59 protein-coding genes (2 of these 59 running past the window's edge) are annotated in these 55,609 nt (G+C 71.1%); 37 read left to right on the forward strand and 22 right to left on the reverse strand.

The annotated features are described in order from the left end of the window. Nucleotides 1–332, reverse strand: partial view of a PPOX class F420-dependent oxidoreductase gene (locus tag ACFS27_RS14270; protein WP_377184089.1) — the 5' portion only. 136 nt of this gene lie to the left of the window's left edge; 332 of the gene's 468 nt are visible here — the first part of the coding sequence; its start codon is at nt 330–332; its stop codon lies beyond the left edge, outside the window. A 35-nt stretch (nt 333–367) separates the two neighbouring features. Here ACFS27_RS14270 and ACFS27_RS14275 point away from each other — a divergent pair, with 35 nt between their 5' ends. From ACFS27_RS14275 to ACFS27_RS14300, 6 genes are all read left to right on the forward strand, one after another. Then, on the forward strand, nt 368–1,066 hold the full coding sequence (locus ACFS27_RS14275; protein WP_377184091.1) for a FadR/GntR family transcriptional regulator: 699 nt from the start codon (nt 368–370) through the stop codon (nt 1,064–1,066). A gap of 126 nt (nt 1,067–1,192) precedes the next feature. After that, nucleotides 1,193–2,194: a C4-dicarboxylate TRAP transporter substrate-binding protein gene (locus ACFS27_RS14280; protein ID WP_377184093.1), complete on the forward strand. Its 1,002-nt coding sequence runs from the start codon at nt 1,193–1,195 to the stop codon at nt 2,192–2,194. Then, nucleotides 2,191–2,718, forward strand: a complete 528-nt coding sequence (locus tag ACFS27_RS14285) for a TRAP transporter small permease (RefSeq protein WP_377184095.1) — start codon at nt 2,191–2,193, stop codon at nt 2,716–2,718. The genes ACFS27_RS14280 and ACFS27_RS14285 overlap by 4 nt, the downstream gene beginning before the upstream one ends. After that, complete coding sequence (locus tag ACFS27_RS14290) at nt 2,715–4,013, forward strand: TRAP transporter large permease (RefSeq protein WP_377184097.1); 1,299 nt, start codon at nt 2,715–2,717, stop codon at nt 4,011–4,013. The genes ACFS27_RS14285 and ACFS27_RS14290 overlap by 4 nt, the downstream gene beginning before the upstream one ends. Further along, nucleotides 4,010–4,771: an SDR family NAD(P)-dependent oxidoreductase gene (locus ACFS27_RS14295; RefSeq protein WP_377184099.1), complete on the forward strand. Its 762-nt coding sequence runs from the start codon at nt 4,010–4,012 to the stop codon at nt 4,769–4,771. Before ACFS27_RS14290 ends, ACFS27_RS14295 begins: the two co-directional genes overlap by 4 nt. Continuing rightward, nucleotides 4,768–5,826 (forward strand): Ldh family oxidoreductase, encoded by a 1,059-nt coding sequence (locus ACFS27_RS14300; protein ID WP_377184101.1) that lies wholly within the window; start codon nt 4,768–4,770, stop codon nt 5,824–5,826. Before ACFS27_RS14295 ends, ACFS27_RS14300 begins: the two co-directional genes overlap by 4 nt. Nucleotides 5,827–5,860: 34 nt before the next feature. Here the strand turns inward: ACFS27_RS14300 and ACFS27_RS14305 are convergent, their stop codons facing one another. The 7 genes from ACFS27_RS14305 to ACFS27_RS14335 all read right to left on the reverse strand — a co-directional run bounded on the left by ACFS27_RS14305 (nt 5,861) and on the right by ACFS27_RS14335 (nt 10,627). Continuing rightward, complete coding sequence (locus ACFS27_RS14305; RefSeq protein WP_377184103.1) at nt 5,861–7,090, reverse strand: hypothetical protein; 1,230 nt, start codon at nt 7,088–7,090, stop codon at nt 5,861–5,863. Nucleotides 7,091–7,165: 75 nt separating this feature from the next. After that, nucleotides 7,166–7,747, reverse strand: a complete 582-nt coding sequence (locus ACFS27_RS14310) for a hypothetical protein (RefSeq protein ID WP_377184105.1) — start codon at nt 7,745–7,747, stop codon at nt 7,166–7,168. Between the two features lie 2 nt (nt 7,748–7,749). Further along, entirely contained in the window at nt 7,750–8,019 is a 270-nt protein-coding gene (locus ACFS27_RS14315; RefSeq protein WP_377184107.1) for a hypothetical protein, read from the reverse strand. Further along, nucleotides 8,016–8,192, reverse strand: a complete 177-nt coding sequence (locus ACFS27_RS14320; RefSeq protein WP_377184109.1) for a hypothetical protein — start codon at nt 8,190–8,192, stop codon at nt 8,016–8,018. The genes ACFS27_RS14315 and ACFS27_RS14320 overlap by 4 nt, the downstream gene beginning before the upstream one ends. A 64-nt stretch (nt 8,193–8,256) precedes the next feature. Next, the gene (locus ACFS27_RS14325; RefSeq protein WP_377184111.1) at nt 8,257–8,595 is read right to left on the reverse strand and encodes a hypothetical protein; all 339 of its coding nucleotides are present in this window, start codon (nt 8,593–8,595) and stop codon (nt 8,257–8,259) included. Then, nucleotides 8,592–10,280 carry a polymorphic toxin-type HINT domain-containing protein gene (locus ACFS27_RS14330; RefSeq protein WP_377184113.1) on the reverse strand — a complete coding sequence of 563 codons (1,689 nt, stop codon included), beginning with the start codon at nt 10,278–10,280 and terminating at the stop codon, nt 8,592–8,594. The genes ACFS27_RS14325 and ACFS27_RS14330 overlap by 4 nt, the downstream gene beginning before the upstream one ends. Before the next feature lie 56 nt (nt 10,281–10,336). Beyond that, nucleotides 10,337–10,627: a hypothetical protein gene (locus ACFS27_RS14335; protein WP_377184115.1), complete on the reverse strand. Its 291-nt coding sequence runs from the start codon at nt 10,625–10,627 to the stop codon at nt 10,337–10,339. Between the two features lie 263 nt (nt 10,628–10,890). On the opposite strand from ACFS27_RS14335, the gene aspS reads away from it, so the two are divergent. From aspS to ACFS27_RS14360, 5 genes are all read left to right on the forward strand, one after another. Beyond that, nucleotides 10,891–12,681, forward strand: coding sequence for an aspartate--tRNA ligase (gene aspS / locus ACFS27_RS14340; protein ID WP_377184117.1), 1,791 nt, complete (start codon nt 10,891–10,893; stop codon nt 12,679–12,681). Between the two features lie 117 nt (nt 12,682–12,798). Beyond that, complete coding sequence (locus ACFS27_RS14345) at nt 12,799–13,419, forward strand: GNAT family N-acetyltransferase (protein WP_377184119.1); 621 nt, start codon at nt 12,799–12,801, stop codon at nt 13,417–13,419. Nucleotides 13,420–13,517: 98 nt separating this feature from the next. After that, nucleotides 13,518–14,078 carry a DUF4190 domain-containing protein gene (locus tag ACFS27_RS14350; RefSeq protein WP_377184121.1) on the forward strand — a complete coding sequence of 187 codons (561 nt, stop codon included), beginning with the start codon at nt 13,518–13,520 and terminating at the stop codon, nt 14,076–14,078. Between the two features lie 129 nt (nt 14,079–14,207). After that, nucleotides 14,208–14,741, forward strand: a complete 534-nt coding sequence (locus ACFS27_RS14355; RefSeq protein WP_377184123.1) for a DUF4190 domain-containing protein — start codon at nt 14,208–14,210, stop codon at nt 14,739–14,741. A gap of 131 nt (nt 14,742–14,872) precedes the next feature. Further along, nucleotides 14,873–15,412 (forward strand): DUF4190 domain-containing protein, encoded by a 540-nt coding sequence (locus ACFS27_RS14360; protein ID WP_377184125.1) that lies wholly within the window; start codon nt 14,873–14,875, stop codon nt 15,410–15,412. Between the two features lie 31 nt (nt 15,413–15,443). Here ACFS27_RS14360 and ACFS27_RS14365 read toward each other — a convergent pair whose 3' ends face one another. Next, entirely contained in the window at nt 15,444–16,850 is a 1,407-nt protein-coding gene (locus ACFS27_RS14365) for an FAD-dependent monooxygenase (protein ID WP_377184127.1), read from the reverse strand. Between the two features lie 106 nt (nt 16,851–16,956). Between ACFS27_RS14365 and ACFS27_RS14370 the strand changes: the two genes are divergently transcribed. Further along, complete coding sequence (locus ACFS27_RS14370) at nt 16,957–17,529, forward strand: TetR/AcrR family transcriptional regulator (protein ID WP_377184129.1); 573 nt, start codon at nt 16,957–16,959, stop codon at nt 17,527–17,529. A 24-nt stretch (nt 17,530–17,553) separates the two neighbouring features. Here ACFS27_RS14370 and ACFS27_RS14375 read toward each other — a convergent pair whose 3' ends face one another. Together ACFS27_RS14375 and ACFS27_RS14380 are read right to left on the reverse strand one after the other, a co-directional pair. Then, on the reverse strand, nt 17,554–18,885 hold the full coding sequence (locus ACFS27_RS14375; RefSeq protein ID WP_377184131.1) for a sensor histidine kinase: 1,332 nt from the start codon (nt 18,883–18,885) through the stop codon (nt 17,554–17,556). Next, a complete protein-coding gene (locus ACFS27_RS14380) occupies nt 18,885–19,568 on the reverse strand; it encodes a response regulator transcription factor (RefSeq protein WP_377184133.1) in 684 nt (227 codons plus the stop codon). The genes ACFS27_RS14375 and ACFS27_RS14380 overlap by 1 nt, the downstream gene beginning before the upstream one ends. 164 nt (nt 19,569–19,732) lie before the next feature. On the opposite strand from ACFS27_RS14380, the gene ACFS27_RS14385 reads away from it, so the two are divergent. From ACFS27_RS14385 to ACFS27_RS14415, 7 genes are all read left to right on the forward strand, one after another. Next, nucleotides 19,733–20,821, forward strand: coding sequence for a LolA family protein (locus ACFS27_RS14385; RefSeq protein ID WP_377184135.1), 1,089 nt, complete (start codon nt 19,733–19,735; stop codon nt 20,819–20,821). Continuing rightward, entirely contained in the window at nt 20,818–21,834 is a 1,017-nt protein-coding gene (locus tag ACFS27_RS14390) for an ABC transporter ATP-binding protein (protein WP_377184137.1), read from the forward strand. Before ACFS27_RS14385 ends, ACFS27_RS14390 begins: the two co-directional genes overlap by 4 nt. Continuing rightward, nucleotides 21,831–22,793, forward strand: a complete 963-nt coding sequence (locus ACFS27_RS14395) for an ABC transporter permease subunit (RefSeq protein WP_377184139.1) — start codon at nt 21,831–21,833, stop codon at nt 22,791–22,793. The genes ACFS27_RS14390 and ACFS27_RS14395 overlap by 4 nt, the downstream gene beginning before the upstream one ends. A 119-nt stretch (nt 22,794–22,912) precedes the next feature. Continuing rightward, nucleotides 22,913–23,428 carry a DoxX family protein gene (locus ACFS27_RS14400; RefSeq protein WP_377184141.1) on the forward strand — a complete coding sequence of 172 codons (516 nt, stop codon included), beginning with the start codon at nt 22,913–22,915 and terminating at the stop codon, nt 23,426–23,428. 242 nt (nt 23,429–23,670) lie between these two features. Next, nucleotides 23,671–25,344, forward strand: coding sequence for an ABC-F family ATP-binding cassette domain-containing protein (locus ACFS27_RS14405; RefSeq protein ID WP_377184143.1), 1,674 nt, complete (start codon nt 23,671–23,673; stop codon nt 25,342–25,344). Between the two features lie 81 nt (nt 25,345–25,425). Then, complete coding sequence (locus ACFS27_RS14410; protein ID WP_377184145.1) at nt 25,426–26,451, forward strand: chitinase; 1,026 nt, start codon at nt 25,426–25,428, stop codon at nt 26,449–26,451. A gap of 149 nt (nt 26,452–26,600) precedes the next feature. After that, nucleotides 26,601–27,980, forward strand: a complete 1,380-nt coding sequence (locus tag ACFS27_RS14415; RefSeq protein ID WP_377184147.1) for a ricin-type beta-trefoil lectin domain protein — start codon at nt 26,601–26,603, stop codon at nt 27,978–27,980. A gap of 81 nt (nt 27,981–28,061) precedes the next feature. Here ACFS27_RS14415 and ACFS27_RS14420 read toward each other — a convergent pair whose 3' ends face one another. After that, on the reverse strand, nt 28,062–28,475 hold the full coding sequence (locus ACFS27_RS14420; protein ID WP_377184149.1) for a DUF6314 family protein: 414 nt from the start codon (nt 28,473–28,475) through the stop codon (nt 28,062–28,064). A gap of 54 nt (nt 28,476–28,529) precedes the next feature. Between ACFS27_RS14420 and ACFS27_RS14425 the strand changes: the two genes are divergently transcribed. Both ACFS27_RS14425 and ACFS27_RS14430 read left to right on the forward strand, forming a co-directional pair. Continuing rightward, complete coding sequence (locus ACFS27_RS14425) at nt 28,530–30,641, forward strand: M3 family metallopeptidase (protein ID WP_377184151.1); 2,112 nt, start codon at nt 28,530–28,532, stop codon at nt 30,639–30,641. 42 nt (nt 30,642–30,683) lie between these two features. Further along, a complete protein-coding gene (locus ACFS27_RS14430; protein ID WP_377184153.1) occupies nt 30,684–32,021 on the forward strand; it encodes a M20/M25/M40 family metallo-hydrolase in 1,338 nt (445 codons plus the stop codon). 7 nt (nt 32,022–32,028) lie between these two features. On the opposite strand, the gene ACFS27_RS14435 is transcribed toward ACFS27_RS14430, so the two are convergent. The 3 genes from ACFS27_RS14435 to ACFS27_RS14445 all read right to left on the reverse strand — a co-directional run bounded on the left by ACFS27_RS14435 (nt 32,029) and on the right by ACFS27_RS14445 (nt 34,256). Then, entirely contained in the window at nt 32,029–32,880 is an 852-nt protein-coding gene (locus ACFS27_RS14435) for a fructosamine kinase family protein (RefSeq protein WP_377184155.1), read from the reverse strand. Further along, on the reverse strand, nt 32,877–33,092 hold the full coding sequence (locus ACFS27_RS14440; RefSeq protein ID WP_253877323.1) for a DUF5703 family protein: 216 nt from the start codon (nt 33,090–33,092) through the stop codon (nt 32,877–32,879). Before ACFS27_RS14440 ends, ACFS27_RS14435 begins: the two co-directional genes overlap by 4 nt. A 132-nt stretch (nt 33,093–33,224) precedes the next feature. Next, nucleotides 33,225–34,256, reverse strand: a complete 1,032-nt coding sequence (locus ACFS27_RS14445; RefSeq protein WP_377184157.1) for a DUF418 domain-containing protein — start codon at nt 34,254–34,256, stop codon at nt 33,225–33,227. A 161-nt stretch (nt 34,257–34,417) separates the two neighbouring features. Between ACFS27_RS14445 and ACFS27_RS14450 the strand changes: the two genes are divergently transcribed. Further along, entirely contained in the window at nt 34,418–34,729 is a 312-nt protein-coding gene (locus ACFS27_RS14450) for a primosomal protein (protein WP_377184159.1), read from the forward strand. 22 nt (nt 34,730–34,751) lie between these two features. Here the strand turns inward: ACFS27_RS14450 and ACFS27_RS14455 are convergent, their stop codons facing one another. Then, on the reverse strand, nt 34,752–35,726 hold the full coding sequence (locus tag ACFS27_RS14455) for an aldo/keto reductase (protein WP_377184161.1): 975 nt from the start codon (nt 35,724–35,726) through the stop codon (nt 34,752–34,754). A gap of 68 nt (nt 35,727–35,794) precedes the next feature. Here ACFS27_RS14455 and ACFS27_RS14460 point away from each other — a divergent pair, with 68 nt between their 5' ends. From ACFS27_RS14460 to ACFS27_RS14470, 3 genes are all read left to right on the forward strand, one after another. Further along, nucleotides 35,795–36,715 (forward strand): undecaprenyl-diphosphate phosphatase, encoded by a 921-nt coding sequence (locus ACFS27_RS14460; protein ID WP_377184163.1) that lies wholly within the window; start codon nt 35,795–35,797, stop codon nt 36,713–36,715. A 63-nt stretch (nt 36,716–36,778) separates the two neighbouring features. Beyond that, nucleotides 36,779–38,089, forward strand: coding sequence for a cysteine--1-D-myo-inosityl 2-amino-2-deoxy-alpha-D-glucopyranoside ligase (mshC, locus tag ACFS27_RS14465; RefSeq protein ID WP_377184165.1), 1,311 nt, complete (start codon nt 36,779–36,781; stop codon nt 38,087–38,089). 111 nt (nt 38,090–38,200) lie between these two features. After that, the gene (locus ACFS27_RS14470; RefSeq protein ID WP_108494475.1) at nt 38,201–38,416 is read left to right on the forward strand and encodes a hypothetical protein; all 216 of its coding nucleotides are present in this window, start codon (nt 38,201–38,203) and stop codon (nt 38,414–38,416) included. A 95-nt stretch (nt 38,417–38,511) separates the two neighbouring features. Here the strand turns inward: ACFS27_RS14470 and ACFS27_RS14475 are convergent, their stop codons facing one another. Continuing rightward, a complete protein-coding gene (locus tag ACFS27_RS14475; protein WP_377184167.1) occupies nt 38,512–39,390 on the reverse strand; it encodes a PAC2 family protein in 879 nt (292 codons plus the stop codon). Between the two features lie 105 nt (nt 39,391–39,495). Further along, nucleotides 39,496–39,783 carry a hypothetical protein gene (locus ACFS27_RS14480; RefSeq protein ID WP_377184169.1) on the reverse strand — a complete coding sequence of 96 codons (288 nt, stop codon included), beginning with the start codon at nt 39,781–39,783 and terminating at the stop codon, nt 39,496–39,498. Nucleotides 39,784–39,922: 139 nt separating this feature from the next. On the opposite strand from ACFS27_RS14480, the gene ACFS27_RS14485 reads away from it, so the two are divergent. Together ACFS27_RS14485 and ACFS27_RS14490 are read left to right on the forward strand one after the other, a co-directional pair. Then, nucleotides 39,923–40,684, forward strand: a complete 762-nt coding sequence (locus tag ACFS27_RS14485; RefSeq protein WP_377184171.1) for a helix-turn-helix domain-containing protein — start codon at nt 39,923–39,925, stop codon at nt 40,682–40,684. Further along, on the forward strand, nt 40,684–41,157 hold the full coding sequence (locus ACFS27_RS14490) for an NUDIX hydrolase (RefSeq protein WP_377184173.1): 474 nt from the start codon (nt 40,684–40,686) through the stop codon (nt 41,155–41,157). Before ACFS27_RS14485 ends, ACFS27_RS14490 begins: the two co-directional genes overlap by 1 nt. Here ACFS27_RS14490 and ACFS27_RS14495 read toward each other — a convergent pair. Beyond that, entirely contained in the window at nt 41,150–41,716 is a 567-nt protein-coding gene (locus ACFS27_RS14495) for an HD domain-containing protein (RefSeq protein ID WP_377184175.1), read from the reverse strand. The two genes, ACFS27_RS14490 and ACFS27_RS14495, sit on opposite strands and share 8 nt — an antisense overlap. 95 nt (nt 41,717–41,811) lie before the next feature. After that, a complete protein-coding gene (locus ACFS27_RS14500) occupies nt 41,812–42,213 on the reverse strand; it encodes a hypothetical protein (protein WP_377184177.1) in 402 nt (133 codons plus the stop codon). A 190-nt stretch (nt 42,214–42,403) separates the two neighbouring features. On the opposite strand from ACFS27_RS14500, the gene ACFS27_RS14505 reads away from it, so the two are divergent. Then, a complete protein-coding gene (locus ACFS27_RS14505) occupies nt 42,404–44,704 on the forward strand; it encodes a protein kinase domain-containing protein (protein WP_377184179.1) in 2,301 nt (766 codons plus the stop codon). Nucleotides 44,705–44,837: 133 nt separating this feature from the next. Next, on the forward strand, nt 44,838–45,380 hold the full coding sequence (locus ACFS27_RS14510; protein ID WP_377184181.1) for a hypothetical protein: 543 nt from the start codon (nt 44,838–44,840) through the stop codon (nt 45,378–45,380). 78 nt (nt 45,381–45,458) lie between these two features. Here the strand turns inward: ACFS27_RS14510 and ACFS27_RS14515 are convergent, their stop codons facing one another. Then, the gene (locus ACFS27_RS14515; RefSeq protein WP_377184183.1) at nt 45,459–46,019 is read right to left on the reverse strand and encodes an HD domain-containing protein; all 561 of its coding nucleotides are present in this window, start codon (nt 46,017–46,019) and stop codon (nt 45,459–45,461) included. A gap of 112 nt (nt 46,020–46,131) precedes the next feature. On the opposite strand from ACFS27_RS14515, the gene ACFS27_RS14520 reads away from it, so the two are divergent. Next, the gene (locus tag ACFS27_RS14520; protein WP_377184185.1) at nt 46,132–46,821 is read left to right on the forward strand and encodes an HAD family hydrolase; all 690 of its coding nucleotides are present in this window, start codon (nt 46,132–46,134) and stop codon (nt 46,819–46,821) included. A 63-nt stretch (nt 46,822–46,884) separates the two neighbouring features. Here the strand turns inward: ACFS27_RS14520 and ACFS27_RS14525 are convergent, their stop codons facing one another. After that, nucleotides 46,885–47,802 (reverse strand): RecB family exonuclease, encoded by a 918-nt coding sequence (locus ACFS27_RS14525; RefSeq protein ID WP_377184187.1) that lies wholly within the window; start codon nt 47,800–47,802, stop codon nt 46,885–46,887. Nucleotides 47,803–47,895: 93 nt separating this feature from the next. Here ACFS27_RS14525 and ACFS27_RS14530 point away from each other — a divergent pair, with 93 nt between their 5' ends. From ACFS27_RS14530 to prcA, 7 genes are all read left to right on the forward strand, one after another. Then, nucleotides 47,896–49,065 (forward strand): site-2 protease family protein, encoded by a 1,170-nt coding sequence (locus ACFS27_RS14530; RefSeq protein WP_377184189.1) that lies wholly within the window; start codon nt 47,896–47,898, stop codon nt 49,063–49,065. A gap of 82 nt (nt 49,066–49,147) precedes the next feature. Continuing rightward, nucleotides 49,148–50,161: a tRNA (adenine-N1)-methyltransferase gene (locus tag ACFS27_RS14535; RefSeq protein WP_377184191.1), complete on the forward strand. Its 1,014-nt coding sequence runs from the start codon at nt 49,148–49,150 to the stop codon at nt 50,159–50,161. A gap of 141 nt (nt 50,162–50,302) precedes the next feature. Next, nucleotides 50,303–51,964, forward strand: coding sequence for a proteasome ATPase (gene arc, locus ACFS27_RS14540; protein WP_377184193.1), 1,662 nt, complete (start codon nt 50,303–50,305; stop codon nt 51,962–51,964). Nucleotides 51,965–52,070: 106 nt separating this feature from the next. After that, nucleotides 52,071–53,732 (forward strand): depupylase/deamidase Dop, encoded by a 1,662-nt coding sequence (gene dop, locus ACFS27_RS14545; protein WP_377191035.1) that lies wholly within the window; start codon nt 52,071–52,073, stop codon nt 53,730–53,732. A gap of 96 nt (nt 53,733–53,828) precedes the next feature. Further along, entirely contained in the window at nt 53,829–54,026 is a 198-nt protein-coding gene (locus tag ACFS27_RS14550) for a ubiquitin-like protein Pup (RefSeq protein WP_253877287.1), read from the forward strand. 2 nt (nt 54,027–54,028) lie between these two features. Then, nucleotides 54,029–54,862 (forward strand): proteasome subunit beta, encoded by an 834-nt coding sequence (gene prcB / locus ACFS27_RS14555; RefSeq protein WP_377191037.1) that lies wholly within the window; start codon nt 54,029–54,031, stop codon nt 54,860–54,862. Beyond that, nucleotides 54,859–55,609 carry the 5' portion of a proteasome subunit alpha gene (gene prcA / locus ACFS27_RS14560; RefSeq protein ID WP_377184195.1) on the forward strand. 191 nt of this gene lie beyond the right edge of the window, so only the first 751 of its 942 coding nucleotides appear in the window; the start codon lies at nt 54,859–54,861; its stop codon lies beyond the right edge, outside the window. The genes prcB and prcA overlap by 4 nt, the downstream gene beginning before the upstream one ends.

A 55,609-nucleotide genomic window follows, 5' to 3' on the forward strand; every position in this document is an offset into this window, starting at 1 on the left:
GCGGCGCGGAAGTAGTCGACCAGCGGTTCGACGGACTCGGGGACGTCCAGCACCTCGGCGGTGCCGTCCACCTGGACCCACGCCTCGTTGAAGCCCTCGCCGAGCGCCATGAACGACGCCGCGGGCCGCTTCCGCAGGTTCCGCACCTTGGCGCGCTCGGGGTACGTCGAGACGACGACGCGACCCTCGGGGTCCACGCCGTACGTGACGGGGCTGAGCTGCGGGGCGCCGTCGGCCCGGCTGGTCACGAGGATCCCGTTGCGGCGCGAGCGGAGGAACTCCAGCAGCTCCTCACGGGTCACGGTGGTGTTGGTAGCGATCGTCCTGGCCATGCGCGGCAGACTACGCCAGGTGCGATGATGCCTCGGTGGCAACCAGCTCACTGCACCAGCACGTGGCCGACGTCCTGGGACGACAGATCGCCGGCGGGGAGCTGCCCGCAGGCAGCGTGGTCAACCTCGCGGGGCTGGAGAAGGAGAACGGTGTCTCGCGCACGGTCGCGCGCGAGGCGATGCGCCTCCTGGAGTCGCTCGGCATGGTCGAGGCGCGGCGCAGGGTCGGCCTGATCGTCGCCCCCCAGGAGCACTGGAACGTGCTGAGCCCTCAGGTGATCGAGTGGCGTCTGTCGGGCCCCGGACGGGACGCTCAGCTGCGCACGCTCCTGGACCTGAGGGTGGCGGTGGAGCCGACGGCGGCCCGCGGTGCCGCCGACCATGCGACCGACGCCGAGCGGGACCGGCTCGTGGTGCTCGCCGAGCGCCTCGTCGACATGGGACGACAAGGGCTGGGGCAGACCCAGGAGTACCTCGAGACCGACGTCGAGTTCCACCAGACGATGCTGCGGGCGAGCGGCAACGAGATGCTCGCGGCCCTGGACCAGGTGGTCAAGACCGTGATGGTCGGGCGCACGCGGCTCGGCATGTCGCCGTCGGATCCCGTCCATGCCGTGCTGGAGCACCACGTGACAACGGCCCGGGCTATCCGTGAGCGCATGCCGGAGGCCGCGGAGGTGTACTCGCGGCTGCTCGTGTCCCGGGTGCGTGCGGAGTTCGTGCTGCCGGACTGAGGCCGGCTACGGCACGTCGACACCGGGGCACGGATTTAAAAGAGAGTACTTGTTCCTGGAACCGCGGAGTGGCAACATCGTCTATAGGCGAGAATCCGGCGTACAACGTGGTGCGAAGGGGCGATTATGCTCAGTCGACAGAAGGCATTGGTAGTATCTATCGCCGTTGCGGCGGCGATGGGGGGCGCAGGCTGCACGGACGGGCAGGATGCGGGGCAGGGCGAGTACCAGCTCCGCTTCAACCATGTGCTCGCCGAGAGCGAGCCGTTCCACCAGGGTTTCCTCGACTGGGCCGAGGCGGTGGAGGAACGGACCGACGGCGGCCTGACGATCGAGGTCTACCCCGCGGCACAGCTAGGTGTCGAGGAAGACATCATCGAGCAGATCCAGGGTGGCGCGAACATCGGGCAGAACACCGACGCGGCCCGGCTCGGGCAGTACGTCGAGGACATCGCGGTGATGAACGGCCCGTACTTCGCCGACGACCTGGCGGAGGTCGAACGGCTTGCCGAGAGCGAGACGCTGCAGGGGTACCTCGACGAGCTGGAGCAGCAGGGCCTGAAGGTGATCTCGTTCAACTGGGTCCAGACGCACCGGCACTTCTTCACGAACGAGCCGGTCGACACGCCGGAGGACCTCGACGGGCTGCGCATCCGCACACCGGGCTCGCCGATCTGGCAGGAGTCCGTCCGGGCGCTCGGCGCGGAACCGGTAGCCATGGACTTCGGCGAGGTGTACCCGGGGATCCAGCAGGGCGCCGTCGACGGTGCGGAGCTCGTCTACGCCAACATCCCCGGCGGCAATCTCCAGGAAGTGCTGAGCCACGCCAGCGAGACGGGCCACATCCTGCTGATCAACTTCGAGGTGGTGAGCAGCGAGTGGTTCGACTCGTTGCCCACCGAGTACCAGGAGATCCTCGTCGAGGAGGCGGACCGAGCAGGCCTCGCGACGTCGCGGGCCATGGAGGAACAGATCGACGGCATCAAGGCAGAGCTGGTCGAGCAGGGCATGACGATCAACGAGAGCCCTGACGTCGACGCGTTCCGTACGGCGGGCGAGGCGGCCTACGAGACGCTCGGACTCACAGAGGCCAGGGAGCGGATCTGGTCGGAGATCGGCAAGGGATGACCCGCCTCTACGAGAAGCTCGGCCGGGTCGAGCTCCGCTTCACGCAGGCCTGCCTGGTGCTGATGACGCTGCTGGTGCTCGTCTCGGCGACGTCCCGAACGGTCGGGCGCCCGCTGTCCTGGACGGTCGACCTGGCCACGTTCGTGTTCGCGTGGGCGGTGTTCGTCGGGGCCGACGTCGCCTGGCGGCGGGACCGGATGGTGACCATCGACACGCTCGTGGCCCGGTTCCCAGCCCGGCCTCGTACCGGCGTCCGGCTCGCCAACGACCTGCTCATCGCCGTGTTCCTCGTCGCCATGGTGGTGACGGGCGTGCAGCTCGCCGGCGACGCCGCCGACCGGAGCTTCAGCGGCCTGCCGTGGCTCAGCTACACCTGGGTCACGCTGTCCGTACCGGTCGGCTGCCTGCTCATGCTCCTCACGACGCTGCGGAGGATCCACGGCGACGTCGCGACGCTGCGAGCGCCCGGCCCGCCCGGCCCCGCTGGGGAGACTGCCGGCGAGGCGCAAGGAGCCGGCCTGTGATCACCGTCTTCGTGGTCTTCCTGATCCTTGTCGCCCTCGGCATGCCCGTGGCCTTCGCGATCGGTGTCTCGGGATTCCTCTACTACCTGTCGGAGCCCACGGCCGACCTGACCGTCGCCGCCCAGCTCACCCTGACGCAGACGCAGAACTTCGCCATCCTCGCGATACCCCTGTTCGTGCTCGCGGGGAACTTCCTCAACGAGTCCGGGATGACGCGGCGCCTGCTGGACCTGTCGTCCGCCCTCACGGGACACCTGCGCGCGGGCCTCGGCCACGTGAACGTCGTGACGGCGTTCACGATGGGCGGCGTGACCAGCTCGGCGATCGGGGACGCCACGATGTTCGGCCGCGTCCTCGGCCCGGGGATGACCGCCCGCGGCTATGCGCCCGGCTTCGCGGCCGGGCTGATCGGTACCTCCGCGATCATCACCACGCTCGTTCCGCCAGGAACCGGGCTGATCCTGTACGGGACGCTCGGCGAGGTCTCGATCGGCCGCCTCTTCGTCGCGGGCGTGCTGCCGGGCGTCCTCATGGCGCTGCTCCTCATGGCCGCGGTCGGCGTGTCCGCGCACCGGAACGACTATCCGCGCGAGCGCCCCCGCATGTCACCGCCCCGCGAGATCGGTGGGGCCGCGGCCAGGAGCATGTGGGCCCTGATGTTCCCCGTGATCCTGATCCTCGGCCTGAGGTTCGGGTACTTCACGCCGTCCGAGGCGGGTGCGTTCGCCGTCGCGTACGCGGTGCTCGTCGGGGCGCTGTTCTACCGAGAGCTCTCGTGGCAGCGGCTGGGGCGCGCGCTGGCGGACACGGCGGTCGACGTCGGCATGATCATGTTCCTCATCGCCGTCTCCGGCTCGTGGACCCGCGGCCTGACCTGGGACAGGATCCCGCAACGGCTGATGGACGGCCTCCTGGGCATCACGGAGAACCCGACCCTCCTCATGCTGATCCTGGTCGTCGCGCTGCTCGTGGTCGGGATGTTCATGGACTCCACCGTGCTGATCCTCCTGCTCACCACCATGCTCGTCCCCGTGGCGGAGCGCGCCGGGATCGACCCGGTCCACTTCGGGATCGTCATGGTGCTGACGCTCACCCTCGGCCTGCTCACCCCACCGGTCGGCATCGTGATGCTGATCGCCTGCTCGATGTTCGAGACCACCGTCCCGGCCTACCTGCGGCAGTCCGGCTACCTGTTCGGCGCGATCGGAACGCTGCTGCTCGCCGTCATCCTGGTGCCCGAGCTGAGCCTCTGGCTGCCCGACCTCGTGTTCGGGACCACCGGAGCGGCACCATGACCGGCGACCTCACGGGCCGTACCGCGCTCGTGACCGGTGCCGGCGCGGGCATCGGCCGCGAGACCGCGGTGCTGTTCGCGCGCCGCGGCGCAGCCGTCGTCGTCAACGCCCGGAGCGCGGCGAGCAGCGCACGCACCGTCTCGGCCATCCTGGCCGACGGCGGCCGCGCGGCACTCGCCCCCGGTGACGTCGCCGACCCCGCCACGGCCACCGCCGCTGTCGCCACGGCCCTGGAACGGTTCGGCCGCCTCGACGTCCTCGTCAACAACGCCGGCATAGCGATCCCCGGGACCGTCGAGACGACGTCGGACACCGACCTCGAACGCATGCTCGCCGTCAACGTCAAGGGCATGATCCACATGTGCCGCGCCGCGCTGCCCGCGCTGCGCGAGACCCGCGGCGTCATCGTGAACGTCGCCTCCGTGGCCGCTCTCAAAGGGCATCGCGAACGCGCGGTCTACGCGGCGACCAAGGGCGCCACCGTCGCCCTGACCCGGTCCATGGCAGCCGACCACGTCGGCGACGGCATCCGGGTCAACTGCGTCTGCCCAGGGACCACGCTCACCCCGGCGCTCGCGGACAAGATCGCCGCAGCCCCCGATCCGGCCGCGCAGGAGGCGGCCTTCGTCGCGCGTCAGCCGCTCGGCCGCCTGGCTCTGCCCGAGGAGATCGCCGCGGCCATCGCCTACGCGGCGTCGAGCGACGCGGCGTTCATGACCGGCTCGGTGCTGGTCGTCGACGGCGGGATGACGATGTGAGCCCGGCCCTGCGCGTGCCCTGCCGCGAGCTCGAGGAGTTCGCCGTGTCGTGCCTGGTCGCAGCCGGGGCTCCCGTGCAGCACGCGAGGACCGCGGCCGGCCACCTCGTGCGTACCGACGCGTTCGGCGTGCACTCCCACGGGCTGAAGAACCTCGGCGGCTACCTCGACAAGGCACGGCGCGGCGGCCTGGACCTCGCTGCCACGCCGACCACCGTCGTCGACGGGCCCGCGTACTGCCTCCTGGACGCGCACCGGGGCCTTGGCATGGTCGGCGGCCACACCGGGGTGCGCGTCGCCGTCGAGAAGGCGCGGACCACGGGTGTGGCGCTGGTGGTCGTCGGGGAATCCACCCACTTCGGGGCTGCGGGCCTGTACGCGCTCGCGGCCGCCGAGGCCGGGATGGTCGGCATCGTGGGCAGCAACGTGGACCCCAACATGACGGTTCCTGGCGCTCGCGGGAAGGTGCTCGGCAACAACCCGCTCGCCTATGCGGTTCCTGCGGGCCGGCACCCGCCGGTGATGCTGGACATCGCCCTCAGCCAGGTCGCCTCCCTCAAGGTCGTCGCGGCACGCGACGCGGGGGAGCGTGTCCCGGAGGGCTGGATCGTCGACGGCGCCGGCCGGCCCACCACGGACCCGTCGCGCTACCCCGCAGAGGGCGCCATGGTGCCGATGTCGGCGCACAAGGGCTACGGGCTGGCGGTCCTCGTGGACGTCCTGACCGGTGTCCTGGCGTCCGGGCCGACGTCGGACCAGATTCCCTCGTGGCTGTTCGAGCCCGAGGCGCCCAACGGTGTCGCGCACGTCTTCGTCGTGATCGACCCGGTGGTGCTCGGCGGCTCGCCACCGTTCGGGCAGCGGGTCGACGACTACCTCGACCGGCTGCACGCTGCGCCCCTCGCCGGCGGAGCGAGGGAGATCCTCCACCCCGGCCAGCTCGAGTGGCGCCGTCACGAGGACGCGCTCGCGCACGGCGTGGAGCTGCCCGACGACGTGGCGGACGCCCTCGTGAGCACCGGGCGCTGCCTCGGAGTGCGGGTGCCGTGGGGCTGACCGTGCTGTGCGGCTCAGCAGGGCTCCGGCCGGGTCAGACGCCGGACGGACTCGGCGTGGCTGGCGCGGGCGTGGCAGGGCCGGTCTCCGGTGCAGCGTCCTCGGGAGTGTTGTCGCTGGGCTGGCCGAGGATCCACTCGGTGGAGAACAGGATCTTGTCGGTCAGCCGCAGCATCTCCTCGCGGATCCCGACGTGCGGGGTGGAGAACGCCAGCCGGGCGACCGACTGCTTGCCCGGTGCCTCGGCCCAGTAGTCGATCAGGAGCAGCGGGACGTCCTCGCCGCCGACCTCCTCGGAGCCGTGCGTGAGCCGGATGTGGCGCAGGAACGGGCCCGACAGGGTCTCGGTGCGCGTCAGCGCGTCGTCGGGCCCCGGGTTGGCGCCGAGCCGGTCCTGGATGCGCTGGAGGTGGCTCGCGCTCCCCGCCTCGGGGCCCAGGTCGTGCCAGTACAGGGTCACGTTCAGCGCGAGCGTGGCCTCCTGGCCGGGCAGGAGCAGGTACGCCATGGCCTTGCCGCCTGCGGCCTCGGCCTTGTCGGCCACCTCGATCATCTTCTGGCGCAGGTCGCGCCGCAGGGGAGCGGAACGGTCGCCCAGCTTCGCCGTCTGCTGCTTGACGATCTCGCGGATCTGGCGTTCGCGCTGCTCGGGCTCGTCGAGCTCGATGATGGCCCAGTGGTCGGGCAGGTTCATCTCGATGCCGATACCGCGGAACCCGCCGGGCTCGTCGACGGTGCCCAGGGCGTGGAGGGCCTCGCCGCTGATCCCGGCGCCGGTCTCGTCGAACAGGCCGGTGGGGTCGTCGGCGGGCGGCTGCGGGTCGAGGAGAGCCAGGGTCTCGGCAACCCCGAACGTCATCGGGCTGGGACCGGCGGAATCGATGACCACCTGATCGAGCGCGTCGCCGTGCCGCGTGATGAAGGGAGCCAGCGACTCGCGCCGGCGCAGGCTGAAGGCCCGGTCCGGTGCGTCCCTCAGGAACTCGCCCAGCGTCTGCGTCGTGGAGAACAGGTGCAGCCGGTAGGGCTTGGCTGATCCTTCGGGAGCCGGGAACGCCTGCACCTGCGGCGTGCCGTCACCGCGGTCGAGGACCGGCACGACGACGGCGTCGTCCCGCAGCGCCTCGCCGACGGCGGCGCGGTCACCCGCCGCGAGGGCCAGGGCGAGCGCTGGCGAGCCGACGTCGGACTGGGGGTCGACGGCGGGCCGCGACCTCTCGTCGTCGGGCCCGAGCGGTCCGGCCTGGGACGATGCGTCGCTCATTGGTGAGTGTCTCCTTCGTTCTGGTCCTGACGGGGACCGTTCTTGGACGGGTGCGGGATCACGGGAGGGCTCCAGTCAGCCTCCAAAAGTAGCCAGATCTGCCGTCGGCCTGCCCATCGACCAAGCGCCGCGATCCACGGCGGGACCTTCGAGGGCCTCGCACCGCACCACCAGTCGATCGGGAGCGGGCGGAGTGGTGCTCGGATCCGCGATGAACGCCTCCCAATCGAAGTCTTCTGTGCTGCCGCGCTTGTCGATCACGATTCCGATGACCTCGTCGGATGACTCACTCACGAGCCGGTCCGCACCGGCAATTGCTGATTCGACCTGGTCGGTCTCAAGTCCGTCCAGGGAGCAGGTCACGGCATAGGACGCAGTATCTGACGAGGCTCCAGGGAGGTTGCGCTGGATCGTGACGACCATGTCCTCCGCCATGGAGTACCACATCTGGAAAGTCAGCGATGGGGAGTCGTTGTCCTCCAGCAACGGCATGAAGGCTTCGCTGGAGACGATCTGCTGTGTTCCCTCGAGATCAAGAACGCTGACTTTTCCCTCGCCGATCGGATAGGCCAGTGCGGCGCCTGTGCCAGCCAGGTGGTCGATGACGCGTCCCGTGGGTTCCCCACGAAGGAACCAGATCATGAATCCGTCAGACATTCTCACTCCTTGGGAAAACTGTGCACGTAGCTGTCACCGAACCACTTCTTGGCCTGGTCGATAGCGCTCGATGGCGTTCCGTCCTCCAGGTAGTACAACGCATCGACTCCGTCACGATCAGCGGCCGCCTTGCTGATCTGCAACTTCGACCGTGCCGAGGACGTGCAGGGCCTCGCTGCTGATCCCGGCGCCCGTCTCGTCGAACCGGTCGGGTCGTCGGCGGGGGGCTGCGGGTCGAGGAGCGCCAGCGTCTCGGTGACCCCGAGGATCATGGGATGGGGCCCAGCGGCGTCGACGACGACCTGTTGGAGCGCGTCACCGTGCTGCGTGCTGCCAAGAACTCGCCCAGGGTCTGCGTCGTGGAGAACAGACAGAGCTGGTGGGACTTGGCCGGTTCCTCCGGAGCGGGGAAGACCTGGATCTGGGGTGTGCCGTCCCCGCTCATACCTGTGGGTCTCCTTCGTTCCGGTCCTGACGGGGACCGTTCCGGGATAGGCGTGGTGCAAATATCACGAGGAGGCTTCTTCTGAACGTGCGATGAACGTCCAGGCCACTGTGTCGTGAGGGGTGATGGTAGGTGTGTCGTGCACCTCTTGTGCGATGGTGACGGAGACGTGCTCCCCCAGCAGCATGGAGAGTTCTTGGGCGATTTCCTCAAGGTCCGCCGTGTCCGCATCGCCGATCTCCCGCAGTTGGCACGTGAGGGTCACGGTGAGACCGTCGACGGCGACCCCGAATGCCAGAGCGCCCTGCGGGATGAGTCCGAGGGATGCCTGGGTCGTCTGAGCGATGATGTAGTTCTCCCACACGGGGGCGTTGCCCAGATCTTCTGGTGTCGGCAGTGTCATGGGGTCCATCCTGGGGTTGTAGGAACGACGCTTGGGCTCGCGCTGCCCTTGATGAAAAATGTGTTGGTCGGCTGGTTCGGGAAACCAGCTCTCGGGTTGTGGTTGAACGCCGTGATGTTCGGCGACTCCACGGCGATGAACGCATCCGGTCCGGGGTTCTTGAGCCCGATCACCGCGGCCGTTCCGTTATGGAATTCGTCGAGAACCTTTTGCGCATCCCCCACGTTCTCGGCCTTGAAATATCCACCATGGCGGTAGATCGGGCTGTCCTCGACGTGTCTGTCCTGCTTCTGCCTGCTGATCCGGGTATTGATCTTCGCCCGGTCGATGACTTCCCCGCTCCTCGCCGTGACCAAATCCGGCGGCTTGGGCGCGTGCGCGTTGTGGACGAGGACGGGTGTGTCGCCGGCGTGGACGTAGTAGTTGAGGTTGTTCTCGACGTGGAAGTTGTAGACGTTCTCGATGTCCGCGAGGTCGCGTTGCTCGACCTCGACGGCCTCCAGGACGGTGGTGCCGTCCGGGGTGATCAGCACGTCGCCGGGATGCAGGTTGCCGGCCATCTGCCAGCCCTTGTCCTGGACCATGAACGGGTGCTCCGCGGTCGTGGAGAGCACGGACCCGTTGATGGTCAGGTGGTGCAGGACCACGGTCTGGTGGACGAAGGTCTCGGCGACCAGCTGCAGCTCGTCCAGACCGGTGGTGAGGTTGCGGGTCCAGACCTTGTCCCCGACCGTGATGTCCTCGATCGGCTTGGTGCCGTCCGCGGTCAGCACGGGCGTGCCGGCCACGAAGCAGGCCCCGAACCCCAGCTTGCAGTTCTTGCCCGACCGCACGCCCTGCTTGACCGCCGTCTTGCTGATCCCCTTCGCCAGCCCGGTCGCAGCCTTCGCCGCAGCACCCAGACCGATCAACGACAACGCAGCGCCCGCGATCGCCAGCCCGGCTTCGGCCCAGGAGCGTTCACCCGTCGCGGCAAGCGTGATGTTCGCGACCGCACTGACTATGGCCGCGACCGCGGCAATGACTATGAGTACCCCTGCCAGGGCGGTGCCGACCACGGGGATGAACGCGACGATGATCGCGAGGATCCCGGCGATGGTGGAGATCATGTCGGCGATGTCCGCGATCGCGGCGACGAGCTTGGAACCCCAGTTGTCCCACCACCCGTCGTTCAGGTCGTCGGAGGAGGTGATCTCCTCGATCCGGTCGATCGCATGCTCCGCCGCCCGGTCCCGGTCCGAGACCGCGGACTCCACCGTCGACTTCGCCGAGGAGATGATCCCGGCAGCCTGGTCCGCGTCGCCGCCGGCCTGCTCGGCCTTCTGCTCGTACTCCCGCTTCTCGGTCTCGTCCTTCGCACTGTCGGCCAGGTCCTGCCACCGGTCCTTCGACCCCGACGCCGCCTGCACCTGATCCTGCGCATCCCGCGCCTTGTCCAACGCAGCCAGCGTCTCCGACTGGACCCGCTCCAGGGACGACGCGTACCCGACCAGGGCCTCACCCGCGGCGACGTACCGGCCGTGCGCCTTACGGACCTCGCCGATGGTGTCTTCCTTCGTCGCCATCAACGCGTCCACCGCCTGGGAGATGGTCCCGTCCACGTCCAACCGGGACATCGAGGAGGCGGCACTGTCGATCGACTCAGCGACCTCCAGATACTCCTGCCCACCCGAGAGGACCAGCACCGGATCACCCGGAGTGGGATCAGCATCCAACCCCACCGGCGACCAATCAGACGGCCTCATGCGCCCTCGCCCTGAAGCCCCTTGGTGAGATCTCCATCGACCTGCGTGAACGCGTCAGCCACCTGCGTGGACGACTCGGCCAGCATCTTCAGGTTCTCGGTCATCTTCTCCCGGGTGTCATCCCACTTGTGTGCGAAGTCCCGCACCACGCCCGCCAAGCCCTCGTGCCCTACGGCGCCGGCGATCCGGTCGCTGTTCGCATTCGCGTTCTCGAACTCGTTCGCCACTGTCGTCAGACTCGAACCCAGCTCCCGCACTGCATCCAGATCCACTTTCAGATCAGCCATCGACCCGTCCTCTCCGTCCGTCCACGGCCCGCACAGGCCACCGTCCGACACCACTGCTGATCAGCGAGGATACTGGGCGCGTCGCACGCAGACCATGGATATAAGTACCCATGGGCCGTTGGCGGGAGCCTGTCTGCGGGGCTCGTCAACCGTCGTCACGCACTAGACTCGGCGGCGCGCCTCGAGGCGCTCACACGTCGTCGTCCCGCCCGCCAGGGCGCCCGGCGACGGGACCTCCATCTTCCGTACGAAAGGAACGCTCAGTGCTCCGCACCCACACGGCCGGCTCACTACGGGCCGAGCACATCGGCCAGACCGTCACCCTCACGGGCTGGGTCGATCGCCGCCGTGACCACGGGGGAGTGGCGTTCATCGACCTGCGTGACGCGTCGGGCATCTCCCAGGTCGTCATCCGCGACGAGGAGATCGCCCACCCGCTGCGCGCCGAGTTCGTGCTGCAGGTCACCGGCGAGGTCGGCCGCCGCCCTGAGGGCAACGCCAACCCCAACCTCGCCACCGGCGAGATCGAGGTCGTCGCGACCGAGGTCATCACACTCAACGAGTCGGCCCCGCTGCCGTTCCAGGTGTCCACCGCCCTGGCGGACACCGAGGTGATCGGCGAGGAGGCTCGCCTCAAGCACCGCTACCTGGACCTGCGCCGTCCGGTCCCCGCCGCCACGCTGCGCCTGCGCTCCAAGGCGAACCAGGCCGCGCGCCGGGTGCTGGACGAGCAGGACTTCGTCGAGATCGAGACGCCGACGCTCACCCGGTCCACCCCTGAGGGCGCCCGCGACTTCCTGGTCCCGGCCCGCCTCGCGCCTGGTTCCTGGTACGCCCTGCCGCAGTCGCCGCAGCTGTTCAAGCAGCTCCTCATGGTCAGCGGTATGGAGCGGTACTACCAGATCGCCCGGTGCTACCGCGACGAGGACTTCCGCGCGGACCGCCAGCCGGAGTTCACGCAGCTCGACGTCGAGATGAGCTTCGTGGAGCAGGACGACGTCATCGCCCTGGGCGAGAAGATCCTCCAGGCGCTGTGGGCCCTGATCGACGTCGAGATCCCGACCCCGATCCAGCGCATGACATTCCACGAGGCCATGCGACTGTACGGCTCGGACAAGCCCGACCTGCGCTTCGGCAACCCGATCGTCGAGCTCACCGACTTCTTCACGGACACGCCGTTCCGCGTCTTCCAGGCGGAGTACGTGGGAGCGGTCGTCATGCAGGGCGGCGCCTCGCAGCCCCGCCGCCAGTTCGACGCGTGGCAGGAGTGGGCCAAGCAGCGCGGCGCGCGCGGCCTCGCGTACGTGACGTTCTCGGAGGAGGGCGAGCTCGGCGGCCCGGTCGCCAAGAACCTGTCCGACGACGAGCGCGCGAACCTCGCGAAGGTCACCGGCGCCGAGCCGGGCGACGCGGTGTTCTTCGCCGCGGGCAAGACCACCGACTCCCGCGCGCTGCTCGGCGCCGCGCGCGTCGAGATCGCGCACCGGACCGGCCAGATTGACGAGGACGCCTGGGCGTTCGTCTGGATCGTGGACGCGCCCCTGTTCAAGCCGGCCGGCGAGGACGACGACGTCGACCTCGGCTCGTCCGCCTGGACCGCCGTGCACCACGCGTTCACGTCGCCGACCCCGGAGTGGATCGACACCTTTGAGCAGGCGCCGGGCGACGCGCTGGCGTACGCGTACGACATCGTCTGCAACGGCAACGAGATCGGTGGCGGCTCCATCCGTATCCACCGCCGTGACGTGCAGGAGCGCGTCTTCGAGGTGATGGGCATCGGCCAGGAGGAAGCGCAGGAGAAGTTCGGCTTCCTGCTCGACGCCTTCGCCTTCGGCGCCCCGCCGCACGGCGGCATCGCGTTCGGCTGGGACCGGATCGTGGCCCTGCTGACGAAGTCGGCCTCGATCCGCGACGTGATCGCCTTCCCGAAGTCGGGCGGCGGGTTCGACCCGCTGACGGCGGCACCGGCCCCGATCACGCCCGAGCAGCGCAAGGAGGCCGGCGTCGACTTCCAGCCGGAGGCCGCTGCGCCCGTGGCGGCCACCACGGCGTGACCCGGCTGGGCCGGCACGGGCTCGACCACGTCTTCCACGCCGTCCGGACCGACTTCCTCGACGTCGTCCGGTCGTGGACCGACAGCACGGGGCCCGACGGGCGAGCGGCCCGGGCACGTGTACGCGGCGGTGGGCGAGCCGGGGCGCGTCGCGGCACTGCTCGGCACGGTGACGCCGGACGACACGGTGCGCGGCGCGACGGTGACCCGCGGTACCGGGGCCCTGGCCGGAGAGACCTTCTCCGGCTGGGGCCTCCGGCCCGCCACCACCTGGGACCGGATGGCCACCGAGACCGCACCGAAGGTGCCCGACGTCGGCGAGGCCGCCGTGGCGCTGCTCGACCTGGACCGCGACGCCGACGAGATCGCGGGCCTGCTTGCCGTGGCCAACCCGAGCACGCGACAGGGTGCCAGCGGTCCCCACGCCTGCCGGGCCCGCTGGTACGGGGTCAGGGTTCCGTCGGAGCCCCGCGGGCGCAGGGGAGGGGCACTCGTCGCTGTCGGCTCGGCGACGCCCGTCCCGGGCGACGCGGTCCACCTGCGTTCGGTCGGGACGCACCCGGCGTTCCGCGGCCGTGGGTACGCCGGGGCCCTGACGGCGCGCATGACGGCGGACGGCGTCGCCGAGCACGGGCTGGTGACGCTCGGGCTGTACGACGACAACGTCGCCGCGCGCCGCGTCTACGAGCGGCTCGGCTTCGTGCTGGCGCACGAGGTGGAGACGTGGCACCGCGTCTGACGCGCGTGTTTGCCAGGCGTACCTGCGGCAACACTGGTTAAGTGGAGGCGGGGCGCCGGTCCCGGCGCCTGAACCTCAGACCTTTGAGAGGCAGCCTCATGACCGAGAACGATGGCGGCACACCGCGCGACCCGCAGCGAGACCCGGAGACGCCGCCTACGCAGTCGGTGCCGGAGTCGTCGTTCGGCGCGGAGCAGCCGTCGAGTGCCTCGCCGGACCCGGCGAACGCGCCCTACGGACAGCCAGGGGCAGATACGCCCTACGGGCAGCCAGGGACAGATACGCCCTACGGGCAGCCGGGCGCCCCCGCGGCGTACGGGCAGCCCGGGGCTCCCGCCGCTCAGCAGTACGGCTACGCGCCGTCGCCGCCCAAGAACGACCTGGCCGTCTGGTCGCTGGTCACGGGCATCCTCAGCTACGTGTTCTGCCCGCTGCTGCTCGGCATCGCGGCGATCATCACGGGCACCATGAGCCGTAGGGCCGCCGACGAGGGCCTGGCGAACAACCGCGGGATGGGGACCGCCGGCCTGATCCTCGGCTGGATCAACGTGGCGCTCGTGGTGCTCGCCATCGTGTTCTTCCTGATCGCCATCGCGGCGGGACTGTTCGCCGGCGGCGTGGGGAGCTTCGAGTACATGCGGGACATGGGCGGCTACTGATCCGCCGACCTGCGTCGACGGTGGGTAGGCCTCCCCATGTGATTGACGTGCCGCACACCGTGTCCGACCTGTAGGTTTGGCATTTCCGCGCCGGTCAGCCCGGCACAACGCAAGCAGAAAGGCAGCACGATGACCCAGCCCGACGGCGGCCAGTCGCCGTACGACCCGCCGCAGCAGCCGCAGCAGCCCGAGCAGGGCCAGCCCGCGCAGCAGCCGGGAGCAGCTCCGGGCGAGCCGTCGCCGTACCAGCAGGACCCGTACCAGCAGGCGCCGTACCAGCAGGCGCCGTACCAGCAGGCGCCGCAGGCCCCCGCCTATGCGCAGGGCGGCCAGCCGTACGCCTACGGTGGCGCACCGATGCCGAAGAACAGCCTCGGCGTGTGGTCGCTCGTGCTGGGCATCCTGGCGGTGCTGGGCTGTGGCCTGATCACGGGTATCGCCGCGATCATCACGGGGCACAAGAGCCGGAAGGCTCAGCAGGAGGGTCTTGCCGACAACGGCGGCATGGGCCTCGCGGGCATCATCACCGGCTGGGTCGGCATCGCGTGGACCACGATCTACGTCATCATCATGATCTTCTTCGTGGGCATGGCCATCAACGACCCGTCGTTCCAGGACAGCTTCGAGCAGGAGCTCGAGAGCGGCTACTCCGAGAACTACTGAGTCCTCCCGCGGTGACCGGTCAGCCCGGCGCGCCCGTGGCCGGATGTCCTCGTCCTGCCCGGCACGTGGCGGGCTGACCTGTAGGTTTATGCCCTGCGCCGCCCGGCGCGCCGAGCATGGAAGGCAGCGCGATGACCCAGCCCGACGGGTGGCAGTCCCCGTACGACCCGCCGCAGCAGAGCACCTCGGGGACGGCGCCCGGCCCGACCCCCACGCCGGGCGACGCCGCAGCGCCGAGCCCCTATCAGCAGCCGTACCAGCAGCCCTCCGTACAGCAGCCGTACCAGTCAGGTCCGTACCAGCCAGGTCCGTACCAGCCAGGTCCGTACCAGCCCCAGCCGGGGTACGGAGCGCCCTACGGCTATCCGGTCTCTCCCGAGAAGAACGCGCTCGGCGTGTGGTCCCTCGTGCTGGGCATCGTCAGCGTCGTCATGCTGTTCAGCTGCCTCGTCGGTTTCCTCGCGGCCATCCCTGCCGTCATCACCGGACACCTGAGCCGCAAGGCGCAGAGGGAGGGCCTCGCGGACAACGCCGGCCTGGCGCTCGGCGGCATCATCACGGGCTGGGTGACGATCGGCCTCACCCTTCTGGCCATCGTCGGGATCGCGCTGCTGTTCAGCATCCCGGATTTCCGTGAGGGCTTCTTCAGCGAGTCCAGCTCGACCTACTGATGTTCGGGGCGGGGCGGGGCGGGGCGGGGCATCAGGCGTCAGCGACGGCGGCGGCGACGTAGCCGTCCGGGCGGACCAGCAGAGTGGTCGCGCCGCCGTCGGCCCGGCGGGTCAGGATCCGCTCGGCGGGGTCCACCTCGCCGAACGCGGTGGGCAGGTCCGGCGCTGACGCACCTGCAGGAGCCACCAGGACGAACCGGCCCGCCCGCAGCGCCTCGGCGAGGCGTGCGCCGCCTGCCAAGGGCAGGTCGCGCGCCCGGGTCCCGACCAGTGGGTGCGCCCCGCGCGGCCGCGGGTAGGCGATACCCAGCGCGGAGATGAAGCCCGCCGCCCGCCGGCGGATCGGGGCGGCGCGCGAGACGATCCCGACACCGACGGTGCCCGCGATCGTGGCGAACGGCCCCCGGCGGGTCGCCGCCCGCAGGATGCCGCCGCTGGCGCGCAGGACCTGCCGGCCGACGGGATGCCGCTCGGCCTCGTAGCTGTCGAGCAGCTCGGCACCGGCGGCGTCGGGCAGCCGCAGCGCAGCGGCGAGCTTCCAGCCGAGGTTTGCCGCGTCCTGCATACCCGTGTTCATGCCGAGGCCGCCCGCCGGGCTGTGCACGTGCGCGGCGTCGCTGGCCAGGAGGACCCGGCCCGAGCGGTAGGTGGGAGCCTGGCGCTCGTCGGCGTGGAAGCGGGACAAGAAGCGCGGCTCGGTCATGCCGAAGTCGTCCCGCAGGGTGGCACGCGCGATGGAGCGCACCTCGTCGAGGTCGACGGGCTCGTCCTCGCTCACGTCGCGATCGCCGTGCCAGCCGATGAACCGGTACCAGCCGTCGCCGAACGGGGCGATGAAGCCGAGCGAGTCGTTCGCCGCCGCGACGGTCAGGGTGTCGGCGGGCTCGCGGGCCAGCCGGACGTCGGCCAGGACCATAGACCGGATGACGGCGCGGCCGGGGAACGGGATGCCCACCGCGTCCCGGACCGTCGAGCGGGCGCCGTCGGTGCCGACCAGGTACGTGGCTCGCAGGCGCGAGCCGCCGGCGGTCGCGACGGTGACCCCGGCCTCGTCCTGGGTCAGGGACGTCACCTCGGTGTCGTAGCGAAAGACGACGCCCGCCTGCTCCGCGCGGCGACGCAGCAGCCGCTCCACCTCGTACTGGGGCGTGACGAGGACGTAGGCGAACCGGGAGGGCAGGTCCGAGAGGTCGATCGTGAGGCGCTGGAAGAGCTGGACGCTCCGCACCGGACGCCCTCTCACGACCAGCTCGTCCGCGAGACCGCGCGCGTCGAGCACCTCGAGACTGCGGGCGTGGACGGCGAACGCGCGTGTGAGGTTGCTCAGCTCGGCCGGACGCTTCTCGAGCACGGTGACGCCGGTCCCCGCCGTGGCGAGGTCTCCGGCGAGCAGCAGGCCGGTAGGCCCTGCCCCGACGACCATGACGTCCGTGTCCATGATGCCCTCCTCCGATGCTTGGTCAACGGTTGTTTGCCAACGCTTGTTGACCACCGTAGCGAGACTCGCGCGCCGAGTCAACGGCCGTTGGCATACAGTTGTTGGCATGACAGGCCCCGACAGCCCGCGCCGCCGCTCCGACGTCACCCGGAGCGCGATCCTCGAGGCGGCGAGGGAACGCTTCGCGTCGGACGGGTACGAGCGTGCGACGGTGCGCGCTATCGCGCACGCCGCCGACATCGACCCCTCCATGGTCATGCGCTACTACGGCTCGAAGGAAGGCCTGTTCGCCGCGGTGATCGATGTCGAGCTCGACTTCCCGGATCTCAGCGAGCTCGACCCGGACCGGTTGGGCGTGGTTCTGGTCACGCACTTCCTCGAGCTGTGGGAGCGCGACACGGTGCTGCGTACCCTGCTCCGGGTGGGGGTGACGAACGAGTCCGGCGCGGACCGCCTGCGCCAGGTGTTCACGTCACAGCTCGTGCCCGCCGCACGGGCGTTCGTCGACGACCCGGCCGACGCCGAACGACGTGCCGCGCTCGTGGCCTCGCAGGTGCTCGGCATGGCGCTGGTCCGGTACGTGCTGAAGTTCGGCCCGGCCGCTGACCTGTCGAGGGAGGACGTGATCAGCTGGCTCGCGCCCACCGTGCAGCGGTACATCACGGCGCCGGCGCCGTGACCGGATGCCGCTGAGGGCTCCTGCTCAGCCCGCTCGTGGCCACACCACGGTGAAGCGGGCGCCGCCGTCGGGCGACTCGCCGACGGCGACCCGGCCGCCGCGGCGGCGGACGAGCTCGGCGACCAGGGCCAGCCCGAGCCCCGCGCCGCCGGAGGAGCGCGCACGGTCGTCCGAGACCCGGTAGAAGCGGTCGAAGACCTTTGCCCGGTGTTCCGGCTGGACGCCCGGGCCGTCGTCGTCGACCAGCACGCGGACGCTGGTCCGGCCGGCGAGCACCGACACCACCACCCGGGTGCGGGTGTACCGGCACGCGTTGCGCAGCAGGTTGTCGAGGACCACCTCGACCTCGGTGTACGCGGCCGCCGCCCACGCCTGGCCGGCCATCGCGTTGACCACGACCGGCACCGGTTGCTCCCCGGCGCGTGCCACGGCCGCACGGACCTCGCCGACCAGGTCGACGGTGTCCGACGGCGGCAGCTCACCGGCGTCCGAACGCGCCAGGGCAAGCAGCCCGTCGAGCAGCGCGGACAACCGCTCGGCGTCCGCGAGGACGTCGGCGTGCACCTCGTGCGAGAGCTCCGGATCGGGGTTGGCGACAGCGACCTCCGACTGCACCCGGATGGATGCCACAGGCGACCGTAGCTCGTGCGCCGCGTCACCGGTGAACCGCCGCAGTCGTTCCGTGGTGGCCTCGGTCCGGTCCAGCAGCACGTTGAAGTCATCGGCCAGGGCACGCAGCTCGCCGGCCGCCGCGTCGGGCACCTCCACGCGCGCGCCGGGTGCGAGACGCCGGACGGACTGCCGCATCCGGGCGACCGGGCGCAGCGCCGACCCGACGGCGAACCAGATCGCGACCCCGGCCACCACGCCCCCCACGAGCGCGGTGACCAGCAGCCACCGGCTCCCCGACGCCTCGGCGGCGCTCTGGCCCACGAGGCCGGCCCCGACGACCACGAGCCGCTGGCTCCCGTCGGGAGCCGTCACGACGGCGCCGTGCCACCGGACCGGCCCCCGGCCGTCGGTGGTGGTCGGGACGCCGGCCTTCAGCGTGCGGACCTCGTCTCGCGTCAGGCTCGGCGACAGGCCGTCGTCGACCGCGTCGCCGGCGGTGTCCAGGACGCGCACCTCCAGGCCGTCGGGCGGGACGGGGTCGCGTCCGGCCACGACGGCGCGGGTCGCGCCGCTCAGCTCTGCCTGGAGCTCGTCGTCCGTGGCGTCCGTGAGCAGCGGCCCGAGACCCCGGCCGGCGACCGTCGCCAGCCCTACCAGGCACGCCAGCGTCACCGCCGTGGCGAGGGCCGTGACCCGCAGGCGCAACGACAGGCCCGCCCACGGCCCGCCCGGCGACGCACGCACTAGAGCGGGTCCCCGAGCTGGTATCCCTGCCCCCGCACGGTCCGGACGAGGCCGTCCGCGCCGGCGGCGGACAGCTTGCGGCGCAGGTAGCCGATGTACACCTCCACGACGTTCCGGGTCGCGGCCCACTCGTCGCCCCAGACCTCGTTCAGCAGCTCCTGCTTCGTCCGCACCGTCCCCGCGCGCGTCGCCAGCACCTCCAGCAGCGCGTACTCGCGAGGACTCAGGACCACGTCGGTGTCGTCGTACCGCGCGGTGCGTGCCTCCCGGTCGACCGTGAGCGCCCCGACCCGGATCCGGTCCCGCGTGGTTCCCGAGGCGGCGCGGCGCAGGGTGGCGCGCAGCTGCGCGAGCAGCACCACGAAGGAGAACGGTTTGACGACGTAGCCGTCGGCGCCGAGGTCAAGGCCGTCGGCCTGATCCACCTCGCCGTCCTTCGCCGACACGAGCAGCACAGGGGTCGCGATCCCGTCGGACCGCAGCTGCTCCAGCACGCGGTACCCCGACAGCCCGGGGATCATGATGTCCAGCAGGATCGCGTCGAACGACCCGGTGCGCGCCAGTCGCAGCGCCGTCGGCCCGTCGGCGGCGACCGTGACGTCCATGCCCTCGGCGCGCAGGCCGCGGTCCAGCGCCTTGCGCACACCCGGCTCGTCGTCGACCACCAGTATCTGCGGCCTCATGCCTGCCAGCATGCCGTATGCGCGGCCCTTCCCGGAGCATATTCGGACGCCGCCGGCCCACGATCTCGGCGGGCCAGCAGAACCTGAGGGAGGTCTCAGCGGGCAGGGCGCATCGTTGAGGGTGTCGGATGCAGCACACTGGTCGGAGAGCGAAGGAGCTGGACATGGGGCCGAGGACGAAGGCACTGGTCGCCGCGGGGTCAGGCATCACGGTAGGGATCGCGGGCCTGGCGCTGAGCATGCTGCCCGCCGGCGCGGACGACGATCCGGTGCTGCCGGCGATCGGCGCGGAGGAGCTGGTCACCTCGGCTCTCGCGGCTCGGGCGCCGGCGTTCTCGGGCGTGGCCGAGATGCAGAACGAGCTCGGGCTGCCTGTCGTGCCCGGCACCGAGGCGCTCGACTTCGACGCGGTCCGGGTGTTCCACGACGGCGAGGAGAGCGCCCGAGTCCAGGTCGAGCGGGAGGTGTCCGAGCTGACGTTCGTCAAGAGCACCGACGAGGCGTGGGCCTACGACTCGCGCGAGAACTCGGCGAAGCGCTTCACCTGGGACGAGGCGGATGCCGCGGCGGCGAGGGGGCACGCAGAGGCCGAGCTGGCCGACCCGTCCGAGGCGGCGGCCGAGATCATCGAGCGTCTGCGTCCGACGAGCGACATCGCCGTCGACGGCACGGCACGGGTCGCCGGCCGCGCCGCGTACGAGCTCGTGCTCACGCCCAAGCCGTCGGAGAAGACCCTGCTGCGGGAGATCACGATCGCCGTCGACGAGGAGACGCGGGTCCCGCTGCGGTTCGATCTGTTCGCCAACGGCAGGTCCGAGCCGGTCCTGTCGCTCGGCTTCGTCGAGTTCGAGGTCGGGGCGCAGGACGCGGAGCTGTTCGAGTTCACGCCGCCCGAAGGTGCGCAGGTCGAGACGACGGAGGCTGATGACGCCGCCGGCTCCGCCCACGACGCCAAGGGCCGTGACGACGTCGAGCAGTACGCGTCGACGGTCGGCGACGGCTGGGACACGGTGGTGGTCGGCGAGGCTCCCGACGACGTGCCGGCCGAGGCGGCGGTCGAGGACGGGCAGGATCTCGAGGGGATCCTCGCGCAGGTCGGGCAGCCCGTGACCGGCGAGTTCGGTACCGGGACGCACGTCCAGGTCGCCGTCGGCGGCGCGGTGATCACCGACGACGGCCGCATCGCGGCGGGCGCGGTGCCGCGGCAGGTGCTCGTCGACGCCCTCGACACCGACGGCGCGGTCCAGCAGTGACCACTGCGCGCACCGCCGAAGCGGCGGTACCGGAGGCCAGGAACGGCTCCGGTACCGCCGTTGCGGCGCGCACGCGGGGGCTGCGCAAGGTGTATCGCGGCACGGTGGCCGTGGACGGGGTGGACCTCGAGGTCCCGGAGGGCGCCGTGGTCGGGATGCTGGGGCCCAACGGCTCCGGCAAGACGACGACCATCAGGATGCTGCTCGGCCTCGTCGAGCCGACCGAAGGGGAGATCGAGCTCCTCGGCGTGCCGATGCCGAGGTCGGCGGACCGGGTGCTCCCGCATGTCGGGGCGCTGGTGGAGGGACCGGGGTTCCATCCGTTCCTGTCCGGCCGGGAGAACCTGCAGCGCCTCGCCGCCGCCGAGCCGCTGCTGTCCGGCAGGGAGCTGGACGGCGCCGTGTCCGTGGCGCTGGAGCGGGTGGGCCTCGCGCACGCGGCCAGGCGGAAGTACCGCGCGTACTCGCTCGGCATGAAGCAGCGGCTGGGGCTCGCCTCGGCGCTGCTGGTCCCGCGCAGGCTCGTCGTGCTGGACGAGCCGACGAACGGTCTCGACCCGGCAGGCACGCAGGAGGTCCGCCGGATCATCGGCGAGCTGCACGCCCACGGTGTGACCGTGCTCGTGTCGTCCCACCTCCTGGCGGAGGTCGAGGCGACCTGCACCCACGTGGTCGTGCTCAACCAGGGCGTCGTCGTGGCGCAGGGTGCGCTGGACGACCTGCTGGAGTCCGGCAGCCCCACGCTGTTGGTGTCCACGCCCGACGCCGCATCGGCGGTGGACGCCCTGCGCGACCACCGGATCCCCGCGCGGCTCGCGCCGGACGGCGTCCGCGTGGACATCACGACGACGGCGCCTGCGGCGGTGATCGAGACACTGGTCCGTGCCGGTGCGCGGGTGGACGAGGCCCGGCGGGAACGCGCCGGGCTGGAGGACGCGTTCGCGCGGCTGACGCACGACGTCGGCGAGCTCGTCGGCGACCTCGACCCCGACGAGCCGGAGGCGGTGCGATGACCACCCAGGGTCCGATCGCTGCCCGAGGCACCGCTGCCGTGCCCGACGTCGGTGCCGGTGCCGCCGCCGGCGACGGCGCCGCCCGGTCCGGGGCGCTGCCCGCCCGGCGGCGTGCCCCGATCGGGCGCCTCCTGCGGGCAGAGGTGCGGTGGATCTTCCGGCGGCCGAGGACGCTGGCCGTGCTGGGTCTGCTGGTTCTGCTCCCCGTGATCACCGGAGTGGCCGTTGACCTGACGATGGACGGCGCCGCCGCCCCGGTCGACGCCGGTCCGGACGGACCGCCAGGGGCCGGGGGACCACCGATCTTCGTGACGATGGCCACCAGCGCGTTCGTGCTGCCGCTGGGGTCGCTCATGACGCTCCTGATGCTCATGCTGCCGCTGACGGTGGCGATGGCGGCCGGTGATGCGCTGGCGGGTGAGCAGTCCCACGGCGCGTTGCGCGGCTGGCTGCTGGCCCCCGTGAGCCGCGGTCGGCTGCTGCTGGTCAAGACGATGGGCGTGCTCGTCGTCGCCCTGGTCGCAGCCGGGCTGGTCGTCGCGTCGGGCCTGGTGACGGGGTTCGTCCTCGCGGGGACGGACGGCCTGGTGTCGATGTCAGGGACGGAGCTGTCGGTGGGCGCCGTGCTGTGGCGGCTGGCCGTCGCCGTCGCCTGGGCGACGTTCTACCTGATGGCCGTCGGCGCCGTGGCACTGGCGATCTCTGCCTCGACGGAGCACCCGATGCTGGTCGTGGTCGGTGTGCTCGGCGGGCTGATCGTCTCCGTCGTCCTGCTGCAGATCTCGGCGCTGGACTGGCTGCACCCCTACCTGCTGCCGTCGTCGCTGACCAGCCTGGTCGACCTGATCCGGGACCCGGTGTCGTTCGACGGCCTGGTCGAGGGGGCGTTCCGGGCGGTGTGCTACCTCGTGATCGGGCTGTCGGTGGCCTACGCCCGCATCACGACCAGGGACGGCTGAGCGGCCCCGCGCGGGGAGGTGGCGCCGCCTAATCGTTTAGGGCCGTGTGCTGCGCCGACGCCACGTCCTACGTTCGACGTGACCGCGCCGCTGACGTCGCACGAAACGGAGACCACGACATGACCATCGATGCTCCAGGCCCCACCGAGGTAGTCAGACCCGTAGCTGCACGGTCCGCGGAACCACCTCCGGCCGAGCGGGCGAGGAGACCCGCCGCCGTCGCAAGCCCTCGCGGGGCACCCGCGTGGCGGGCGCTCGCCGAGCGGGCGGCTCCCGTGCTCGGCTGGGTCGTCACCCTTGCGGTCGCCGTGAACCTCGGCCAGGGCGCGTACGGCCAGCTCACCGAGTCCGAGCGGTCCGTCGGCATGTTCGAGGCGATCGGCTATCCGGCGTCCGCCGTCCTCCTGATCGGCGTGCTGCAGGCCGTCGCGGTGGTGCTCTACGTGGTGCCGTGGACGGCGTTCCTGGGCGGCCTCCTCCTGACCGCCTACCTGGGTGGCGCGGTGGCGGCCCACATCCGGCTGGAGGACACGGTGACGCACGTGCTCACGCCGGTCCTCTACGCCGTAGCGCTCTGGGCCGCGCTGTTCCTGCGCAGCGAGCGGATCCGCTGGGCGGTCCTGACCGGGCGCTGACCCCGCAGGGGCGCGGCGCGGTGCACGGCGAAGGGGCCGTGAATCACGTTGCGCCCCCGCGTGGGGCCATGTCAGGCTTTGTCTGCTCCTGCGGGTGGGCCGCGTGTGTGAGGGAGCTACTCGAAGGACTGTGATGACAGACATCTCCCGGTACGAGACCACCTCGCGCTGACGTCTGCCCTGCCGCACCACCGTGTGCGGCACCCCGGCGTCGGCACCAGCCACCACCCGGGAGTCCTTCCATGTTGTCCAACCCTTCCGTCGTGCTGCACGACGTCACCTTCGCCTGGCCCGACGGCGCCGTCGCGCTCGATCACGTGTCCGGGGCCTTCGGCCGCGGGCGCACCGGCCTGACCGGCCTCAACGGGGCCGGCAAGTCCACGCTGCTGCGGCTGGTCGCCGGCCTGCTCACGCCTACGTCGGGCCGGGTCGCCCTGAGCGGCACCGCCGACTACCTGCCGCAGCGGATCACGCTCGACGTGGAGGCAACGGTCGCCGACCTCCTCGGCATCACGCCCGTCGTGCGCGCGCTGCGCGCCATCGAGTCGGGAGACGTCGACGTCGCGCACTTCGACGTCGTCGGCGACGACTGGGACGTCGAGGAGCGGGCAGTCGCCCTGCTCTCGGCCACCGGGCTGCCCACAGGGCTCGACCGCGCGGTCGCGACGCTGTCGGGCGGCGAGGCAGTGCTCACCGCGATCACCGGGGTGCGGCTGCGCCAGGCGACCGGGGGCGGCGCCGTCGCGCTGCTCGACGAGCCGACGAACAACCTCGACGGATCCGCTCGCGAGCGCCTCTACGAGCTGGTGCGGGGCTGGCGGGGCGCGCTCGTGGTCGTGTCGCACGACCTGGCCCTGCTGGAGCTGATGGACGAGACGGCCGAGCTGCGCGCGGGGTCCCTGACGACGTTCGGCGGGCCGTACTCGGCGTACCGGGAGTGGCTCGAGGTGCAGCAGGAGGCGGCCGCGCAGGCGCTGCGTTCGGCGGAGCAGACGCTGCGCAAGGAGAAGCGGCAGCGGATCGAGGCAGAGGAACGGATCGCGCACAGCGAGCGCAAAGGTCGTAAGGACGCCGCGAACAGCAAGTTCGTCAAGGCGGTGATCAACGAGCGGCGCAACAGCGCGGAGAAGTCGGCGGGTTCGCGCCGAGGGATGCTGGACGACAAGGTCGACGCCGCCCGGGTCGCGGTCGACCTGGCGGAGCGGGCGGTGCGTGACGACGACCGGATCTCGGTGGACCTGCCCGACCCAGGGGTGCCCGCGGGTCGGCGGCTGGCTGTGCTGCGTGGTGCCGACGGCCGGGAGATCGTGGTCCAGGGCCCGGAGCGCATCGCGCTGACCGGACCGAACGGCGTGGGCAAGACGACGTTGCTGGAGCGTCTGCTGTCCACCACCCGCCCCGCCTCGTTGGGTGCGGGGTATGTGCGGGGCGACACCGATGCCACTCGGCACATACCCAGCACCCAACGAGGCGGAGCGGGGGGTGAGGTGGTGACCGAGCGCGTCGCCTATCTGCCGCAGCGGGTGGATGTGCTGTCCGACGACTCGTCGGTGCTGGACGCCGTGCGGGAGGGCGCGCCGCACGTGGCACCGGGGGAGCTGCGCAACCGGCTGGCCCGGTTCCTGGTGCGGGGTGCGGCGGTGGACCGGCCGGTCGCCACGCTCTCGGGCGGCGAGCGGTTCCGGGTCGCGTTGGCGCGGCTGCTCCTGGCGGACCCGCCGGCCCAGCTCCTCATGCTGGACGAGCCGACGAACAACCTGGACATCGCCAGCACCGACCAGCTGGTGGACGCGCTGTCGGCGTACCGGGGAGCGCTGCTGGTGGTGAGCCACGACGGGGCGTTCCTGGATCGGCTGGGTCTGGACGCCGAGGTCCGTCTCGACGCGGCGGGGAACCTGACGGAGGTGCGGCGCTAGCGGGTACGGGATAACCCTGATGCGCCAAATTTCACCCGGGTTGTACGGTCTCTTTACTTACTCGACCGACATCTTCGGGAGATGACGATGAAGACACACCCGAGGCGCCTCGGCGTTCTCAGTGCGCTGACCGCGGCGCTCCTCGCGGCCGGCGGCGTGGTCGGCACCAGCGTGCTCACCTCGGCCAGCGCCGCGGAGGTCAGCGGCCCGCGTGTCGCACCACAGGCGCAGGCCGAGAAGATGCCGGGCGCGCCATACCTGTACCTCGGCTGGGGCGACCCGCAGGACGCCACCTCGGTGATGAGCGAGACCGGTGTCTCCGCCTTCACGATGGCGTTCATGCTCTCGTCGGGTGGCTGTACCCCGGCCTGGGACGGGCAGCGCCCGCTGACCGGCGGTGTCGATGAGCAGACGATCGACGCGATCAACGGCGCAGGCGGTCAGGTCCAGATCTCGTTCGGCGGCTGGTCGGGCAACAAGCTCGGCCCGAACTGCTCCAGCCCGGAGGAGTTCGCCGGCGCCGTGCAGCAGGTGATCGACGCGCACGGTCCGGACGTCGTCGACTTCGACATCGAGAACACCGACGAGCTCGAGGACTATGCGGTCCAGGACCGGATCCTGCGCGGGATCGCGATCGTCAAGGAGAACAACCCCGGCGTGCAGACGGTCGTGACGATCCCGACCTCGGTCAGCGGCCCGGCCGGTGCGGGCACGCGCCTGATCGACCGCGCCGCCGAGCTCGGCACGCCGATCGACAACTACACGATCATGACGTTCGACTTCGGCGGCTCCGACATGGTCGCCGACTCGATCAGCGCCGCCGAGGGTCTGAAGGACCAGCTCAAGGCCGCGAACGGCTGGTCGGACGCCGAGGCGTACGCCCACTCCGGCATCTCCGGCATGAACGGGATCTCCGACGTCGGCGAGACCACGACGCCGGAGCAGTGGACCGAGATCCGGGACTGGGCCAGCAGCAACGGTCTGACACGGTTCGCGTACTGGGCGGTCAACCGCGACCGCCCGTGCCCGGGCGGGGGTGTGGTGGCGAACTGCAGCGGTATTGCGCAGGACGACCTCGCCTTCACCCGGATCACGGCGGGGTTCTGACCGGCCCGCGCTGACCCCGCACCAGTGGCTCGGCCCACCACGACGGTGGGCCGAGGCACTGGCGTGTACGGGTAAACCCCAGTATCGGTGGGCTGAGGCAGGTAATAAGGTCTCCTTACTTAATGGCGTGAACGTCAAGGAGGACGACCATGCAAGCACGTCGACGACGCCGTGTACTCGGTGCCCTCACAGCTCTGACCACTGCTCTACTGACCGTGCTCGCCCTGGGGGCCGGCGCGGCGCCGGCTCAGGCGGCCACGGGAGCGATCTCCGGAATCGGCGGTAAGTGCGTCGACGTCGCAGGTGGGAACAGCGCCGACGGCACCCAGGTCCAGCTGTACACGTGCAACGGCACGGCCGCACAGAGCTGGGACGTCCGCTCCGACGGGACGATCCGGGCGCTCGGCAAGTGTCTCGACGTGGCGTGGGGCGATTCGGCCAACGGCACCACGGTGCAGATCGTGGCCTGCAACGGCAACGTGGCGCAGCAATGGACGCACCGGGCGGACGGCACCCTGCGGGCGCTGGGCAAGTGCCTCGACGTGTCCGGCTGGAACACGGCCGACCGCACCCCGCTCATCATCTGGGACTGCCACGCAGGCGCCAACCAGGTGTGGGACCTGCCTGGGGGTGACGGCGGCGGCAACCCAGGTACGGGCCGTATGGCCGGAGCCCCTTACCTGTACCTCGGCTGGGGCAACCCGCAGAACCCCGTCGATGTCATGAACCAGACCGGCGTCCGCGGGTTCACCATGGCGTTCATGCTGTCCTCGGGCGGGTGCAACCCCGCGTGGGACGGCCAGCGTCCGCTGACCGGCGGCGTCGACCAGCAGACCATCAACGCCATCAAGACAGCGGGTGGTCAGGTGCAGATCTCGTTCGGCGGCTGGTCCGGCACCAAGCTGGGCCCGAACTGCGCGACGCCCGAGGCGTACGCGGGAGCCGTGCAGCGGGTGATCGACGCGCACCACCCCGACGTCGTCGACTTCGACATCGAGAACTCCGACGAGTTCGAGAACGAGGCCGTCCAGGACCGGATCCTGCGCGGTCTGGCCATCGTCAAGCGGAACAACCCTGGCACCAAGGTCGTCGTCACGTTCGGCACCGGGCTGAACGGCCCCGACTGGTGGGGCACACGCCTGATCAACCGTGCCGCAGAGCTGGGGACACCGATCGACAACTACACGATCATGCCGTTCAACTTCGGCTCGACGAACATCGTGCAGTCGACGATCAACGCCTCGGAAGGGCTGAAGAGCCAGCTCAAGGCGGCGCACGGCTGGACGGACGCCCAGGCGTACGCGCACATGGGGATCTCCGGCATGAACGGGGTCTCCGACCAGGGCGAGGTCACCACGCCCGCCTCCTGGACGCAGATCCGCGACTACGCGAGGAACAACGGGCTCACGCGCCTGGCGTTCTGGTCGGTCAACCGGGACCGGGGCTGCGCGGGCGGGGGCCTGTCGGCGAGCTGCAGCGGCATCGCGCAACAGAACCTCGAGTTCACGCGCATCACCGCAGGCTTCTGACCCAACCCCCTGTTAGTGGGCGTGATCGTTGTGGCTGTCCGCCGGTTCCCGGCGCAACGATCACGCCCACGACGAAGGAGGTCAGGGGGAGTAGGTGGTGTGCATCGTGTAGTCCTTCTCCGGACCTGTGACGCGCCAGTGCAGCTCCCACGACCGGGCGGGGCCCTCCGGAACGGCGACGCCCCCCTGGTAAAGGTCGCGCCCGCACAGGTGCTCGACCGCGCCGACCGTCCACGGGTGGAAGTCGCGGCCGTCCTCGAACGTCACGCGCCAGCGCCGTTCGTCGTCGGCCGGGCACCGGACCAGGAACAGCGTGCGCGACACGGGGGTGGTCCCGGAGGCCCAGTCCAGGGTGCCGTGCTCCGCCCAGCGGATCCGGCCGTCGCCCTCCCGGGTGAACCGGGCCGTCCCGTGCGCGGTGTACTCCGCGCCGTCGTGGTGGTCGTGGATCTCCCGTCGGAAGTCCCAGGTGCCGACGAGCCGGAGCGGATCCACCGCTCGACCATAGCCCGCGCGGGGTCGTGCGCCGCCATGAGCCAGGATGTCCCCATGACGTCGATCCATGAGACCACCGTGTCGTCGGAGCTGGACCCGGCCAACCCCTTCGCCGCCCCGTCGACCCTCCCGTACGAGCTGCCGGACTTCTCCGCCATCCGCGAGGAGCACTACGAGCCGGCCGTCGTCGCGGGCATGGCCGCGCACCGCGCAGAGGTCGAGGCGATCGCGACCAACCCGGAACCGGCAACCGTCGAGAACACGCTGGAGGCGCTGGAGCGCGGGGGACTGCTGCTGGACCGGGCGTCGCGAGCGTTCCACAACAAGCTCTCCGCGGACTCGACCGCGGGCCTTGAGGACATCCAGGAGCGACTCGCGCCACAGCTCGCAGCGCACCAGGACGCGGTACTGATGGACGCGCGCCTCCACGGGCGCGTCACCTCCCTCTCCGACGCCGCTGCGGCAGGCACTCTCGCGCTGGAGCCGGACACTGCCTACCTGCTCGAGAAGCTCATGACGCAGTTCAAGCGGTCCGGCATCGCGTTGTCCGAGCCCGACCAGGACCGGCTCCGCGCCCTCAACTCACGGATCACGTCCCTGCAGGCGAGCTTCGGCCGCAAGCTGCTGGCCGGCGCCAACGAGGCGAGCGTGCTCGTGACCTCCGAGGCGGAGCTCGCCGGCCTCTCCGAAGACGCCAAGGCCGGCGCCCGGGCGGCAGCCGAGGCCCGCGGCAAGGAGGGCTGGCTCCTGGAGATGCAGCTCTTCACGCACCAGAGCGTGCTCGCGTCGCTGGCGGACGCCGGGCTCCGCGCGCGGATCCACGAGGCGTCGAGGACCCGCGGCGCCACCGGCGGTGACAACGACACCCGCGAGGTGCTCCTCGAGCTCGCCCGGCTGCGGGCCGAGCACGCCCAGCTCCTCGGCTACGAGCACCACGCCGCGTACATCGCGGCCGATGCGACAGCCGGCACCACCGCCGCCGTCAACGAGATGCTCGCCCGGCTCGCGCCCGCCGCCGTCGCCAACGCGAAGCGCGAGGCGCGCGAGCTCGCCACGGTGAGCGGGGCCTCCGGGGCCGACACCCCGGGCACCGTGGCCGCCGCCGACTGGTCCTACCTCAGCGAGGCGGTGCGCAAGGAGCGGTTCAACCTCGACGACGCCGCCCTGCGTCCCTACCTCGAGCTCGAGCGCGTGGTGCACGACGGCGTGTTCAAGGCGGCGGGCCTCCTGTTCGGGCTCTCCTTCACCGAGCGCACGGACCTCCGGGGCTACCACCCGGACGTGCGGATCTTCGAGGTGTTCGACGCGCCGGAGCCGGGGGAGCCGAACACCGGCCTCGGTCTGTTCCTCGCCGACTGGTACACCCGCGAGTCCAAGCGCGGCGGAGCCTGGATGAACAGCCTCGTGAGCCAGAACCACCTGCTGGACCAGAAGCCCGTGGTGGTGAACAACCTCAACATCGTCAAGCCGCCGGCCGGCGAGCCGACGCTGCTCGTGTGGGACGAGGTCACCACGCTGTTCCACGAGTTCGGGCACGCGCTGCACGGCCTGCTCAGCGATGTGCGCTACCTGTCCCGGTCGGGCACGTCGGTACCGCGCGACTTCGTCGAGTACCCGTCGCAGGTCAACGAGATGTGGTCGTGGGAACCGGAGATCCTGCGGTCGTTCGCGGTGCACCACGCCACCGGCGAGCCCATGCCCGACGAGTGGGTCGACACCATGCTCGCGTCCCGCATCTGGGGCGAAGGCTTCGCGACGACGGAGTATCTCGCCGCGGCCCTGCTCGACCAGGCGTGGCACCAGCTCGCGCCGTCGGACGTGCCGACATCGGTCGAGGAGGTGCTGCCCTTCGAGGCGGCGGCGCTCGCGGCCGCCGGCGTCGACTTCGGGTCGGTCCCGCCGCGGTACCGCACCACCTACTTCAACCACGTCTTCGGCGGCGGCTACTCGGCCGGGTACTACTCCTACATCTGGTCGGAGGTGCTCGACGCGGACACGGTCGAGTGGTACGCCGAGAACGGTGGCCTGACGCGCGCGAACGGCGAGGCGTTCCGGCGCAACCTGCTCGCTCGCGGTGGGTCGCAGGACCCGCTGGTCTCCTTCGAGGACCTGCGCGGCCGGGCGCCGGAGATCACACCGCTGCTGAAGCGCCGTGGGTTGGTCTGACACGTGCCCGACATCGAGCACGGGCCGGTTACGGTAGCCCTCGTGACTGAGACTGTTCCGACTCCCACGCCCGTGCCCACCGCCGCCGACGAGGTCATCCGGATCTGCCAGGAGCTGATCCGCATCGACACGTCGAACTACGGGAACAACGAGGGCCCGGGTGAGCGGGCCGCAGCCGAGTACGTCATGGAGCTGCTGCACGAGGTCGGGCTGGAGCCCGAGCTGTTCGAGTCCCTCCCGGGGCGGGCGTCCGTCGTCGTGCGGCTGGAGGGGGAGGACCGCACCCGGCCCGCCCTCGTCCTGCACGGACACCTCGACGTCGTGCCGGCGGCCAAGGACGACTGGACCGTCGACCCGTTCGGCGGGGAGGAGACCGACGGTCTGCTGTGGGGTCGCGGCGCCGTCGACATGAAGGACATGGACGCCATGATCCTTGCCGTCGTGCGGCAGATGGTGCGCGAGGGCCGCAAGCCGGCGCGTGACGTCGTGGTCGCGTTCTTCGCCGACGAGGAAGCAGGCGGCGTGCACGGCGCCCGGTGGGCGGTCGACCACCGGCCCGAGCTGTTCGAGGGCGCCACCGAGGCGATCTCCGAGGTGGGCGGCTACTCGGTCGAGCTGGGTGGCAAGCGCGCCTATCTGCTGCAGACGGCGGAGAAGGGGCTGGCCTGGCTGCGCCTGGTCGCGGACGGCCGGGCGGGGCACGGCTCCCAGGTCAACGAGGAGAATGCCGTGACGGAGCTGGCCGCTGCGGTCGCGCGGATCGGTCAGCACGCCTGGCCGTACACGATCACGCCGACCGTCGACGCGCTGCTGCGCGGCGTCGGCGACCTCACCGGCCTCCCGGTGGACTACTCCGACCCCGCGACCATCGACGAGCTGATCGCGGCGCTCGGCCCTGTCGCGAAGTTCGTGGGCGCCACGGTGCGCAACACCTCCAACCCGACCCAGCTCCAGGCCGGCTACAAGGCGAACGTGATCCCTGGTCGCGCCGAGGCGACGCTGGACGTGCGCCTCCTGCCGGGGCACGAGGAGACCGGCATGGCGACGCTGCGCGAGCTCGCAGGGCCCACCGTGCGCATCGAGACGATCCACCAGGACACGGCGCTCGAGGTGCCGTTCAGCGGCTCCCTGGTCGACGCCATGGTCGCGGCGATCGACGCGGAGGACCCCGGGGCGAAGGTGCTGCCCTACACGCTGTCGGGCGGCACCGACAACAAGTCGCTGCACCGGCTCGGGATCACCGGCTACGGCTTCGCGCCGCTGCAGCTCACGGGCGACCTCGACTTCGCAGGCATGTTCCACGGCGTCGACGAGCGCGTGCCGACGGAAGCGCTGAGGTTCGGGACACGCGTGCTGGACCGCCTGCTGGCGACCTGCTGAGCCCCTGCTACGCCGCCAGCTCGGTCAGCAGCGACCGCGTCTCGTGGACGTAGGCGCCGCCGAAGAGGACCGCGTGCACCACGAGCGGGTAGAGCTGGTGCAGCCGCACGCGGTGCTGCCAGCCGCGGGCGAGCGGGTGCACCTCGCGGTACCCCGCGAGGATCTCGGCGAGGTAGGGCGCACCGAACAGGGCGAGCATCGCGAGGTCGGCCTCGCGATGCCCGCCGTGCGCGGCGGGATCGATGAGCACGGCCTCGACGGTGCCCGACGGCGCGCCGTCAGCGGAGCCCTGCGCGGACCGGCCGCCGTCGACCCACATCACGTTCCCGGACCAGAGGTCGCCGTGAAGGCGTGCCGGTTCGTCGTCGGCAGCGGGTCCTGCCAGGCGGGGCAGGAGCGCGCAGACGGCGTCGACCAGCCGGGCGTCGTCGTCGTCGAGGACACCGCGGGCACGGCCCTGACCGAGCAGCGGGAGCAGCCTCGCCTCGGCGTAGAATTCCGGCCAGGAGGGCCAGGCCCCGCCCGCCATCGGCAGCGGGTCGCGCATCGGCCCGAACCAGCCTCCGGGGGCGCCGGACCAGTCCCAGGCAGGTCCCGGTCCGGCGCCGAAGGCGGGTGCGCCGGCGTCGTGCAGCACGGCCAGCGCGCCGCCGAGAGCCCGCGCGGCCGGTGCGGTGGGTGCGACGGGGGAGAGGAGCTCCAGGTCGAGGTGGCCGGGCCCGACGTCGCACACCCCGACGACTCGCGGCCCGCCGGCGCCCCGGAGCCATTCCAGGCCGGCGGCCTCCCGTGCGAAGAAGCCGTCCGGCACACCCGCGCCCGCCTTGCGGAACACCCCGGGTGGCGCGGCGGGCGTCACAGGGTCGACGAGACCTTGATGATCTTGCGGCGGAGCCAGACCTTTCGTCTGCCGCCGATGTAGAGAAGGGTCCTTGCCAGCTCCCAGCGGCCGTACTCGGCCTCTTCGGTGAGCAGTCTGCGAGCGTCCGGCACGGTGGTGTCCGGGTCGAACGTCACGACGCGGTACTCGTACTGGCTGTGCTTGCGGAACACGGAGCCGTCTCTCGCCATCTGATGCACCGTCCTCGGGTCACGGGTGAGGTCAGTTTATGCCGGTTTCATTGCTGAGCGGCGACAGCAACACACTTCGATCCGCCCATTGTGACCCACCGAGCGACCCGTGCACAGTGACCGGGCTCGCACTCACGGGGTCGGCACGGGCCGCCGCTCGCCGCGGCGGAAGGCCACCGGACGAAGCCAGGTCACGGTGCGCCACAGCCACTCGACCGGACCGTAGGCGAAGTACGCGAGCCAGAGACGGCTCACCAGCGACTGCGCCACGATCAGGGCGAGGGACAGCACGACGACGGGCGCCACGCTCGTGAGGCCACCGACGTCGACGACCTGAGGGACCAGCGCCATCACGATCGCGGCCCCGACGTAGTTGCTGAGCGCCATCCGGCCCAGCGGCTCGAAGGCGGCCGCGATCACCGTGCGGGCCCTGGTGCGCCACAGCAGCGCCAGCCCAGTGACGTACAGCACGGCCATGACCAGGCCGGCGATGCCACCCGGGGTCGAGAACCGCGGGTCGCCCTGCGTGGTATGCTGCCACAGCAGAGCCGGTCCCGTCAGTGCGGCCGCGACGACGACGGCGACGGTCCGTCCGGAGGTCTCGAGGGCCCTGGGCAGCCCGAAGGCTGCGGCGCCCGCGCCGAGCAGGACGAGGCCGGGGACGGACGTCAGGCCTCCGCCGAAGAGCGCGTACGCGGCGACGGTGAGGACCGCGCCCGCGCAGAGGGTCACCCACCGCGGGGCGAACAGGACGACGGGCAGCATCAGCAGGCCGACGATGCCGTACTCCAGAAGGACGTTGCCCGGGTAGGCGAACATCAGGAGCCCGCCGATGATCGTGAGGCCGGCCAGGCGGCGCACCATCACGAGCCCTGGGCGCGGGGCGCGGGCGCGCGCGCCGTCGAGCACCATCCAGAGGCTCATCCCGAACAGGAGGACGAAGATGGGCACGAACCGGGTCTGGACCGTGAGGTAGAGCGCCTCGCGTACCGGGTCGGTGAGCACGGCGCCGCCCTCGATCGGCCGCGCCGTCCCGACCTGGGTGATATCGATCCCGTTGACCAGGAGGATCCCGAGCACGGCGAAGCCGCGGAGCGAGTCGAGGAAGCGCCAGCGCTGTCGGGTCCCGGTCGCCGGACCGGCGGTGAGGGCAAGAGTGCTCATGCCCACCATCCAAACCGGCCGCCCTCTTCCCGTCGTCCGCCTGCGGGACCACGTTCCAGGTCGGGCATGGGGGGAAACCCTGTGTGCGGCCGCCGCGAGGTCCGCCGTAACGATCAGGATTTGCGATCCCGCTGGCCAGGACCTGACGCTACAGTCAAGGCATGACCGTTGAACCGCGTGCCGCGCTCGATCGCCTCATTGCCGCACTCGAGGCCCATCATCACGCGGTCGCCACTCGCCGGAGTGACGACGACCCCGCCGTCGACGACGCGTACGACGTGCTCGCCGACGCCTACGAGGTGTACGAGGAGTCCTTGGCCACGGTGTTCGGCGAGGTGACGCCGTTCTACCTCGCCGACGAGGTCGACGACGACGACGAGGAGGATGACGACGAGGACGACCTCGACGACATCGACTTCGACGACGACCTGGAGGAAGCGGAGGAGGAGCCGCAGCCCGCGCAGCAACGCTGATCAAGCACGGGAGCTGGCACGGTCACCAGCGCTCGGGGTAGCCGATCTCGGGGGCGGAGACGTCGTCGAGCGCGGCATGCACCTCGTAGGGCAGCTCCAGGGTCGTTGCCTCCAGCGACGAACGGAGCTGGGCGGGCGTCCGCGCGCCGACGATCGCCGACGCGATGCCCTCACGCTCCAGCAGCCAGGCGATCGCGACCTCCCCGGCGGTGCGGCCGAGGCCCTCGGCCGCCGTGGCCACCGCCTCGACGACGGCGCGCGCCGGACCCTCCAGGTACGGCTGCACGAACCCGGCGAGCGCCCCCGCGGCCCGCGAGTCCGCCGGGATGGCTCGCCGGTACTTGCCGGTGAGCACACCGCGCCCGAGCGCCGACCAGGCGAGCAGCCCTGCCCCGAGCGCGTCGGCGGCGGGCAGCACGTCCCGTTCCACGCCGCGCTGCAGCAGCGAGTACTCGAGCTCGACCGCGGCCAGCCCGACGTCGGGCTCGAGCAGTGTCGCCACCCGGGCGGTGGCCCAGCCCGGGTGGTTGCTCAGACCCACGTACCGGGCCCGCCCGCTGGTGACCGCGATGCGCAGCGCGTTGCAGGTCTCCTCGAGGGAGGTGTGCGGGTCGGGGCAGGCCACGAGGAACAGGTCCACGTGATCGGTGCCCATGCGCAGCAGCGACTCGTCGAGGCTGTCGAGCAGCGCGCCGCGGGAGGCGTCCACCACGCGGCCGGAGCCGCCGTCGGGCCGGGACTCCGAGCGAATGCCCGCCTTGGTGGCGAGGACCACCTCGTGGCGTGCCACCTTGCCGGACAGCAGAGCGCCGATGACGCGTTCGGCGTCGCCGTCGGCGTAGCTGGCGGCGGTGTCGATCAGGGTGCCGCCGGCGTCGAGGAAGTCCCGCACCTGCTCGGCCGCGTCGATCTCGTCGGTGTCGCGACCCCATGTCATGGTCCCGAGCCCAAGTTCGGAGACCCGTAGGCCAGAGCTGCCCACGCGGCGTCGTTCCATGTGAGGCAGGCTACCCGCGGCTCCTGCGGGTGCGTCAGGAGGCGCGCCGTGGGGTAGTGTCACCGCCCGTGACTGCGTGGGAAGCGATCCTTCTGGGCCTGGTTCAGGGCCTTACCGAGTTCCTGCCGATCTCGTCGTCGGCGCACCTGCGGATCGTCGGCGAGCTGATCGGATCGGGCGACCCCGGTGCGGCGTTCACCGCCATCACCCAGATCGGTACCGAGATCGCGGTGATCATCTACTACCGCAAGAAGATCGGCGCGATCCTCGTCGCCTGGTTCAAGGCCCTCTCGGGTGCGAACGGCAACGGGTGGCGCGCGCGCGTCGGCCTGGGGCCGCGGCCCGGGTCGGTCGAGGTGCGGCACAGCCGCCCTGGTGCCGTCGCCAACCACGACGCCGCGATGGGCTGGTACATCATCTTCGGCTCGATCCCGATCGTGGTGCTCGGCCTCTTGTTCGAGGATCAGATCGAGTCCACGTTCCGTAACCTCTGGCTCACGGTCTTCACGCTCGCGTTCTTCGGGCTGCTGCTGCTCCTGGCCGACGTCTTCGGCCGCCAGGAGCGCGAGCTGACGTCGCTCACGGGGCCCAGCGCCATCGGCTTCGGTCTGGCCCAGGCGCTGGCACTGGTGCCCGGCGTATCCCGCTCCGGCGGCACGATCACCGCCGGCCTGACCATGGGCTTCACGCGAAAGGCCGCGGCGGACTACTCGTTCCTGCTCGCCCTGCCCGCGGTGCTCGGCTCGGGCTTCTACCAGCTGATCAAGACGCTGGGCGAGCCGATCCCCGCCGGAGCACCCGGCTGGGGCGCCACGATCATCGCGACGATCATCGCGTTCGGCGTCGGGTACGCGGTCATCATCGGGTTCCTCAAGATCATCGGCAACTACTCCTACAAGCCGTTCGTGTTCTACCGGTTCGCGCTCGCGGCCGTCGTCGTGTGGCTGCTGACGTCCGGCACGATCGACGCGACCGGCGGCGTCGCGTAAAACACACGCGCAGCGCCCTGACGTGGTCCGGGAGCGTCACGGGCGGCAGTTATCGTTGGTCGCGTGCACGCCTGGCCCACACCCCAAGTCCCGGAGCTCCCCGGCTTCCCCGCCTCCGACCCGGTCCGGGTCCACGACTCGTCCACCGGTGAGCTCGTCGAGGCGGCGCCGGGGCCACACGCCCGGCTGTACGCGTGCGGCGTCACGCCGTACGACGCCACGCACATCGGCCACGCGAACACCTATGTCGCGTTCGACCTGCTGGTGCGCGCCTGGCGCGACGCGGGCAAGGACGTGGTCTACACCTCGAACGTGACCGACGTCGACGACCCGCTGCTGGAGCGCGCCGAGGCGACCGGCGTGGACTGGCGCGAGCTCGCGGCCTCCCAGACCGCGCTCTTCCGCGAGGACATGACGGCGCTCGGCGTCGTCCCGCCGGACACGTGGACGGGGGCCGTCGAGTCGGTCCCCGAGGTGGCACGCGCCGTGGCCTCCCTGGTCGAGTCCGGTGCCGCCTACCGCGTGCCGCTCGAGCCGGGCGCCGGCGGCCCGGCGCCCGACCTGGGCGACGTCTACGCCGACCTCACCGCGGACCCGCTCTTCGGCACTGTCGCGCACCTCGACCGCGAGCAGGCGCTGGCCGACTTCGCCGAGCGCGGCGGCGACCCCGACCGCGCGGGCAAGAAGGACCCGCTCGACCCCCTGCTGTGGCGCCGGGAGCGCCCTGGCGAGCCCGCCTGGGACGGCGGGCCGCTCGGCACCGGACGCCCCGGCTGGCACATCGAGTGCGCCGTGATCGCACGGGACGGGCTCGGTCTCGCGCAGGGGGAGCGGTTCGACGTGCAGGGCGGAGGCGCGGACCTGCTGTTCCCGCACCACGAGATGTCGACCTCCCACCTCCGGGTGCTGTGTCCGGGGCCGGACGGCGCCGAGCCCGCAGGGGCACGCACGCACGTGCACGCGGGCCTCGTCGGCTACGAGGGCGAGAAGATGAGCAAGTCGCTGGGGAACCTGGTCCTGGTGTCGCGCCTGCGCGCGGCCGGGCACGACCCGATGGCGATCCGGCTGGCCCTGCTGGTCCACCACTACCGCAGCGAGTGGGAGTGGGACGAGACGTCGATGCCGGAGGGCGAGGCGCGGCTCGTGCGGTGGCGCTCCGCCGTGTCGGGCAACGGCGGACCGTCGGCCGACGCTACGCTCGCCGCCGTCCGGTCGGCGCTCGCGAACGACCTCGACGCACCGGCCGCCGTGGCCGCTGTCGACGCCTGGGCCGAGGTGTCGCTGGACCCTGCTCGGGACACCTCCGCGGACGAGGAGGGTGCCCCCGGGATCATGGCTCGGACGGTAAACGCCCTGCTCGGAGTGCGTCTTTGACCGTTCGGTCGCCTGGTTTGCACCAGGTAGGCCAGGACCACGTCATGCGCCGGTCAGGTTAGTTTTGACCCCTGCTTCCGTTTGCATTTAACCCGGGGCAGGATGGGGAGCATGACGGAGTACGAGGAAGACTTCACGGGCGAGACCCGGGTCACCGTCACGACGACGCCCCGGTGCAGCACGCGCTATCGCGTGGTGCGCAACGGGCCGGGATATGCCCCGGTCTACGACCGCGTAGAGGACGCCGCACGGTGCCTCGAGACGTGGGTGGGATTTCATGGTCCGGACGCCGGAGTGCGGATCGAGCCGATCTCGAACAGTGCGTGAACGCGCCACCGAGCTGACGACGACAGAGGCCTGAGCCCCCGCGGGGGCTCAGGCCTCTGTGCGTGCTGCTCGACCGGCCGGCGGGTGCGGGCGGGTCAGAGCTTCTCGGGGCCGCTGTCCTTGCCGCCGGTGTCCCGGCGGCGCAGGTAGCGCTCGAACTCCCGCGCTATCGCGTCGCCCGACGCCTCGGGGAGCTCCGCGGTGTCCTTCGCCTCCTCCAGCTGGGCCACGTACTCGGAGATCTCCGAGTCCTCCGACGCCAGCTCGTCCACGCCGTGCTGCCAGGCGGCGGCGTCGTCGGGGAGCTCGCCCATGGGGACCGACTCGCCGAGGATCTCCTCGACGCGCGTGAGGATCGCGAGCGTCGCCTTGGGCGACGGCGGGTTGGCGACGTAGTGCGGCACCGCCGCCCACAGGCTGACCGACTGCAGGTCGCGCTGCGCCGCCTCGTGCTGCAGCACCCCCACGATCCCGGTCGGGCCCTGGTAGGTGTTGGCCTCGATGTCGAGCACGGCCTGCAGGCCCACGCTGTCCGACGTCGCGGTCATCGGGATGGGCCGGGTGTGCGGCACGTCGGCCAGCAGGGCGCCGAGCGTGATCACCGTGCGCACTCCGAGGTCGTCGGCCACCTGCAGCAGCTCCTCGCAGTACTTGCGCCAGCGCATCGACGGCTCGACACCGTGCACCAGCACCACCTTGCGCTCGCCGACCTGTGCCACCGACACGGACGTCGTCGGCCAGGTGATGGACCGTTTACCGTCGTCGTCCAACGAGATGTACGGCCGGTTGACCTGGAAGTCGTGGAACTCCTCGGGATCAAGCTCGGTCACCTTCTCGGCGCCCCACACCTCGGCCAGGTGCGTGAGAGCCGACGTAGCGGCGCTCCCCGCGTCGTTCCAACCTTCGAAGGCAGCGAGGAGCACGGTCTGGCGAGGCGAGGCCTGATCCGGCTGCTCGTGATGCGCGTCGGTCATCCCCCCAGCCTAGGGTGTGGGGCGCTCGGCGTGACCAGGGGCGCGGCCGCGTTCGCGGACGGGCGAATTGCTGGTCGGGCGTCCGCGGCGGACCGGACGCCGAGGTCAGAGCACCGGCACGCCGGCTCGCAGCGCGCCGCGCACCTGCACCTCAACGCCGCGCCACGTACCGGTCCACAACGTGTAGCCGGGGTTCACCATGCGCTGGTCGATGGCGTGGTCCAGGCCGAGCGCACGGGCGATGCTCTCGCCGTCGTCCAGGTGCCAGGGCTGCAGGCACACACGTTCAGGGGTGACGGTGAGAACCTCGATCCAGTCCGCGCGGACGTGGCGCAGGAGATCGATGACATCGCCGAGACGTTCGGTGACCGACTGCGCTGCAATGGGATTCACGAGACTCTCCGGGGCACGGGTCGGGCATAGGGCGGACATGTGATGACTGGCTGAGTCCACTGTGCGCCGAGGGCATGGGACGTGCCATCGGCAGCGCTCGGGACGTTTCGGTGATAGATACGTCCCTGGGGGGTAACACGTGAGGAATCAACGACTGGTCGCAGCGATGAACCAGGCCGGCCTGAGCCAGGTCCGCCTGGCGGCTGCTGTCGGTGTGGACCCGAAGACGGTGGAGCGCTGGGTGGCCCAGGGCCGCACGCCGCACCCCCGGCACCGCGTCGCGGTCTCCGACGCCCTGGGCTGCGACGTCGCGGCGCTGTGGGGCGACGTCGACAGGGCCGAGGCGGCAGCCCAGGAGATCGTCGGGGTGTACCCGGCTCGGCGTGCCGTGCCGTCAGGGACCTGGCAGGCCTTCCTCGCGGGTGTGGAGCAGCGGTTCGAGCTGCACGCGTTCGCCGCGACGTTCCTGCCGGACCAGACCCTGGACCTGACCACGGAGATCGTCACCATGGCGGCGCGCGGCGTGCAGGTGCGGCTGCTGCTGGGGGATCCGGAGGGCGACGCGGTCGCGGTACGTACGCAGGAGGAGGGCGGCACGGGGCTCGCGGGGCGGATCGCACTCGTGCTCGCCTACCTGGCGCCAGCCCTCGGCACCCCGGGCGTCGAGGTGCGGCTGCACGACCGGGCGCTGTACGCCACGACCTTCCGGTTCGACGACGACCTGCTGGTCAACACCCACATCTGGGGCTCACCCGCAGGGGCCAACCCGCTGCTGCACCTGAAGGACGGTCCGGAGGCGTCGATGGCGCCCGCCTACCAGGCGGGGTTCGAGCGGGTCTGGAACGGCGCAAAACCATTGGAGGCCTGGCCCCGGACGGAGGACTCGGGCAAGGTGGCGTGATGGTGCGGTTCGACTATTTCGACGATCCGGCCGCCCCGCCCGTGAACTCGGTGGTTCCGTCCGTCACGGTGGCCGTGCAGGACCCCGTCGGACGGCTGCTGCTGATCCATCGCACCGACAACGACCTCTGGGCGCTCCCGGGCGGGGGCATCGACCCGGGCGAGACCGTCCGGGAGGCGGGCGTCCGGGAGACCGAGGAGGAGACCGGCTACCACGTGCGGATCACCGGCCTGATCGGGATCTACACCGACCCCCGGCACGTGATCGTGTACTCGGACGGCGAGGTCAGGGCCCAGTTCTCCATCTGCATGCGGGGCACGGTCACCGGTGGTGCGCTGCGGACGTCCGGCGAGTCGAGCGAGGTCGTGTGGCAGCCCGTCGACCGGCTGGGCGAGCTGGAGATCCACCCCTCGATGCGGCTGCGGATCGAGCACGCGGTGGACCCGACGCGGACGCAGCCCTTCCTCACCTGAGCGGCCGCTCCAGCCGTCGCTCGATCCCGGTCACGGTCCGTCGCAGCCACGGCTCCGCGTGCCGCATGCTGCGGGACACGAGGTGGCCGGGCGGGTAGCGGTCGTAGATGCGGTCGAACCGCTCGTCCACGGTGACGGCCTCGCCGCGCGCCGACGTGGTCATGTCGCAGTAGGTGAGCAGGTCCAGGAGCTCGTCCGACGGCGCGGGGAACTCGCGCCGCAGGATGGTGTCGAGGCCCCGCTCCGCCGCCTCGACCGTGGCCGCCGTGTGGTGCGCGACGAGGCCGGTCAGCGCCGCCGGGGCACCGAGCGTACGAAGGTAGCGGGCACCGTCGAGCTGGTGCAGGCCGGTGTCACGGGCCGCCGCTGCGTAGCCGATGTCGTGCAGATAGGCGGCGGAGACGAGCAGCTCCGGCCGGCCCAGCGCCCGCGCGACATGCTCGGCGCGCCGTCCGACGCCGATCGAGTGGGCGAGACGGTCGGCGCCGGGCTCGAAGACCTCGGCCAGGAGTGCCTGTGCGCCCGCGGGGTCCAGCTTCCGCGGGGTGGTTCCGTGCATCGGTTCACCGTAGATCGCCGGACCGCGCACGGCGCGACGGGCGGTGAGAGACGTGGTCCGAGAGGGTGTCCTGATCTGCATCCGTGGCCTCCGTGTCAGAGCTCCGGGCGGCCGTTGACTATCCAGTCGTGGACCATCGTCAGGGCGCGGTGATGGCCGGCCAGCGCGTCGTCGCGCGTGGCGTGCAGCTCCGCGTACTGCTCGGTGCAGTCCAGCCGGTCGTCCTCCGCGAGCACGCCGTCCGGGTCGAGCCGCTCGACGAAGACCAAGGTCTCGTAGATCAGCGGGGTATGACCGTGGTCGTCGTCGACAGGGGCCGCCGTATCGATCCCGGTCCAGACGGTGGACACGTGGTAGAACCCGACGTGGTCCCGAGCGACGTGGGCGCTGCCCGCACCGAGCCGCAGGACCGACCACTGGTCCTGGGTGATCGGCTTTCCGTCGAGGTCGTAGTACATCCGCTGGGAGAGTCGCTCGAAGAAATCGGGTCCGAACACGGTCTGTTCCTCCTCGTCGAGTGCTGCCGAGAGTCGTTGGCCGGAGCCGCCGACCGAGGGTCAGCATCACCCAGGTCGCTGCGGAGCGCGCGGCGGGAGTGTGAGTTGCACCGTCGACCGGAGAAGGCGTTTGTGCAGCGTGCGGGGCCAGGCCTCCGATATCGTCACGGACCGTGATCAGGTGGACGCCATGAGAGCGACGCTCGAGCGCCTCACCGCCGTCGTGGCTGAGCTGACCGGTCGGACTGCCGGCAAGGTCCGTCCTGCCGGGCTGAACACCTGGCGGACCCACGACTGGCACGCGGTCCTGCTCGACATCCCCTTGGACGAGCGTGCCTACGCGGACCGGTTCCAGGTGGCCCGCCGCCAAGAGATCGACGACCTGTGGCGCTGGTGGTCCGAACGTTCCGGCGCCGGCGGGCTGGAACCGCGTGCCGTGGGCTTCGTCGGGTTCTACCTGCTCACCCTGGTCGCCATGCACTGCTCGGACCGGGTGCGGTTCCACGGCGACGCGCCTCGGCACGTCGCCCTGGCGGGGACGACGGCGGAGGGCGTGAGCGTGACCCTCGTGGCCGATCCCGACGTCCGCCGCTCGATCGTCGCCCTGCACGATCCGGACGCTCCGCCGGGCGCGCGCCGAGGCTCGTCGAGAGGTTCGGCGGCCCGCGCCCCCGCGTCCCCTGAGACGACGGCGGAGTGGGCGGCGATCGACGTCACGAGCCTCAAGTTCTACCGGCACGGCACGACGTCGATCATCCTCACGGGCCGGGTCGCCGCACCGTCACAGGGCCGGACCGCCGTCTTCGCGCTGAAGTGCCTGATCCATCCGTACCTCACGATTCCCGCCATCACTGCCGCGACGCGGGACTACCTGGCCGAGCACGGTCGGCTCGATGCCGTGGAGAGCTCGCCGGCGGTACGCGTGTGGGCGAGCCACGACAGCTGGATCCTGATGGACCTGATCCGCGGCCGTACCCTCGGCGAGCACCTGGCCCACCGGGCGGCGGGTCGTCCGCCGGCTCCTGCCCGGGACATCCTCCGCCCGATCGACACGGACGCGCTCCGGGAGCTCGGCGGTGCCCTTCTGCCCGCGCTGGCCGCCCTGGAGCGGGAGGGGCGCCGGCATGACGACCTCACGCCGTCGAACATCATCGTGGAGACCGACCGGGAGCCGGGCACGGTGCGCCTGCGGTTCGTCGACCTCGGCGTCAACCACCTGCACACCCGGTCCATCGCAGGACCGGAGGGCGACGGGGCGTACGCCGCGCCGGAGGTGCGGCGTGACGGCGTCGGGCATCCCCGCGCCGACCTCTACTCGCTGGGCGCCCTGCTGATCACCGTCGCGGGGATCCCGCACAACGCCGACGGGACCGTGCCCGACCAGTTCTACGTGAACTCGGTCGGGCTCGCCAGGCTCCTGGAGGACCTGACCGACGCCGACCCCCGGCGTCGGCTCCTGGTCACGCCGCTCGATCCGGACGGCGGAACGTTCGAGCAGATCGGCCGCGTGTTCCGGGACGAGATGGCGATTCTCGAGCAGGACGGCAGGGAACGCCCGCGATCCCGCCTCGAGCGCCTGAAGGACCTGTCGCCCGGTGCAGGGACGGTGGCCCGCCAGCGGCGGATGCTGCAGGAGCGCAGCGCCCAGGTGCGCGACAGCACGGGCGTCGCTCAGCTGGGCCAGGCGCGCAGGCTGCGCCGCTGGGCCTGGCTCTGTGCGGTGCTCCTCTGGTGCGCCACCGCGCTGATCGTGACCTGGTGGTCGCGCGACCTGGGGGTGTCCTGGCAGGCGAAGTGGTTCGAGATGGCGGACGAGGTGGCCGGACGGTCGGGGACGGGCCTCGCCTTCTTCGACGACGTCCGCGCGGACGACTACCCGATTCCCGACCCGTGGGGAAACCTGCCGGTGCGGCTCGTCACCCTGACGTTCGCACTGGTGAGCGCTCGGCTGTACCTGAACGTCTTCGCCGAGCTGAGCACCGTCTGGGCGATGCCCCGTGGCCGGTCGGCGCGGGTGCGGGCGGTGGCGGCGGAGGCCGGCCTGCGGTCGCTCGCGATCCTGCCGGCGGTCTACGTCGTGCTGCCGACGCTGGTCCAGCGTGACTGGTGGCCGCTGGGAACCCTCGTCGGTCATGTCACCTTCGCCGTGGTGGTCCAGGCCTGCCTCTGGTTCGCATGGGACACGAACGAGCGCGCCCGTGCGGCGGGGCTCTCGTCCGTGCCGCTGGGTGAGATCGCGACGCTCGGACGGCTGGCGGCCTGGCAGCCCACGGTGGCTGTCTACCTGGTCCCCATCGTCGGCATCGGCACGCTGCTGTCGCTCGACCTGGTGCACGACGAGCTGGTCTACGCGTGCTTCGTCAGCCTGATCAACCTGGGCATCTTCTACCCGAAGAGCGCCGGCACGGATGCGCCGTACATCCGGGCCGGGATGAACCGGGCAGCCCTGGCCGCGGAGCGGCTGGAGCACCTGGAACGGAAGACGCGCTGACCCGGTGCCTGGCCCCGGCAGCGGCCGACAGGCTGCGATGTGCGCCCGGAAAATGGGTATATGCCTGATTGCTCCGCCACGAATCACATCGTCAGGCGCGCGGAGCACCCCAAGTTCGGGTGAGTATGAGCGAATGCTCAACCTGCGAAATCACCGGGCCCTGCTGTCTGCGGTCGGAGCGTTCGTCGTCGCCGGCGCCGGCGGCGGCATCGCCTGGTCCCAGGCCGAGCGCACCAGCGAGCCCGCTGACGTGCTGCTCGATGCCGTGGAGCACAGCGAGTCGACGATGCGCGACTACATCGACGAGATCAGTGGCCGGTTCGACGAGATCGAGGCCACCTCCGACACCGGGCAGCAGGAGGATCTCGCTACCGCGCTCATGACGGACGTGCCCGACCTCGCCGAAGAGGCGCGCGACGGAGTCCTGACCGCCAAGGAGGACGTCCGGGCGGTGACGCTCACCGAGGGCAGCGAGCTCGACCAGGCGCGTGACGCGTACGTGGCGCACATCGACGCCTGGATCACCGAGTACGAGCAGGCGATGGTCGCCCCGGCCGGCGTCGTCGAGATCGAGCCGTCGGTGAACCGGACGTTCGACAAGGCGGTCGCCGCCTTCGAGCGGACCGAGCTGGACGCCGACCAGGAGGAGCGCGTGGCGCAGCTCCTCACGGACTGAGCCTCACGGACTGAGCCTCACGGACTGAGCCTCACGGACTGAGCCTCGCGGACCCGGGCGGGCCGGCCGACCCGCCCCTCAGCCGCGCCAGCTCATGGGGGACAGGCTGAGGGCGGCGTCCGCCACCCGCTTAGCGACGTCCGTGCGCAGCGCCGCATAGGACGAGTCGATCCACTCCTGCACCCCGGCCTGGCCGCCGTACCGGTACTCGACGGCCTGCACGAGGCACTCCAGCTTGTCCGCGTCCCGCGCGCAGCGTGCCTCGGGCGTCTCCTGCGCTTCGAACTCGGTGACGGCGTCGAGGACCGTCGCGGCCGCGGCGTCCGGCAGGGGAGCGACCTGGTCGCGGGTGACCGCGACGTTGTCCGGCTTCGTCACGTACGGGCGAGCGGTGTGCGGCAGGTCCGTGATGCGGGTCTCCTGGGAGTCGTGCCAGAGCGCGAGGTAGGCGGCGCGCGCCGGGTCCGCGCCCTCCTCGGCGGCCAGCAGGGCGGCGAGCTGCGCGACGCGCAGGCTGTGCTCCGCCACGGACTCCGGGTCCCGGATCCCGACCTGCCACCAGCCGGATCTGCGCAGGCGCTTGAGCACGCCCATCTCGAAGGTGAAGGCTGCGATGCCGGAAGCGGCCGAGTGCGTCATGGCGCCATCGTCCGGCATGTCCCGGCGCGGCACCCGGCAGCGCCGCCCGAAGCGGTCCGGACGACGGCGGGCTCGTTACCGCCTGTACAACGTCGGCACCTACGATGTGCCGGTGCCCCACGACTCATCCGCCACCCTGCCCGCTGCCGTCCTGTTCGACATGGACGGCACCCTCGTCGACACCGAGCCCTACTGGATGCTCGCCGAGCGGGAGATCGTGGCGGCGCACGGGGCGACGTGGACCCACGAGGACGCCTTGGGGGCCGTCGGGCAGGCCCTCGTCACCACCGGCGCCATGCTCCGCGACGCCGGTGTCCCGCTCGAGCCCGCCGAGATCGTCACCTGGCTCGTGGCCAGGGTGAACGAGCAGCTGCGCGAGGCGGTGCCGTGGCGCCCCGGTGTGCTCGAGCTGCTCGACGACCTCCGCGCTGCGCGGGTCCCGTGCGCGATCGTCACCATGTCCTACCGCAGCCAGGCGCAGGTCGTGGCCGACGGCGCCCCCGCAGGCACCTTCGCGCACCTCGTCACCGGCGACGAGGTGGCGCACGGCAAGCCGCACCCTGAGCCGTACCTGGTGGCCGCCGACCTGCTCGGTGTGCGGGCAGAGGACTGCGTGGCCGTGGAGGACTCCGGCCCCGGGATCACGTCCGCGCTCGCTTCGGGCGCGCGCACGCTCGGTGTGCCCGCCGAGGTGCCGGTGCCGCAGCGTCCCGGCCTGAGCCGAGCGGCGTCGCTCAAGCAGATCGATCTGGACGTGCTCGGGCGGATCGTGTCGGGCGAGGTCGTCGACCTGCTGGGCTGACGCGACCTGCCCGGCTGGTGCGACCTGCCCGGAGGCCTCGGCCGGTCCTCCCGGGCGGCGGGCTCAGACCGCGATGCCCAGACGCAGTGCGACCGCCCCCTGAGGGATCTCCGGAGGTGTGCCGCCGAACTCCGGGCACAGCGACTGGTGCGCGCACCAGCCGCACAGCTTGGACCTGCGCGGCTTCCACTCCCCGGTCCGGGCCGCCTCCTCGATGCCCGACCAGATGGCGCGGATCTTCTGCTCCGTGTGCTCCAGGTGCTCGGTCGTCGGCTCACCCCGCAGCACCTGCCCGTCGCCCAGGTACACGAGCTGCAGCATCTTGGGCAGCACCCCGCGCTCGCGCCACAGGACGAGCCCGTAGAACCGCATCTGGAACACGGCCGACGACTCGTACCCAGGGCGCGGCGACTTGCCGGTCTTGTAGTCGACCACCCGCACGTCGCCGGTCGGCGCGATGTCCAGCCGGTCCACGATGCCGCGCAGCAGCGGGCCGCCGTCGAGCTGCGACTCCACCAGCAGCTCCCGCTCGGCCGGCTCCAGCCGGTTCGGGTCCTCCAGCGTGAAGTACGTGCCGAGCAGCGAACCCGCACCAGCGAGCCAGCCGTCGCGGTCCTGCCCGTCCGGGCCGACCCCGTCCGTGAACAGCGACGTGTACCGGTCGTCCGCCTCCAGCAGGCGGTCCCACTCGCCCGGGAGCAGGTCGTGCGCCGCGGCCAGCGTCCGCTCGCCCAGCGGGGCGTCGTACAGCCGCTCCAGCACCGCGTGCACAAGGGTGCCGCGCGCCGCGGCGGCCGACGGCGGTTCCGGCAGCCGGTCCACCGTGCGGAACCGGAACAGCAGGGGGCACTGCATGAAGTCGTTCGCACGGGACGGCGACAGGGCCGGCGGCCGCGAGGGCGCGCTCACCGCCGGTGCGGCCTCGGCCACCTCCGCCGGAATGCCCGGCACCGGCCCCTGGGAAACCTCCGTCGTCGTCATGGCCCCAACCCTATGGGCGGCCACCGACATGCCTCGGGAGTTGTCCACAGCGCGCCGTCCCGCCCGCGCCGACCGGCCGGATAGGTTTGTCCAGTGACCACCTCGGAGCCCGCGTCCACACCCGCACCGCCAGCACCCCAGCGCTCCAAGGGGTTCGTGATCGGCCGCGTGGCGGGCGCGCCAGTCATCGTCACGCGGTCCTGGTTCCTCGCGGCCCTCATCCTGACCATCCTGTTCGTGCCGAACGTGCAGGCGGTAGCGCCGGAGCTCGGCGCAGGCGCCTACCTCGTCGCGGTTGCCTTCCCGCTGCTCCTGTTCGGCTCGGTGCTCCTGCACGAGGCGGCCCACGCGCTGGTCGCCAGGGCGCGCGGCCAGAACGTGACGGAGCTTGCCGTCACGCTCTGGGGCGGCCACACCGCCTACACCGGCGGCCTCGGCCGACCGCTCGACGGATTCCTCGTCGCGGTCGTCGGGCCGCTGACGAACCTGGCGCTCGCGGCCGGGTTCTGGTGGGCCTACCAGGCATCGCCGGTACTGAACGTGCCGACGCTCCTGCTGTGGACCGGCGCGCTGTCCAACGCGTTGGTCGGCGCGTTCAACCTGCTCCCCGGACTCCCGCTCGACGGAGGCCAGATCCTCGAGTCCCTCGTCTGGGCCGTCACGGGCAAGCGCAACACCGGCACCGTCGTGGCTGGCTGGGTCGGCCGGGTCGTCGCCGTCGGCGTCCTGCTCTGGGCGCTGGTCGTGCCGTTCGTCCTGGGTCGCACGCCGGCCCTGACGGAGGTCCTGTGGTCGGCGTTGATCGGCGCGATCCTCTGGGCGGGCGCGGGGGCGGCGATCACCAACGGCCGGCGGCGCGAGGCGATTGCCGGGCTGTCTGCCGCGGCGCTCGCGGGTCCCGCCGTCCTCGTCCCGCTCGGCTCGACGGTCGCGGACGCGCTGAACGCTCGGACGGCGGCCGGCGGCGGGTCGTCGTCGCCTTACGTGGTCGTCGTGGGACACGACGGCGCTCCCGTCGCGGTGCTCGACGGTGACGCCGTCGCCGCGGTACCGGCGTCGGCATGGGACCTGACCCGGGTCGACGCCGTGGCCGTGCCGTTCGTCGCGGGGTCGGGGGTCCATCCCGAGATGTCGGGCACGGAGCTCCTGACCCACCTGGCCCAGCGGTCGGGAGGGGCACGGCTGGTCCCGATGGTCGACGCCGGCAGGGTCACCGGCGTGCTCGACCTCGCCGACGTCGCGCGGGCGGTTCGCGCGGCGTGACCTGCGGTGCCTCGCCCGGAGCGTCGGGCGGCGGCCCGCCGCCGGACGCGGGCAGGTGGCCCAGCGCCTAGGATGGTCGGTCGTGACCACACCCACCGATACCCCGTCCGCCACCGGTGCCGAGCTGCGCCGCGGCCCGTTCCGCGTGGGCGACAAGGTCCAGCTGACCGACCCCAAGGGGCGCCTGCACACCATCACGCTGCAGCCCGGCGGGACCTTCCACACGCACAGGGGCTACTTCAAGCACGAGCAGATCATCGGGCAGCCCGAGGGCTCCGTGGTGGTCAACACCGCGGACATCGAGTACCTCGCCCTGCGCCCGCTGCTGGCCGACTACGTCCTGTCGATGCCTCGTGGCGCCGCCGTCGTGTACCCGAAGGACGCCGCGCAGATCGTCGCGATGGCCGACATCTACCCTGGCGCACGCGTGGTCGAGGCGGGCGTCGGCTCCGGCGCGCTGACCATGTCCCTCCTGCGTGCCGTCGGCGACGCGGGCCACGTGCACTCGATCGAGCGGCGCGAGGACTTCGCGGCCATCGCGCAGGGCAACGTCGAGACGTTCTTCGGCGCACCGCACCCGGCGTGGCAGCTCTCGGTCGGCGACCTCTCCGACGTGCTGCCCCAGGTAGCGGAGCCGGGCGAGGTCGACCGGGTCGTCCTCGACATGCTCGCGCCCTGGGAGAACGTCGACGCCGTCGCCTCTGCCCTCGCGCCAGGCGGGGTCCTCGTCTGCTACGTGGCCACCACCACCCAACTTTCGCGCACAGCGGAAGATCTGCGTGCGGACGGCCGGTTCACCGAGCCGTCGGCCTTCGAGACGATGATCCGCGGGTGGCACCTCGAGGGTCTGGCCGTGCGCCCCGAGCACCGGATGATCGGGCACACGGGCTTCCTCATCATCGCCCGCCGGATGGCCGACGGCGTGGTCGCGCCCGAGCGGAAACGGCGTCCTGCCAAGGGTGCGTACCCCGTGACGCCCGAGGCGGAGTGGACTCCGGAGGAGCTGGGGGAGCGTGCCATATCGGACAGGAAGGTCCGTAAGGTGCGACGTGACCTGGGCGTTGCTCCCGAGGATCCGAACACCCCGCCTGCGTGAACGGGCTGTAACGATCGCGTACCCCGGACGTCTCAAACGGGTGTTCTTACTCCCGGTGTGTCAGTGACTGTGCTTAGAGTGCTGTTCTCGGAGGCGTTTGCGTCATATGGTCGCCTCCCGGGCCCTACGAGAGGGGATGTCATGACCGAGAGCACGTCAGGATACAACCATCCCGAGCATGAGTCTTTGCCAAACCGCGACTACGAGCGCCAGATTGCCCTCCTCTCAGCCAAGAACGAGCGTCTGGCGGAGGCACTCCGTGCGGCGCGTGATCAGATCGTCGAGCTGAAGAAACAGCTCGACGAGCTTGCCAAGCCGCCGGGTACGTACGCCGTGTTCCTGGGGGCTCACGCCGACGGCTCGGTCGACATCTCGTCCGCCGGCCGCAAGATGCATGTGTCCGCGAGCCCCAACCTGGACGTCACCCGGCTCAGCCCGGGCCAGGAGGTCAAGCTCAACGAGGCCATGACCGTGGTCGGTGCGGGCGAGTACGAGCGCACGGGCGAGCTGGTGACCGTCAAGGAGATGCTCGGCGGTGACCGGGTGCTCGTCGTCGGCCGCGCCGACGAGGAGCGTGTGGTGCGCCTCGCCGGCTCGGTGATGGACGTGCCCCTCCGTGTGGGTGACTCCCTCACGATCGACACGCGCAGCGGCTTCGTCTTCGAGGTCGTACCGAAGTCCGAGGTCGAGGAGCTGGTCCTCGAAGAGGTCCCGGACATCGAGTACGAGGACATCGGCGGCCTCGGCCCGCAGATCGAGGCGATCCGGGACGCCGTCGAGCTGCCGTTCGCGCATCCCGACCTGTTCCGTGAGCACGGCCTGCGCCCGCCCAAGGGTGTGCTCCTCTACGGCCCGCCCGGCTGTGGCAAGACGCTCATCGCCAAGGCCGTTGCCCACTCCCTCGCCGGGATGGTCGCGCGTGCCAACGGGGGCAACCCCGAGGTGAAGAGCTTCTTCCTCAACGTCAAGGGCCCGGAGCTGCTCAACAAGTACGTCGGCGAGACCGAGCGGCACATCCGGCTGATCTTCTCCCGTGCTCGCGAGAAGGCCAGCCAGGGCATGCCCGTCGTCGTCTTCTTCGACGAGATGGAGTCGCTGTTCCGCACCCGCGGCACGGGGCTCTCCTCGGACGTGGAGACCACCATCGTGCCCCAGCTCCTCGCGGAGATCGACGGCGTGGAGCGGCTCGACAACGTCATCGTCATCGGTGCTTCCAACCGTGAGGACATGATCGACCCGGCCATCCTGCGCCCGGGACGTCTCGACGTGAAGATCAAGATCGAGCGGCCCGACGCGGAGGGCGCCAAGGAGATCTTCGGCAAGTACCTCACCAAGGAGCTGCCGATCCACGCCGAGGACCTGGCGGAGTACGAAGGCAACATCGCCTCGGCCCTCGACGGGATGATCACCTCGGTCGTCGCGCGGATGTACTCGGAGGACGAGGAGAACCAGTTCCTCGAGGTCACCTACGCGTCCGGGGACAAGGAGGTCCTGTTCTTCAAGGACTTCAACTCCGGTGCCATGATCCAGAACGTCGTGGACCGCGCCAAGAAGAACGCGATCAAGGACTTCTTGTCCACCGGGCAGAAGGGCATCCGCGTCGAGCACCTGCTCACCGCGTGCGTCGACGAGTTCAAGGAGAACGAGGACCTCCCGAACACGACGAACCCCGACGACTGGGCCCGCATCAGCGGCAAGAAGGGCGAGCGCATCGTCTTCATCCGGACCATCGTCCAGAAGAAGGGCGAGGGTTCGACGCCCCGCACCATCGACACCGTCCAGAACACCGGTCAGTACCTCTGACAACGAGCGGGGCAGGGTCCGCGTCCGCCGTCAGGCGGGTGCGGACCCTGCCCGACCAACGGGACTACTCCGGCATAGGGTGGTGGACGTGAGCGTGCGTCGTGTGATGGGCATCGAGACCGAGTACGGGGTGCTGCAGCCAGGTCGTCCCCTGGCCAACCCCATGCTGCTCTCCAGCCAGGTGGTGACAACCTACCGAGCGATCTCCACGCGTACCGAGGGTACGGGTGGCAAGGCTCGCTGGGACTATGACGACGAGGACCCGCTGCAGGACGCGCGCGGGTTCCACCTCGACCGCGCCTCGGCGCAGCCGTCGATGCTGACCGACGACCCGGCGCTGCCCGCGCCGTCGGGCCCCGTCACCGGGCAGGTGCCCGTGGTGGAGCCGGGTCTGCCGGGCCGGGGCCGACGCCGGACCGGGTCGACGCAAGAGGTCGAGCGGCCGCCCGCAGAGGAGTACGACGACCCCAGCGCCGCCAACGTGATCCTCACGAACGGCGCGCGGCTGTACGTGGACCACGCCCATCCCGAGTACTCCTCGCCCGAGGTGATGACTCCTGAGGACATCGTGCGGTGGGACGTCGCCGGGGAGCGGGTCATGCTCGCCGCGCTGCGGGAGCTGGCCAGCTTCCCCGGCAGCGAGGTGGTGCTCTACAAGAACAACGTGGACGGCAAGGGCGCCAGCTACGGCACGCACGAGAACTACCTCGTCGACCGGGCGCTGCCCTTCACCACGCTTGCCGAGCTCATCACGCCGTTCCTCGTCACCCGGCAGGTGTTCACGGGCTCCGGCCGGGTGGGCCTCGGCGCGACGAGCGGTACCGCCGGCTATCAGATCTCGCAGCGCGCCGACTACATCGAGGCCGAGATCGGCCTGGAGACGACGCTGCGCCGACCCATCGTGAACACCCGCGACGAGCCGCACGCCGACCGGCAGCGGTGGCGGCGTCTGCACCTCATCGTCGGCGACGCCAACCTCATGGAGGTGCCCACCTACCTCAAGACGGGCACCACCTCGCTGGTCCTGTGGGTGCTGGAGCACCTCGACGAGCTGGCAGCCGAGGGCGTGGACGCCCGCGCGGAGCTCGGTGCGCTGCGCCTGGCCAGCCCCGTCAGCGACGTGCAGAAGGTGTCGCGTGACCTCGAGCTGACCGCACCGCTCGACCTGGCCGACGGTCGGACGATGACGGCGCTGCAGGTCCAGGGCGAGATCGCCGACGTCGTACGGCGCTCCCTGAAGGTGCTCGGTACCGACGCGGAGTCGGACGCCGTGCTGGACCGCTGGGCGTCGGTCGTGGAGCGGCTCCGCACCGACCGGGCGAGCTGTGCACGCGAGGTGGAGTGGATCGCCAAGATGCGCCTGCTCGACCGGCTGCGCTTGCGGGACAACCTGGAGTGGGACCACCCGCGGCTGCACGCCATGGACCTGCAGTGGTCCGACGTGCGCCCCGAGCGCGGTATCTACCACCGGCTGCTCGCCAAGGGCGCGGTGGACCGCATCGTCGACGAGGAGAGCGTCGCGCGGGCGGTGCAGCACCCGCCGACGGACACACGCGCCTACTTCCGGGGCGAGGTGATGGCTCGCTACGGGGACCAGATCTCGGCGGCGAGCTGGGACTCGGTCATCTTCGACGTCGACGGTGCCCAGGCGCTGCAGCGCGTGCCGATGCTCGACCCGACCCGTGGCACACGACGCCACATCGGCGCACTGCTCGACGCGAGCCCTGATGCCGCGACCCTGCTCGCGGGACTCTCCGGAAGAAGGTGACCTTCTATGTCAGTGTCACCGCCTAGGGTCAATATCTAGGGTCAGGGCCTAGGCTTCGAGACCAGCACTACGTCAGAGAATCACCAGGAGGCGATCATGGCCGGTCAGGAACAAATCAACCCGTCACACGAGGACCGCACTCCCGACGACGACGCGGAGGCTCCGGCCCCCGCCGCTGCGGCGGCACAGAAGGACGACGACGAGGTCGACGCTCTCCTCGAGGAGATCGACGGGGTCCTGGAGACCAACGCCGAGTCGTTCGTTCGTGGATTCGTCCAGAAGGGTGGGCAGTGACCCTGAGCGCAGACCGCACCACAGGACGACTCCCGGACGCCTTCTTGCGTCCGGGATCGTCGTCCTTCGTGGACTTCCTGGCCGAGCACGCCCCCGACCGCCTGCCCGGGAACCGGGTCATGCCGGTCGGCGTGACCGACCCGGCGACCCTGTCCCCGCACGCCACCACGATCGTGGCGCTCACCTTCGACGGTGGCGTCCTGCTGGCGGGTGACCGCCGGGCGACCGCCGGTCCCATGATCGCCAGCCGCAGCATCGAGAAGGTGTTCCCGGCGGACGAGTACTCGGCCGTCGGCATCGCAGGCTCTGCCGGTATCGGGCTGGAGCTGGTGCGGCTCTTCCAGCTCGAGCTCGAGCACTACGAGAAGATCGAGGGCTCGCTGCTCTCGCTCACGGGCAAGGCGAACCGCCTGGCCACGATGCTGCGTGGCAACCTGCCCATGGCCATGCAGGGGCTCGCGGTGGTGCCACTGTTCGCGGGCTACGACCTGGCCAAGGGCACCGGCCGGATCTTCAGCTACGACGCCACCGGTGGGCGGTACGAGGAGCACGAGCACCACGGCGTGGGCTCGGGCTCGATCTTCGCTCGCGGCGCGCTGAAGAAGCTCTGGCGCCGTGGGATGGACGCCGAGGCAGCGGTCCACGTCGCGGTCGAGGCCCTGTACGACGCCGCGGACGACGACTCGGCGACGGGCGGCCCCGACACGGTGCGCGGGATCTTCCCGGTGGTCGCAACGGTGTCCGAGGACGGCTATCAGCGCATCGAGGACGCGGAGATCTCCCGTGTCGCGGAGCAGATCGTGGCGCAGCGCCGAGAGAGGGGGCACCTCGCATGAACATGCCGTTCTACGTCTCACCAGAGCAGCTGATGAAGGACCGGGCGGACTTCGCCCGGAAGGGCATCGCTCGGGGCCGGTCCGTTGTGGTGCTCGCCTACGACGGCGGCATCGCGTTCGCCACCGAGAACCCGTCGCGCGCGCTGCACAAGATCTCGGAGATCTACGACCGCATCGCCTTCGCGGCCGTCGGCAAGTACAACGAGTTCGAGAACCTGCGGGTGGCCGGCGTGCGGTACGCCGACATGCGCGGCTTCTCCTACGACCGGTCGGACGTGACGGCGCGTGGCCTGGCCAACGCGTACGCGCAGACGCTCGGCACCGTGTTCATCACCGAGTCCAAGCCGCTCGAGGTGGAGATCGTCGTCGCAGAGGTGGGTGCGGACTCGGCGGACGACCAGATCTACCGGCTCACCTATGACGGCACGGTGGCGGACGAGCACGGCTTCGTCGTCATGGGCGGTCAGGCCGAGCAGCTCGGCCGGCGCGTCAAGGAGGGCTGGCGCGAGGACATGTCGCTCGGGGAGGCGCTGCGGCTCGCCGTCGCCGCGCTCGGCTCCGGTGAGGGATCGACGTCGCGCACCATCGAGGCAGCCCAGCTCGAGGTGGCGGTGCTGGAACGGGACCGGCCGCGACGGTCGTTCCGACGCCTTGCCCGCCCGGTCCTGGCCGAGCTCCTGGCCGAGGGTGCGGAGCCGTCGACGACGGGCACTGAACCGGAGGAGCCCGACGCGCGGCCGACCCCCG

This window comes from Promicromonospora vindobonensis (assembly GCF_042685865.1).
Classification (GTDB): domain Bacteria; phylum Actinomycetota; class Actinomycetes; order Actinomycetales; family Cellulomonadaceae; genus Promicromonospora; species Promicromonospora vindobonensis.

Bases quoted from the DNA above. Each gene is read 5' to 3' on its own strand.
- ACFS27_RS14385 (WP_377184135.1), top strand. From the start codon at position 19,733: ATGGGGCCGAGGACGAAGGCACTGGTCGCCGCGGGGTCAGGCATCACG.
- ACFS27_RS14410 (WP_377184145.1), top strand. From the start codon at position 25,426: ATGACGATGAAGACACACCCGAGGCGCCTCGGCGTTCTCAGTGCGCTG.
- ACFS27_RS14310 (WP_377184105.1), bottom strand. From the start codon at position 7,747: ATGTCTGACGGATTCATGATCTGGTTCCTTCGTGGGGAACCCACGGGA.
- ACFS27_RS14440 (WP_253877323.1), bottom strand. From the start codon at position 33,092: ATGGCGAGAGACGGCTCCGTGTTCCGCAAGCACAGCCAGTACGAGTAC.
- ACFS27_RS14405 (WP_377184143.1), top strand. From the start codon at position 23,671: ATGTTGTCCAACCCTTCCGTCGTGCTGCACGACGTCACCTTCGCCTGG.
- ACFS27_RS14505 (WP_377184179.1), top strand. From the start codon at position 42,404: ATGAGAGCGACGCTCGAGCGCCTCACCGCCGTCGTGGCTGAGCTGACC.
- ACFS27_RS14475 (WP_377184167.1), bottom strand. From the start codon at position 39,390: ATGACCGACGCGCATCACGAGCAGCCGGATCAGGCCTCGCCTCGCCAG.
- ACFS27_RS14295 (WP_377184099.1), top strand. From the start codon at position 4,010: ATGACCGGCGACCTCACGGGCCGTACCGCGCTCGTGACCGGTGCCGGC.
- ACFS27_RS14550 (WP_253877287.1), top strand. From the start codon at position 53,829: ATGGCCGGTCAGGAACAAATCAACCCGTCACACGAGGACCGCACTCCC.
- ACFS27_RS14315 (WP_377184107.1), bottom strand. From the start codon at position 8,019: ATGATCCTCGGGGTCACCGAGACGCTGGCGCTCCTCGACCCGCAGCCC.
- arc (WP_377184193.1), top strand. From the start codon at position 50,303: ATGACCGAGAGCACGTCAGGATACAACCATCCCGAGCATGAGTCTTTG.
- ACFS27_RS14285 (WP_377184095.1), top strand. From the start codon at position 2,191: ATGACCCGCCTCTACGAGAAGCTCGGCCGGGTCGAGCTCCGCTTCACG.
- ACFS27_RS14425 (WP_377184151.1), top strand. From the start codon at position 28,530: ATGACGTCGATCCATGAGACCACCGTGTCGTCGGAGCTGGACCCGGCC.
- ACFS27_RS14455 (WP_377184161.1), bottom strand. From the start codon at position 35,726: ATGGAACGACGCCGCGTGGGCAGCTCTGGCCTACGGGTCTCCGAACTT.
- ACFS27_RS14400 (WP_377184141.1), top strand. From the start codon at position 22,913: ATGACCATCGATGCTCCAGGCCCCACCGAGGTAGTCAGACCCGTAGCT.
- ACFS27_RS14495 (WP_377184175.1), bottom strand. From the start codon at position 41,716: ATGCACGGAACCACCCCGCGGAAGCTGGACCCCGCGGGCGCACAGGCA.
- dop (WP_377191035.1), top strand. From the start codon at position 52,071: ATGGGCATCGAGACCGAGTACGGGGTGCTGCAGCCAGGTCGTCCCCTG.
- ACFS27_RS14450 (WP_377184159.1), top strand. From the start codon at position 34,418: ATGACCGTTGAACCGCGTGCCGCGCTCGATCGCCTCATTGCCGCACTC.
- ACFS27_RS14280 (WP_377184093.1), top strand. From the start codon at position 1,193: ATGCTCAGTCGACAGAAGGCATTGGTAGTATCTATCGCCGTTGCGGCG.
- ACFS27_RS14395 (WP_377184139.1), top strand. From the start codon at position 21,831: ATGACCACCCAGGGTCCGATCGCTGCCCGAGGCACCGCTGCCGTGCCC.
- ACFS27_RS14320 (WP_377184109.1), bottom strand. From the start codon at position 8,192: ATGAGCGGGGACGGCACACCCCAGATCCAGGTCTTCCCCGCTCCGGAG.
- ACFS27_RS14350 (WP_377184121.1), top strand. From the start codon at position 13,518: ATGACCGAGAACGATGGCGGCACACCGCGCGACCCGCAGCGAGACCCG.
- ACFS27_RS14415 (WP_377184147.1), top strand. From the start codon at position 26,601: ATGCAAGCACGTCGACGACGCCGTGTACTCGGTGCCCTCACAGCTCTG.
- ACFS27_RS14380 (WP_377184133.1), bottom strand. From the start codon at position 19,568: ATGAGGCCGCAGATACTGGTGGTCGACGACGAGCCGGGTGTGCGCAAG.
- ACFS27_RS14470 (WP_108494475.1), top strand. From the start codon at position 38,201: ATGACGGAGTACGAGGAAGACTTCACGGGCGAGACCCGGGTCACCGTC.
- ACFS27_RS14305 (WP_377184103.1), bottom strand. From the start codon at position 7,090: ATGAGCGACGCATCGTCCCAGGCCGGACCGCTCGGGCCCGACGACGAG.
- ACFS27_RS14445 (WP_377184157.1), bottom strand. From the start codon at position 34,256: ATGAGCACTCTTGCCCTCACCGCCGGTCCGGCGACCGGGACCCGACAG.
- ACFS27_RS14510 (WP_377184181.1), top strand. From the start codon at position 44,838: ATGCTCAACCTGCGAAATCACCGGGCCCTGCTGTCTGCGGTCGGAGCG.
- ACFS27_RS14515 (WP_377184183.1), bottom strand. From the start codon at position 46,019: ATGACGCACTCGGCCGCTTCCGGCATCGCAGCCTTCACCTTCGAGATG.
- ACFS27_RS14370 (WP_377184129.1), top strand. From the start codon at position 16,957: ATGACAGGCCCCGACAGCCCGCGCCGCCGCTCCGACGTCACCCGGAGC.
- ACFS27_RS14360 (WP_377184125.1), top strand. From the start codon at position 14,873: ATGACCCAGCCCGACGGGTGGCAGTCCCCGTACGACCCGCCGCAGCAG.
- ACFS27_RS14525 (WP_377184187.1), bottom strand. From the start codon at position 47,802: ATGACGACGACGGAGGTTTCCCAGGGGCCGGTGCCGGGCATTCCGGCG.
- ACFS27_RS14325 (WP_377184111.1), bottom strand. From the start codon at position 8,595: ATGACACTGCCGACACCAGAAGATCTGGGCAACGCCCCCGTGTGGGAG.
- ACFS27_RS14355 (WP_377184123.1), top strand. From the start codon at position 14,208: ATGACCCAGCCCGACGGCGGCCAGTCGCCGTACGACCCGCCGCAGCAG.
- ACFS27_RS14335 (WP_377184115.1), bottom strand. From the start codon at position 10,627: ATGGCTGATCTGAAAGTGGATCTGGATGCAGTGCGGGAGCTGGGTTCG.
- ACFS27_RS14365 (WP_377184127.1), bottom strand. From the start codon at position 16,850: ATGGACACGGACGTCATGGTCGTCGGGGCAGGGCCTACCGGCCTGCTG.
- ACFS27_RS14490 (WP_377184173.1), top strand. From the start codon at position 40,684: ATGGTGCGGTTCGACTATTTCGACGATCCGGCCGCCCCGCCCGTGAAC.